Here is a 55,358-nt window from a genome sequence, read left to right as displayed (position 1 = left end):
AGGCCGGCGGGCGCGGCGATGCTCGTGACGCAGGACGGCGAGGCCGTCGGCAGCGTGTCCGGCGGCTGCGTCGAAGGGGCGGTCTACGAGCTGGCGCAGGAGACCTCGAACCCGGTGCTGCAGCGGTATGGGGTGAGCGACGACGACGCGTTCGCGGTGGGACTGACCTGCGGCGGGATCATCGACATCTACGTCGAGAAGATCGACGCCGAGTCGTTCCCGCAGCTCGCCGAGGTCGTGGAGACCGTCCGCGCCGAGGAACCCGTGGCGGTCGCGACGGTGATCGAGCACCCGGACGGCATCGGCCGGCGCATGGTGATCTGGCCGGACCGCCGCGACGGCAGCCTCGGCAGCGCGCGCATCGACGACGCCGTCACCGACGACGCGCGCGGCATGCTCGCGTCCGGCCGCAGCGGCGTGCTCCAGTACGGACCGGACGGTCAGCGGCGCGGCGAGGGCATGAGCGTGTTCGTGAACTCGTTCGAGCCGCCGCCGCGGATGCTCGTGTTCGGAGCGATCGACTTCGCCGCCGCGATGGCCCGGCTCGGCGCGTTCCTCGGCTACCGCGTGACCGTGTGCGACGCACGGCCGGTGTTCGCGACGCGCAGCCGTTTCCCCGAGGCGGACGAGGTCGTGGTCGCGTGGCCGCACAGGTACCTCCAGGCCGAAGCGTCCAAGCTCGACGAACGCACGGTGATCGCCGTGCTGACCCACGACCCGAAGTTCGACGTGCCGCTGCTGGAGGTCGCGTTGCGGCTGAAGGTCGGCTACGTCGGCGCGATGGGGTCCCGCCGCACGCACGAAGATCGACTGAATCGCTTGCGGGAAACGGGAATGACCGAATCCGAACTTGCGGCGCTGTCGTCGCCGATCGGGCTCGATCTCGGCGCCCGCACCCCGGAGGAGACCGCAGTTGCGATTGCCGCCGAGATCATCTCCTTGCGGTGGAAGGGAACCGGGCGCCGGTTGACGGAGATCGACATACCGATTCACCGGTGATCGGGTTGTTGAACCCGCAAACAGGGAGCAAGCTGGAGTGACCCTCGTCACCTCATGGCCCACCACCCTGGGAGGGTTTCAATGCACATCTCGGTCAACGTCGACGGAGTGACCTACGCCGACGAGGTCGAACCCCGCCTCCTGCTCGTGCACTACCTACGGGAGCGATTGAGCAAGACCGGCACCGTCGTCGGGTGCGACACCGGCAACTGCGGTGCCTGCACCGTCCACCTCGACGGCCACAGCGTGAAGTCGTGCCAGATGCTCGCCGTGCAGGCGAACGGCCACGACGTCACCACGATCGAAGGTCTCGCTCGCGACGGCAGGCTGCATCCCGTGCAGGAGGCTTTCCGCTCGAACCACGCGTTGCAGTGCGGCTTCTGCACGCCCGGCATGATCATGCAGGCGATCGACCTGCTCGCCGACGAGTCCGATCCCGACGACGAGACCGTGCGCAAGGGCCTGGAGGGCAACCTCTGCCGGTGCACGGGCTACCAGAACATCGTGCGCGCCGTGCAGGACGCCGCCCAGCGGATGAAACCCGGCGCCGGCCCCGAGCAGGAACAGCACAGCGACGAGCACGTCACCGCGAAGCAGCCGGTAGGTGGCGAATGACCGCCACAGCCGAGCCGGAGGTGGGCAAGGCCCGGCTCCGCAAGGAGGACGCGCGCCTGATCACCGGCCAGACCAGGTGGACCGACAACATCCGGCTGACCGGGATGCTGCACATGGCCGTGCTGCGCAGTCCCGTCGCCCACGCCCGCATCACGAACATCGACGTCAGCCGCGCCACGGCGATGCCCGGCATCGCGCTCGTGCTGACCGGGGAGGACTTCGCCGCCGAACAGGGCTCGCTGCCCTGCGCGTGGCCGATCACCGAGGACATGAAGTCGCCCGCCGCGCCCGCGATCGCCGTCGACACGGTCAACTTCGCCGGCGAGATCGTCGCGCTGGTGATCGCCGACAGCGCGTACCACGCCGCGGACGCGCTGGAAGCGATCGACGTGGACTACGAGGACCTCCCGGTCGTGCTCGACCTGGAAGAAGCGTTGCGGGACAACGATCTCGTGCACGCGGACCTCGGCACGAACAAGTGTGCCACGTGGGTCTTCGACTCGGCCGAGGCCGGGTCGGGCACCAACGTCGAGGACGAGATCGCGGCCGCCGAGGTCGTGATCGAGCGGACGTTCCGGCAGCAGCGGCTGATCCCGGCGTTCATGGAACCGCGGTCGGTCGTCGTGGACTGCACCGCGGGCATGTACACCGTCTGGTCCGCGACGCAGATCCCGCACATCCTGCGCTGGATGCTGTCGGCCGTCACGGGCATCTCCGAGCACAAGCTCCGCGTGATCGCGCCGGACGTCGGCGGCGGCTTCGGCGGCAAGCTCCAGGTCACGCCGGAAGAGCTGCTGTGCCTGCTGGTCGCGCGCCGGATGAACCGCCCGGTGAAGTGGACCGAGTCCCGCACCGAGTCGATGCTGTCCGCGCACCACGGCCGCGACCAGCTGCAGAAGATCACGATGTCCGCTCGCCGCGACGGCACCGTGACCGGCCTGAAGGTCGAGCTGCTCGCCGACATGGGCGCCTACCTGCGCCTGGTCACGCCGGGCGTGCCGATCCTGGGCGCGTTCATGTTCAACGCGATCTACAAGTTCGCCGCCTACCGGTTCGTGTGCACCAACGTGTTCACGAACAAGGTGCCCACGGACGCCTACCGCGGCGCCGGACGGCCCGAGGCGACGTTCGCGATCGAGCGGATGATGGACGAGCTCGCGGTCGAGCTCGACATCGAGCCGATGAAGATCCGCGAGAAGAACTGGATCAGGCACGAGGAGTTCCCGTTCACCACGGTCGCCGGTCTCACCTACGACTCCGGCAACTACGAGGCCGCCACGGCCCGTGCGATGGAGCTGTTCGGGTACGACGAACTGCGCGAGGAGCAGGCACGGCGCCGTGAGTCCGGTGACGTGGTCCAGCTCGGCATCGGCATTTCGACCTACACCGAGATGTGCGGCCTCGCGCCGTCACGGGTGCTGGGCGCGTTGCGGTACGGCGCGGGCGGGTGGGAGACCGCGTCGATCCGCATGCTGCCCACCGGCAAGGTCGAGGTGATCACCGGGACCTCGCCGCACGGCCAGGGCCACGAGACGGTCTGGTCGCAGATCGTCGCGGACAAGCTCGGCGTGCCGTTCGAGGACGTCGAGGTGCTGCACGGCGACACGGCCACGTCGCACAAGGGCATGGACAGCTACGGGTCCCGCTCGCTCGCGGTCGGTGGCACGGCCCTGGTGCACGCGGCGGACAAGGTGCTGGCCAAGGCCCGCACGCTGGCCGCGCACATGATGGAGTGCGACGAGGCGGACGTGGAGTTCACCTCCGGCTCGTTCTCCGTGCGCGGCACGTCGACGGCGCGGACGCTGGGCGACGTGGTGCTGGCCGCGCACGTCGCGCACGACCTGCCCGAGGGCATGGAACCCGGCATGGACGCCGACGCCACGTACGACCCGGACAACTTCTCGTACCCGCACGGAACCCATCTGTGCGCCGCGGAGGTCGACACCGAGACGGGCATGGTCAAGATCGTCCGGTACGTGGCCGTGGACGACGTCGGCACGGTCGTGAACCCGTTGATCGTGGACGGTCAGGTGCACGGCGGACTCGCGCAGGGCATCGCGCAGGCGTTGTACGAAGAGGCCACGCACGACGAGATGGGCACGTTGACGACGGCGACGTTCGCCGACTACCTCGTGCCGTGCGCGGCCGACCTGCCGGCGTTCCTCACGGACCGCACGACGACGCCCGCGACCTCCAACCCGTTGGGCGCCAAGGGAGTCGGCGAGGCGGGCACGATCGCCTCGACGCCCGCCGTGGTGAACAGCGTGCTGGACGCCCTGCGGCACCTGGGCGTGCGGGACATCGAGATGCCGATGTCGCCCGAGCGCGTGTGGACCGCGCTGCAGGGACGTGAGGACTCCGGAGCCGGTGAGGTCGCCGCGGGCGGGCTCGGCTCCATCGACGCGCAGGGAGGGCAGTCGTGATCCCGGCGGACTTCAAGTACCTGTTTCCGTCCACTGTGGACGAAGCCGTGCGGATGCTCGCCGAGGAGGGCGAGGACGCGAAGGTCATCGCGGGCGGGCAGTCGCTCGTGCCGGTGCTGCGGATGCGGCTGGCGGCGCCGACGGCGTTGATCGACATCGGCGGGCTGACCGAGCTGACGGGCGTGCGCGACGACGGCGACTCGCTGCTCATCGGCGCCATGACCACGCACTACGAGGTGCAGCGCGACCACCTGGTGCAGGACCACGCGTTGCTCCTGAGGCTCGTCACGGACACCATCGCCGACCCGCAGATCCGCCACCGCGGCACGTTCGGCGGGTCGCTCTGCCACGCGGACCCGGCCGGTGACCTGCTGGCGCCGGTGCTCGCCCTGGACGCGGTGATGGTCATCGCCGGTCCCGGCGGCCGTCGTGAGGTGTCCGCGGCGGAGTTCTTCGTCGACTACTTCACGACGGCGCTGGCCCCGGACGAGATCCTGCTCGACGTGCGCGTGCCGAAGTACACGGGCTGGGGCGCGCACTACGAGAAGCTCAACCGGGTCGCGCAGGCGTGGTCGATCGTCGCGGTGGCGGCGGCCGTGCAGGTGCGCGACGGGACGATCGCCGCCGCCCGCGTGGGTCTCACGAACGTGGGGTCGGGGCCGGTGCGCGCGACCGACGTCGAGTCGGCGCTGGTCGGGCTGCCCGCGACGGCCGAGTCGATCTCGGCGGCCGCGGGGCGCGCGTCCTCCGGCGACGGCTACAAGGACAACCTGGCCAGGGTGCTGACCGGGCGTGCGCTGACGGCGGCGGTCGGATGAAGTTGACGCACTCGTTCACGTCGCCCGCACCCGCCGAGGAGGTGTGGGAGGCGCTGATCGACCCCGAACGGGTGGCGCCGTGCCTGCCCGGCGCCACGCTCACCTCGGTGGACGGCAAGACGTTCAGCGGGGAGGTGAAGGTGAAGCTCGGCCCGGTGCAGCTGCTGTACCGGGGCAGCGGCGAGTTCGTCGAGATCGACCCGGTGCTGCGCCGTGCCGTCATGAAAGCCGCGGGCAAGGACACCCGCGGCAACGGCACGGCGTCCGCCGTGGTGACGTTCGTGGTGGGCGACACGGTCGACGTCGAGACCGACCTGGCGATCACCGGCCGGCCCGCCCAACTCGGTCGCGGCCTGATCGCCGAGGTCAGCGGCAAGCTCGTCGACCAGTTCGCGGAATGCCTGGCGAGCACGCTGGTATCCGTGGATCCTGACGAGGTGGCGCAACAGCAGCATCTCCGAGTGGTCCCCGACGAGCCGATCGACCTGATCGACACGGCAGGCGTGCCGGTGTTGAAGCGCGTGCTGCCCGTGGCGGCCGCGGCGCTCGCGGTCGTGCTGTTCGTGGTCCTGCGACGACGGCGGCAGCGCTGAGGCGTGTGGTCCGGTGGCCGGCATCCGTGCTGGCCACCGGCCTTCTGCTGTCCGGGTGCACCGGCTCGCCCGTGGTGGTCACCTCGACTCCGCCACCTCCGCCGGCGTCCACGTCCCAGGGGCCGCCGCCGGCGCGTTCGTTCACGCTGACCGCGGGCGGCGACATCCTGATCCACCCGGCGCTGACCGACCAGGCCGTGGCCGACGGGGGCGCGGCCGGGCGCGACTACCTGCCGTTGTTCTCGGGGATCAAGGAGACGCTGAAGGCCGATCTCTCCCTGTGCCACCTCGAGGTGCCGCTCGGTCCCAAGGAAGGCCCGTTCTTCGGCTACCCGGCGTTCCTCGCGCCGCCCGAGGTGGCGAAGGGCCTGGTCGACGTGGGCTACGACTCTTGTTCGACCGCCTCGAACCACACGCTGGACCGGGGCGTCTCGGCCATCACCACGACGCTCGACGCGATGGACGCCGTCGGCCTCAAGCACACCGGCTCGTTCCGCACGCAGGAGGAGTCGGCGGCCCCGCTGATCCTGGACGCGGGCGGGGTGAAGGTCGCGCAGCTGTCGTTCACGTACGGCTTCAACGGGATTCCGCTGCCCCAGCCGTGGCGCGCGAACCAGATCAACGCCGACAAGATCCTCGCCGACGCCCGCGCCGCCCGTGCCGCCGGCGCCGAGGTCGTCGTGCTGTCCGTGCAGTGGGGCAACGAGTACCAGCACGAGGCCACCGCGGACCAGAAGGCGCTGGCTCGCCAGTTGCTGGCCGACCCGGCCCTGGACCTGATCATCGGCACGCACGTGCACGTCGTGCAGCCGTTCGAGAAGATCGGGAACAAGTGGGTCGCGTACGGCCTCGGCAACGAGGTGGCCCGGCACGCCGAACCGCGCGGGGTGACCGAGGAGGGCGTGGTCGCGCGCTTCCGGTTCGAACAGGGCGCGGCCGGCTGGTCGGTGGTCGAGGCGACCTACACGCCCACGCTGGTCGAGCTGGGGCCGCCGATCCGGCTCGTGGACCTGACGCGGGTGCCGGCCTCGGAGCGGCGGACGCAGGCGATCGACCGGACCGAGGGGATCGTGTTCAGCCTGGGGGCGGCCGAGCAGGGCCTGAAGCGCGGCAAGCCGTAGAGCTCTTCCATGTGCGACGGTGGGTTCCGTGACCGATCCGCTCACCGTCGCCCAGTACACCGCGCTGGGCGAACCCGGCCGCGCCGAGCTCGTCGAGGGCCGTCTCGTCCCGTCGCCCGCCGGGCTCCCCGCGCACAACTACGCCTGCGGCAACCTGATCACGCAGATCGCCGCGCAGCTCCCCGGTGAGCTGGAGGTCGTGTACGCGCTGGACGTGGACCTGGGGCTGGGGCCGTCGGACGGACCCGGTTTCGTCCGGCGCCCGGACCTGGTCGTGTGCCCCCGCAAGCGCGCCGACCTGCTCAAAGCCGCAGATGTCGTGGTGGCGGTCGAGGTGCTGTCGCCGCACTCGCGCTACACCGACTGCCAGGCCAAACGCCTCGAGTACGCGCAGGCGGGTATCCGGTCGTACTGGATCGTCGACCTGGCGCCGCTCTCGCTGACCTCGTTACGACTGGAGGACGGCGTCTACGTGGACGCGCCGGTGCACCTGAGGATCGAGCTGGAGCAGCTCATCGGGTGAGCACCCGCTCGTACCGGTCGATCCAGGCCTGGTCCTGCGTGTCGAACTCGGCGATGCGGTCCGGCACCGGCGCCTTGGTGAGCACGGGCAGGTAGCCGTCCTGCGGCAGCAACGAGTCGCTCGTGACGTCCCCGTCCAGCAACTGCAGGGTGGCCAGCCCGCACGCGTAGTCGAGCGTCGGCAGCGCCGCCGCCAGCGCGACCCCGGCCGCCATCCCGACCGACGTCTCCAACGCCGACGACACCACGCACGGCAACCCGCACGCCTCGGCGACCTCCAACGCCTTCCGCACCCCACCGAGCGGCGCCACCTTGATCACCGCGATGTCCGCGGCCCCCGACACCGCCACCTTCAACGGGTCCTCTGCCTTGCGGATCGACTCGTCCGCGGCGATGGGCGTGCTCACCCTCCGGCGCACCGCCGCGAGCTCGTCCAACGTGCGACACGGCTGTTCCACGTACTGGAGCCCGCCGACGGCCCTGTCCATGGCCTTGATCGCCGTGACGGCGGTGTCGACGTCCCACATCATGTTGGCGTCGACCCTGATGGAGCCCCTCGGCCCCAACGCGTCCCGCACGGCCTCAAGCCGCGCGCAGTCGTCGTGGAGCGTCGACTCGGCGACCTTGACCTTGGCGGTGGAGCACCCGGAGCGCGTGACGATCTCGTGCGCCTTCTCCGGACTGACCACGGGAACCGTGCAGTTGACCGGGATGCGGTCCCTCAGCGGCGCGGGCCACCCGTCGTTGGCGGCTTCGAGCGCACAGGCGAGCCAGGCCGCGGCCTCGTCGTCGTCGTACTCCTCGAACGGGCAGAACTCACCCCACCCGGCCGGCCCCTCGAACAACAAACCGGTCCGCCGCGTGATGCCGCGGAACCGCGCGCGCATCGGGATGGAGTAGACGTGCACACCGCCGATTCAAGCGCACTTCTGGAACTCCAGCGAATGCCCGCCCCCGCGCAGGTTCACGGACCCGACCGGCTGCACGGCCAGCAACGTGCACACGATCTGCTGCACCGCGGTGGGGCTGAGCTGCGACACGTCGCTCGACAGGTTGACGTCGAGGCCGCTCGCCACCCGGTCCACGGTGGCGGGCGCGGCGTCGAACGGCACCTCGGTGGTGAGCCCGCGCGACTGCTCGGCGTTCGTCGGCCCCTGGGCGAGCAGGGCGACGACGTCGAACCCGCTCAGGCTGCCCTGCGGCCTCGGGACCGGGACGACGCGGCCGCCGGAGGCCCAGAAGAGGGACGGCGAGGCGTTCTCGACGGGGCCGGTGGGGGCGGCGAGGCCCGGGATCGGGTCGGTGGGGCGGATGCCGCACGCGGTGAAGAGGGCGAGGACGGAGAGGAGGAGCAGCGCCAGGGTGAGCCGGCGCGGGGTTTTCGGCCTCACGCCGCACCACCCAGCGGCAACCGCAGCGTGAACACGGCCCCGCCGTCGGGCCGGTTCCCCGCCTCCAGCGTCCCGCCGTGCAACCGCGCGTTCTCCCAGGCGATCGCCAGCCCGAGCCCCGACCCCTCCGACCGCCCCCGAGCCGAGTCCGCCTTGTAGAACCGCGAGAACACGTGCGGCAACACCTCGTCGGGCAACCCCGGCCCGCGGTCCGCCACCTGGATCACGAGCGACGAGCCCGCCACCGACAGCGCGAGCGACACCGGCGGCGAGCCGTGCCGCAGCGCGTTGCCGACCAGGTTCGCCACGATCACGTCCAGCCGCCTCGGGTCGAGCCGCGCCCGCACACCCTCCGGCAGCGTCGCCGACACGTCCGCGAAGCCCCTCATCCGCAGGCAGGTCCGCACGACGTCGGCCACGTCCACGTCGTCGAGCGCGAGCGCGGCCGTGCCCGAGTCGAACCGGGTGACCTCGATCAGGTCGTTCACCAGCCTCGTCAGGTTCAGCGTCTCGCGGTTCACGAGCCGCGCGGCCTGCCCCGCCACGCCCGGCAGCGCCGCGGTCTCGGCGTCCAGCACGTCGGTCACGGCCGTCATCGCGGCCAGCGGGGTCCGCAGCTCGTGCGACACGTCCGCGACGAACCTCCGCGCGTCCGCCTCCATCCGCCGCAGCTCGCCCACGTGGTGTTCGAGGGAGGTGGCCGTGCTGTTGAAGGTCGTCGCGACGGACGCCAGCTCGTCCCGCCCGCGCACCGGCACCCGTGCGGACAGGTCGCCCTGCCCGAGCTGCCAGGCGGCGAGCTGCAGCTCCCGGACGGGACGCAGCACGCCCCGTGCCGCCAGCAGACCCAGGCCCAGCGCCAGCACGAGCACGGCGCCGCCGATCAGCCACGCGTTGCGCGCCAGCTCGTCGACGAACGCGATCTCCGACGTGAACGGCCGCAGCACGTACACCTCGATGCCCGACGGCTCGCCGTCCGAGGTCCGCAGCTGCATGCCGACGACGAGCCACACGCTGTCCGCGTACGAGACGCGCTGCCAGCCGACCCGTCCGGAGTCCACCAGCGACCGCAGCTCCGCCGTGATCACCGACGGGTCCATGCCTCCGGCGGAGGTCCCGCTGCTGTAGGCGATCGCCGAACCCTCGCGGCCCGAGACGCGCGCGGCGACCCGTTCCAGCGTGGCGGCGTCCACCGCCCGCGCGGGCAGCGGGTAGAGCTGCTCGACGCGGCTCGTGGTCTCGATGACGGCGTTGTCCTGCGCGCGCTGCACGATCGCGTCGCGCGCCCGCACGTACCCTGCGCCGGCGACGGCCGCCGCGGTCACGACGGTGAGCAGTGCGAACGCCAGCAGCAGCCGCAGCCGGAGCGTCACAGCGGCCCGAACCGGTAGCCGAAGCCCCGCACGGTCTGCACGTACACGGGCGCGGCCGGGTCGTCCTCGATCTTCGACCGCAGCCGCTGCACGCACGCGTCGACCAGCCGCGAGTCACCGAGGTAACCCTGGTCCCACACCGCGCTCAGCAACTGCTGCCGCGACATCACCCGGCCCGGCGACGACGAGAGCTCCAGCAGCAACCGCAGTTCCGTCGGCGCCAGCGAGACCGGCCTGCCCAGCCGCGTCACGACCAGGCCGTCGCGATCGATCGTCAGGTCGCCGTGCCGCTCGGCCACGACCTCGGTGACCGGGGCGGACGAGCGGCGCAGCACCGCGCGGATCCTCGCCTCCAGCACGCGGGCCTGCGCCGGCTTGGCCACGTAGTCGTCCGCGCCGGCCTCCAGCCCCGCGACCACGTCGATGTCGTCGTTGCGCGCGGTCAGCATGATGATCGGGAGCTCACCGGTCGCGCGGATGCGGCGGCACACCTCGAACCCGTCCACGCCCGGCAGCATGAGGTCCAGCACGACGACGTCGGGCGTGACGCTGCCCAGCAGCTCGAGGCCTTCCTCGCCCGTGCGCACCGCGTCCACGGTGTGCCCCTGGTAGGTCAGGGCCAGCGACAGTCCCTCGCGGACCGCCTCGTCGTCCTCGATCAGCAGTACGCGCGGCATGCCTCCAGCCTTCCCGACGGGTCTCATGGGGACGTGCGTGAGACGTCATCGTTGCGTAACGGCCGCTCGTGCGCAGGTCAAGTGCCCAGTCGCCGCCGCACCCACCCGGAGGCCTGGTCGACTGCGACCACCAGGAGCAGCACCACGAGGATGTGCGTGACCATCTCGTCGAACCGGAACAGCTTGATCGACTGGTTGATCAGGAAGCCGATCCCGCCCGCGCCCACCAGACCGAGCACGAGCGACGACCGCACGTTCACGTCCAGCCGGTAGAGCAGCAGCCCCGCGAGGGAGGGCAACACGGTCGGGAGCACGGCGTGCAGCGCGATCTGCGGCCCGGACGCACCCGTCACCGCGAGCGCGTCGCGCGGACCGCGGTCGCTCTCGTCCATCGCCTCGGCCCAGAGCTTGCCCATCACACCGGTGTTGTGGAACACCAGCGCCAGCACGCCCGCGAACGGCCCGAGCCCCACCGCCGTGACGAAGACCAGCGCGAACACCACGTCCGGCACCGACCGCAGGAACGACAGCACCGCACGGGAAGCCTGCCGCGCCCACGCCGCCGAGGTGGTCGCCCTGGACGCCGTGAGCGCCAGCACCAGCGCGAACGGAATCGAGAACGTGGTGCCGAGTAGTCCGATGTAGAGCGTGATCACCGCTGCTTCCAACGACTTCCCGAGCACCGAGAGGTCCGGCGGCAACGACTCGCCCAGGAAGTCGGCCATGCCCTCCCAGCCCGCGACCAGCGCGGCGGGGGAGAACTCCGTGGCCTGCCAGGCCAGGACGTGCACCACGACCAGCACCGCGACGCCGATCCACACGGCGGTGGAGGGCCGTGGACGAGCCGGAACCCGCGTCACGCCGCCACCCCCATCTCGACGATCCGCCGCGCGTGCGTCCGCGCCAGCTCGGGTTGGTGCAGCACCGCCACGACGGCCTTTCCCTCGCGTGCCAGGGTTTCCAGCAACTCCATCACCTGCACGGCGGACCGCGGGTCGAGCGCCGAGACGGGTTCGTCGGCGAGGATCACGTTGGCGCGCTGGCACAACGCCCGCGCGATCGCCACACGCTGCTGCTGCCCGCCGGAGAGCCGGGCACACCGGTCCAGCGCGCGGTCGGCGAGCCCGACCCGTTCCAGACAGGCCATCGCCTCCTCCCGCACCGCCTGCGGGAAGAAGAGCGAGCGGCGCAGCGGAAGCCGCCCCAGCGCACCGGAACACACGTTGTCGAGAGCACTCCGCCGCCCGACGAGGTGGATCTTCTGGAACACCATCGCGGCGCTCCCGCCGACCTCGATCTCGCCGCCGTCCGGCGTCTCCAGCCCGACCACGCACCGCAACGCCGTGGACTTGCCCGACCCGTTCGGCCCGAGCAGCGCCACGAACTCGCCGCCCTCGACCGAGAGGTCGAACCCGTCCAGCACGGTGCGGCCGCCGAACGCCTTGCGCAAGCCGCGGATGGCGAGCATCAGACGTCCTCTTCTTTGAGCCCCAGGGTGGCCGCGAGGTCGAAGAGCACTTTGTACGTGTCGTTGCCGACCTCGACGAGCGGACCGGGCGGTGTGACGTCGAGGAACGCCCCGACCTTCGCGACGTCGGCGGGCGAGAGCTCCAGCAAGGCCTTGCGCACCTTGCCCTTGAAGGCGGGATCGAGGTCGCCACGCACCGTGATCGGGTCGTTCGGGATCGGCTCGGACCTCCAGACCTGGCGGAACCGCGACTCGTCGAACGTGCCGGCCGCCTTCGCCGTCGCGAGCTGCTGGCTGTTGATCTCGGCCGCGTCGACCTTGCCGTTGATCAGCGACAACATGGCCTCGGGGTGCCCGCCCGCGTAGTCGAGCTTGACGTCGCTCACGTTGTGCTTCTTCAGCCCGTACCGGGGCAGCGCGTCCCCGGAGGCCGAACCGACACTGCTCAACGCGAGCGACTTGCCCCTGAGGTCCTCGATCTTCTGCACGGGCGAGTCCTTGGCGACCCAGATGCCGGCGGTGTAGCTGGTGAGCTTCCCGGCCCCGTCCGCGAACGACACCACAGGCTCCGCCCTGGCCTTCTGCGACGCGAAGACGTACCCGAGCGGTCCGAACTGCGCGATCTCCAGCTTGCCGTTGCGCATGGCCAGCACCTCGGCCGCGTAGTCGTCGACGACCTGCAGCTCGACCTCGCACCCGAGCTTGCCGCTCAACGCCTGCGCGAGCACCTCGTACGCGGGCTTGAGCTTCGCGGGGTCCTCGTACGGCTCGACGCCGAACCGGACCTTGCCGTTCGGGCAATCCGTGTTGCTGGCAGAAGTCGTTGTGCCACAGGCGGTCAACGCGAGTGTCGCGGAGAGGACGACGCTGAGGGTTCTCATCACATCTCCTGGAGGAGGTCGTCGAGCACGGCCGGGGCAAGGCCGAGCGCGGTGGTCATGCCGATGCCGGAGGTGACCGAGACAGCCCTGGTGAGAGGCGCGGGCGTCGCGGTCAGGAAGGGTTCTGGGGCCGACGCGTAGACGCCGCGCCAGCGTTCGAGGACGCGGAGTTCCCGGACGCCCAGCAAGCGCGCCGTCTCGGCGAGCACCAGGTCGTCCAGCTCCTCCGTCCGGTACGGCTCGATGGTGCGGCCGTAGTGGTGGGTGTCGCCGATGGTGAGCGAGCCGTCGGGAAGCTGGGTGAACATGAGGTTCAGCCCGGCCGCGACGAGCTCGGGGTGGTCTGCGGTGAGGCGGTCGCGGACGTTGGTGAGGCTCGGGCAGTGCTTGAACGCGTCGTAGCGCAGCATCGAGAACCCGGTCAGCACGGCCGGGTCGACCACGCCGTCGTGGGCCACCCGGAGCATGCGCAGCTGGCAGCGCTGGACTTCGTGTTGTTCGGCGAGGTCCGGGAAGAACCTGTCGACGTCGTGGCCGACCGCGACCACCGTCGTCCTGCACCTGATCTCGCCTCGGGACGTGCGGACGAGGCCCGGTTCGACGGTGAGCACGTTGGTGGACCAGTGGAAGGTGACGCCTCGGGCGGCCAGGAGTCCGGCGATCGCGTGGACGGCCTCGCGTGGGTTGACGCGGATGTCGAGGGGAAGGCGCGCGGCACCGAGGATGTCGAGGGGGAGGCGCGCGGCGCCGGGGACGTCGAGGGGGAGGCGGGCGGTGCCGGGGACGTCGAGGGGGAGGCGGGCGGTGCCGGGGACGTGGCGTCCACCTGTGGTGCGGGTCGGCGGTCGCAGCGCCGTGCGTCGTGCGCTCGAGGGATCGTTCAACGATCCTTCAAAAAGATTGTTCAACAATCCTGGTGTGGGATCGTTGAACGATCCCACACCAGGATTGTTGAACAATTCGACATCGCGGATCTCGGCGAACTCCCGCAGCACCTCCACCTCGTCCTCGGCCCGAGCCACGACCACCGAACCGGACTCGCGCAACCAGAACCCGGCCTCCCGGGCCAGCGCCACCCACTCCGCCCGAGCGGCCATCGCGTACGAGAACGCCACCCCGTCCTGGGCGGTGAAGCACCCGTGCCCGAAGTTGCGCACCGAAGCCCCGACCGCGCGCTCGTCCCGCTCGACCACGGCGACGGACAACCCCCGCCGCACCGCGTGCCAGGCGTGCGCGAGCCCCACGACCCCCGCGCCGACGACCACCAGGTCCACACTTGTCATGACAAGAACGATGAGCGTCGACAAGACCAGAACGCAACGCCGCGACTGAACTGTTCACCGCGAGTTAAGACTTGTTATGACATGTATGGTGGGCGCCATGGACATGCCTCTGCACGAGCGCATAGCGGCCGACCTGCGCCGCCGGATCGCCTCCGGTGACCTGGCCGTCGGGGACGCGGTGCCGTCCGAGTCGCAGCTGAGCGCGCAGTGGAACGCCTCGCGGGCGCCGGTCCGGCAGGCCCTCACCTCGCTCCGCGCCGAGGGCATGATCGGCGGCGGCCGAGGCAAGCCCGCGGTGGTGCGCCGGCACACGTTGTCGCAGCCGTTCGAGACGTTCCTGTCGTTCTCGAGCTGGGCGGCGGGACTGGGGCACGTGCCCGGTCAGCGCACGCTGGAGATCGCCCGGCGCCCGGCCGACGCCGACATCGCCGACGCCCTGCAGCTCGACGAGGGCACCCCGGTGGTGCAGCTGCTGAGGCAGCGGAGCATCGACGGGCGGCCGACGATGCTGGAACGCACCACGTTCGTGGAACCGGTGGGCCGCCTGCTGTTCGACTTCGACTGCGACAGCGGCTCCCTCTACGCACACCTCGCCGAGCAAGGCGTGGACATGACCGTTGCCCGGCACCAGATCGACGCCGTGGCGGCCGACGAGACGGACGCGGAGCTCCTGGACGTCCCGCTGGGATCACCACTGCTGCGGGAACGGCGTCGAGCGTCCGGAGTGGACGGACGGCCGGTCGAGTACTCCGACGACCGCTACCGGCCGGACATGGTCAGCTTCTCGATCGAGAACTCCCAGCAGGCGCACCCGGCGCTGCTGCGGGACTGGAGGGCGTCGTGATCGACCTCGTCGCGCTGGACATCGCCGGCACCACCGTGGAGGAACACGGCCTGGTCTACCGGGCCTTGGCGGACACGGTGACCGCCGCGGGCGGCTCCGCGAACGACGTGGGCAGGTGGATGGGCGCCGACAAGCGCGAGGCGATCGCGGCCATGCTCGGCAGGTCCGAAGTGGACACCGAGGTCCAGGACTTCCGCGCACGACTGGCCAAGCACTACGCCGACACGCCGCCGACGCCGATGCCGGGCGTGCCGGAAGCGCTGGCGGTCCTGCGCGACAACGGCATCAAGGTCGCGCTCACGACCGGCTTCGACCGGACGGTGGTGGACGGCCTGCTCGACGTCCTGGGCTGGCAGGAGGGCGTGCTGGACGCGGTGGTCTGCGTCGACGACGTCGAGGCGGGCCGGCCGGCGCCCTACATGATCCACCGCGCGATGGAGCTGACCGGCGTGCGGGACGTCCGGCGTGTGCTGACGGCGGGGGACACGACGAGGGACCTGGAGGCGGGCACGAACGCCGGCGCGGGGTTCGTGGTCGGGGTGCTCAGCGGCAGCCAGACGGCCGAGCAGCTGGGCGCGGCACGGCACACGCACCTGCTGCCGAGCGTGGCGGAGATCCCGGCCCTGATCGGCCTGCGCTGAAAGACCGGCGCTAGGCCGCGGCCCGGAAGTCCGTCGGGCGGCAGTGGCGCCGTCTCCGGGGGTCTCGCCCGCGCCTGCCACCGGACGAACTTCCGGGATGCGGCCTAGTCCAGGGCCGCCGTGTGCCGCAGCTGCTCCGGCGTCGGGTCCGACACCAGCACCCGCAGCGCGTCCGCGAACCGGTCGAACCGCCGGTCGAACTCCGCGAGCTCCCGCGACGGCTCCGCCACCAGCGCCGCCCGCCCCGCCCGGGGCACCGCCGCGGCCAGCGCGTCCCGCAGCGGCTGGACCCGGCGCAGCGCCACGAGCAACGCCCACAGCCGCTGCTCGACCAGCGCCACCTGCACCGGATCGCCGGCGACCCGCAGGAAGTCCGACCGCACCGCGGTGGCCCGGCGGCGCTGGGCGGGGCAGGTGAAGTCGCTCGACCTGACCACCTGCGCGTCCGCGGCCGACCTGGCGAGTGCTTCCTCCGATCGGAACCGCCGCGCGGGGGCGGTGCCGGCCGGGTTCCACATCCACCAGGTCGTCATCCGACGAGGTCGTCGGCGTCGACGATCTTGTAGGCGTAGCCCTGCTCGGCGAGGAACCGCTGGCGGTGGGCGGCGTAGTCGGTGTCGAGGGTGTCGCGGGCGACCACCGAGTAGAAGTGCGCCTGGCGGCCGTCGCCCTTGGGACGCAGGATGCGGCCGAGGCGCTGGGCCTCCTCCTGGCGCGAGCCGAACGTGCCGGAGACCTGGATGGCCACGGACGCCTCGGGCAGGTCGATGGAGAAGTTCGCGACCTTCGAGACCACGAGCGTGCGCAGCTCACCGCGCCGGAACCGGTCGAACAGCTCCTCGCGCTCCTTGTTCTTCGTGGACCCCTTGATCACCGGCGCCCCCAGCTCCTCGCCCAGCTCGTCGAGCTGGTCCAGGTAAGCACCGATCACGAGTGCCGGCTCGTCGGGGTGCTGCTCCAGCACGCGGCGCACCACCGGGATCTTGGTGCGGGCCGTCGAGCAGAGCTTGTAGCGCTCCTCGGGTTCGGCGGTCGCGTACTGCAGGCGCTCGTTGTCCGTCAGCGTCACGCGGACCTCGGTGCACTCGGCCGGCGCGATCCAGCCCTGGGCCTCGATGTCGCGCCACGGCACGTCGTAGCGCTTCGGGCCGATCAACGAGAACACGTCGCCCTCCTGGCCGTCCTCGCGCACCAGCGTCGCGGTGAGGCCGAGCCGGCGGCGCGACTGCAGGTCCGCGGTCATCCGGAACACCGGCGCGGGCAGCAGGTGGACCTCGTCGTAGACGATCAGGCCCCAGTCGCGCGAGTCGAACAGCTCCAGGTGCTTGTACTCGCCCTTCGACTTGCGGGTGATCACCTGGTAGGTCGCGATCGTGACCGGGCGGATCTCCTTGCGCTCGCCCGAGTACTCGCCGATCTCCTCCTCGGTGAGCGACGTGCGGGCGATCAGCTCCCGCTTCCACTGCCGCCCCGCCACGGTGTTCGTGACCAGGATCAACGTGGTCGCCTGCGCCTCGGCCATCGCCGCCGCGCCGACCAGCGTCTTGCCCGCGCCGCACGGCAGCACGACGACACCGGAGCCGCCCGCCCAGAACGCCTGGGCCGCGAGGCGCTGGTAGTCGCGCAGCTTCCAGCCGTCCTCCTCCAGCTCGATCGGGTGCGCCTCGCCGTCGACGTACCCGGCGTGGTCCTCGGCCGGCCAGCCGACCTTGAGCAGGAGCTGCTTGAGGCGGCCGCGCTCGCTCGGGTGCACGATGACGGTGTCGTCGTCGATGCGCGCCCCGAACATCGGCGCGATCTTCTTGTTGCGCAGCACCTCCTCGAGCACCGCGCGGTCGTTGGAGTGCAGCACCAGCCCGTGCGCCGGGTTGTTGGTGAGCACCAGCCGGCCGAACCGGCTCATCGTGTCGACCACGTCCACCAGCAGCGGCTGCGGCACCGGGTAGCGGCTGAACCGCACCAGGGCGTCGACCACCTGCTCGGCGTCGTGTCCGGCGGCCCGCGCGTTCCACAGGGCGAGCGGCGTCACGCGGTAGGTGTGCACGTGCTCGGGAGCCCGCTCCAGCTCGGCGAACGGCGCGATGGACGTGCGCGCGTCGTCGGCGAGCGGGTGGTCGACCTCGAGCAGCAGCGTCTTGTCCGACTGGACGATCAAAGGGCCATCGGTCACGCCCACAAGTCTCCCTGACGACGCCAAATGCGTTCGACCTGCGTCAACTGGTGACGACAACTGTGAGGCGACACACGAAGCCAACACGTCGTGTCGTACGTTCTCGCCCATGAGCACCGAGTCGACTGATCCCGTCGAGCCGCCGGCCGTGGTGACCCCGGTACCGGACGAGGCCGAGACCGGCGAGACGCCCACGAAGAACGGCTGGCTGAAGTTCGTGATCGTCGGCGTGCTGGCGGTCGTCCTGGTCGGCGCCGGCGTGTGGGGGCTCACCGCCCTCAACACCACCGGGGTCGGCGACTGCGTGAGCGCCTCGCCGAAGGACGTGGACAAGCCGGACGGTGACTGGAACATCTCCACGCAGAGCTGTGACGACCCCTCCGCCACGCACCGGGTCGCCGCCGTCCTGCAGAACGCCGAGGACCAGTGCCCCACCGAGGGCATCTACGAGCAGATGCAGTCGGGCAGCGACAAGTCGATGTGCCTGATGCCGAACCTCGCCGAGGGCAACTGCTACACCTCGAGCGACGACGGCGCCTTCAAGAAGGAAGCGTGCACGAAGGACTCGCCGGTCAAGATCGTGAAGAAGGTCGACGGGCTGCCCGAGGAGGGCTCCGTGTGCCCCGAGGGCTCGAGCGAGCTGCGGTTCAGCGAGCCGGCCTCGGTCTACTGCATGGGTGTCCACGAAGGATCCTGATCGGGTGAACTCGGTTGAGTTCACCCCCTGCTGACGCCGATACCCAGGCCATGAAGAAGGTCGGCCTGGGTTTCGCCGTTGTCCTCGCGCTCGTCCTGCTCGGCGGGTTCGTGATGAACCAGCTGGGCGACGTGGCGAAGGCGGCGCGCGCGGGCGACTGCGCGCGCATCTCCGGCGCGCTCGACAACCCGACCTACCAGGCGCTCGACTGCGGGTCCGAGCAGGCGAACGTCAAGATCGCCAAGGTGCTCGACTGGAACGAGAAGACCTGCCCGTCCGGCGGCATGGACTACTCGACGTACACGGGCGACGCCACGCTGTGCCTCATGCCGAACTTCGTCGAGGGCGCCTGCTACGGCCAGGACTCCGAAGCCGGCATCGCGAAGGTCGACTGCACCGCGAAGGACTCGGTGAAGGTCGCCAAGGTCGTCAGCGGCAAGGCCGACCAGACCGCCTGCGGCACCCAGCGCGCCGCGGTGTTCCCGGAGCCCGCGATCACCTTCTGCCTCGAGCGCGGCGACCAGAAGCAGTAACGCGGGCCTTCTCACGTTTGACGCGAAACCGCTCCACTCGCGACCGTCCACGTGGAACGCTGCGCGGCGTGATCATCGACGAGCCGTCCGCGCCCAGGAAGAGCCTCGGCCGGCGGGCGCTGCCCTACGTCCTCACGTTGCTCGGCGCGGCCGTCGTCATCTACGGACTCTCCGTGATCGTCCACTGACGGTCAGCCTCTTAGATCATCCAACCGGTCGTAACGTTTCCGTAAAACCCCGGCGCTTTTTAGCGCTGCGTGGCACTCTCTGCTCCGGCTGTGTCGGGGGGCATGGGCCATCTGGGGTATTGGGAAATGAGAGAACCGCAATGAGCACGACTGAATCCGCTTCGCCCGCGTCCGCGCCGGAGCCCACCAAGGAGTCCGCGCCGAAGAAGGCGAGCATCGGCAAGCGGATCCTGACCTACATCGTCGGCCTGATCGTCGTCGGTGGCGCGTTCTACGCGTTCAACTACTTCACCAGCGACGTCGCGCAGGCGAAGGTCGGGGACTGCGCCGTCGTCTCCGGGCCGACCACCGCGCCCGAGTACAAGGTCGTGGACTGCGGTTCTGCCGACGCGACCTACACGATCGGCAAGACGCTGGCGGCCAACGAGAGCTGCGCGAACAACTCGTACGCGGAGATCAGCCAGAAGGTGAAGCGCGGCCCGAGCACCAGGCTGTGCATCGCGCCCCTCTTCGCCGAGGGCAAGTGCTACGACGAAGCCGCCACGACGATGGACGTCAAGGCCGTCGACTGCTCCGTGTCGACCGCCATGAAGGTGACCAAGGTCGTCAAGGAAGCGGCCGCGCCGCAGTGCGCCGAGGGGGAATCGGCGTACACGTACCCCGAGGTCAAGCTCAACTACTGCGTCGGTGCACCCGCGTAGCAGGCGTTGACCTGATGAAACCGGAGTCGTGATCCACGGCTCCGGTTTCGCTGTCTTTCGCGTGACTCATCCGAGAGGAATCCAGTGACCGACCCCAACTACCCCCAGCAGCCAGGGCCCTACGGGCCGCCTCCCGGTGGACAGCCGCAGCAGCCCTACGGCCAGCAGCCCTACGGCCAGCAACCCGGCCAGCCCGGCCCCTACGGACCCCCGCCCCAGCAGGGCTACCCCGGCCAGCCCGGTGACCCCTACGCCCAGCAGCCCGGCCAGTACGGGCCGCCTCCCGGCCAGCCGTTAGGCCAGCCGATGCCGTACGGCCCGCCGCCCAAGAAGAGCGGCGCGGGCAAGATCATCGGTTCGATCATCGGCATCGTCGTCCTGGTGGGCGTCGGCATCCTGGTGAAGGCCCTGATCAGCGGTGGCCTGAGCAGCATCACCGAGCCGTCGGCCAAGCCGGGCGACTGCGCGAGCGTCACGGGCACCACGTTCAGCCCGAAGTACAAGAAGGTCGACTGCGGCTCGGCCGAGGCGAACTACATCATCGCCAAGGCCATGAAGTCGACGTCGGAGGCGTGCCCGAGCGAGGACTACGCCGAGTACACCGAGTCCGGCCGGCGCACCTCGTCGCTGAAGCTCTGCCTCGTCGAGAAGCTCGAAGAAGGCAAGTGCTACCAGGAAGAGCTCGTGAAGATGAACATGGAGGGCATGAAGCCCGTCGACTGTTCGAAGGGCACGAGTCCGGCCGCCGTCCAGAAGGTGCTGAAGGTCGAGAAGGTCGTCAAGTCCGGCACCGCGGACTGCGGTGAGGCGACGGCCATTTCCTACACCGAACCGGCTCCGGGTCTCACTTACTGCATATCGGCCGCTGGCGGACAGTGACCGGACGAGAAAAGGCGGGCCGGTGATTCCGGCCCGCCTTTTCTCATGCCTTCAGGCAACTAATTCGTCGTGCCCGGCGGCAACAGCTGCTGCACGTCCAGACGACCGGACAGCACGTCCTCGGTGTCCATCATGTCGGCCACGCGCTGGAGCCGGATCGGGTTCAGCGACAGCGGGAACGTGCCGACCGACACGAGGGCCGCGGTCGAGGCGTCGACATCCGCGTAGCTGGTCAGCGAGTCCTGCACGGCGAGCTTGTTGGCCTGCGCGCGCTGCTGGGCCTGGCGGAGCACGTCGCGGAACACCTTCAGCGTCTTCGGGTTCGCCTCGGCGAACTTCTTCGACGACGCGTAGCCGGACATCGGGAAGTCCAGTGTCGGGCCGCGAGCGGTGTCGGTGACGATCTTCGCGCCGATCTTGCGCTGCGCCTTCGTGATGAAGGGCTCGATCATGAACGCCGCGTCGACCGTGCCCGCCGTGAGCGCGGCCTCCATGTCGGCGAACGGCATCGACCGGAACTTGATCTTCTGCTTCTCGACCGCGGCGGTGTCCAGCACGGCACGCGTGGTCAGCGCGCCGATGTCGGTCTCGCTGTTCACGGCGATGGTCGGCGTGGACTTCTTGCCGGGGTCGTCGTAGTCCGAGTCCGCCTTCGACACCAGTGCCATCGAGTTCGGGCCGGCCTGGTAGGCCTCGCCCTGCAGCTGCAGCTCGGTGCCCTCGGCCACCGCGCGGAAGAGGCTGACGTGCGTCGCCCAGGTGAGGTCGAGCGTGGTGTCCAGCTGCTTGATGGCGTCGGCCTCGGTGGGCTGGGTGACCAGGTTGACCTGCAGTCCGGCCTTCTCGAACAGCTTCTCGTTCAGCGCGATCCGCAACGGGGCCACGTCGACGACCGGCAGCACGCCGATGCGGATGACGTTGCGTTCCACGTCCGCGTTGCCGCCGTTCGACGAACTTCCGAACAGGCCGCAGCTCGCGGTCAGGACGCACGTGATGAGCACTGCGGACAGCCGCAACGCTGTGGCTCGGGTAGCCATGGCACCTCTCGCCGGTAGGCCTTGAGTAGCTTCGAATTGATCAGTGAGTGTCACCACAGACCAGGGCGTCCGCAGTCCGAACTGCGAGTTCGAACGGACGTGGGGTGTGCCGACAACCGGGGATGTTAACCACCTGAACGTATGAAACGACACCCCATCTCGATACGGTGAGTGCTTCTGGAGACTTCCCCAACACCGGGGGTGCCCATTACCCTTCCGGCTCGGGTGGCACAGGTCGTAGTAGACCTACGTGTCTTCAGACGGGGTAGGGCGCCTCACCGGGCGAACGACCTCTGTGCTGCAATTCGGCCCGTTTGACGAGTCCATGCTCGGTCCTGGGGAGAGACCGGGACACTGCTGCTGGAAGAGGAAGCCCAGAGTGGCCCGACGTGAGAGAGGTCCCAGCCAGTTTGGCGTGGGTGACACCACACGCTCCGAAAGGCCCGAATCGGGTGACGGACTGGCTGCGCTGGGTAACGGACCGATGGACGTGACACCGAACCCGGTGAAGCACGACGTCGGTGCCGCACCTGGTTCAGGATCTGCCCGATCCGCGGGCTGGCGCCTGCGCAACTGGCGGTTGCGCACGAAGCTGCTCGCCGTTCTGCTCATCCCGACGGTCTGTGCGCTCGCCCTGGGTGGTCTGCGTGTGCGCACCGACCTCCAGGACGCGACGGAGTTCAACAACCTCGCGAACCAGATCCGCCTCGAGACCGCCGTCGCGGACCTGGTGCAGCAGCTGCAGCGCGAACGCGACCTGTCGGTCAGCTACGTGGCGTCCAACAAGAGGGTCGACAGGGTCGTCCTCGAACGCCAGCTGCGCCGCGTGAACGACACCAGCGAGGCGTTCAGCAACAAGATCGCCGAACTCAGCTCCGACCTGAACTCGACGGCCGTCGAGCGCTTCCAGGTCGCGGCCAAGCAGCTCGACCGCCTGAACAGCCTCCGCAACTCGGTGCGCGACACCCAGTACCCCGCCGAGGCCGTCCAGCGCACCTACTCGGAGTCCATCGAGACGCTCATCAACCTCGGTGAGCAGACGATTTCCGAGATCAACGACCCGGAACTGGTGCGACTGCACCTGACCACGAACGCCATCGCGCGCATCAAGGAGCAGGAGTCGCTCAAGCGGGCGATCCTCCTCGACGTCTTCCAGCGCAAGGCGTTCACGCCGTCCCAGCTGCGGTCCCTGCAGGCCGCGGACGCCGAGCTCGAAGCGGCCCGCAACGACTTCCGCAAGTCCGCGACGCCCGAGCAGGCCAAGATCTACGACGACACCGTCACCGGCCTGATCGTCGACAACGCGAACGACATGCAGGAATCGGCGATCAACCAGCAGGCGGGCGCGAAGGACTTCACGCAGGTCACGCCCGAGAAGTGGGACATCGCCGCCACGCTGACGGTCAACCTGACGCGCGACGTCGAGAACCTGCTGGTCGAGCAGCTGCAGAACAAGACCGACGACCTGGCCGGCAGCACGCGCACCAGGGCGTACATCGAGTCCGGCATCGTGCTCGCGATCCTCGCGCTCGCGCTGCTCATGGCGCTGTTCGTCGCCCGCTCGATCCTCAACCCGCTGCGCACGCTGCGCCGCACCGCCCTCGACGTCGCCGACCACGGTCTCCCCGACGCGGTCGAGCGGATCCTCGCGGACCCGAACCCGGAGGACGCGGCCAAGACCGCCGTCGAACCGGTGCCGGTGCACACCCGCGAAGAGGTCGGTCAGGTGGCGCGCGCGTTCGACGCGGTGCACGGTGAAGCGGTGCGACTGGCCGCCCAGCAGGCCCTCCTGCGCGACAACGTCAACGCGATGTTCGTCAACCTCTCCCGCCGCTCTCAGGCCCTGGTCGAGCGCCAGCTGAACCTGATCGACCGGCTGGAGCAGGACGAGCAGGACCCGGACCAGCTGGCCTCGCTGTTCGAGCTCGACCACCTCGCGACCCGCATGCGCCGCAACTCGGAGAACCTGCTGGTCCTCTCGGGTACGGACCTCTCGCGTCGCCTGACCCGGCCCGTCCCGGCCGCCGAGGTCCTCGGCGCCGCGGTCTCCGAGGTCGAGCAGTACGCCCGCGTGCAGGTCGGCCAGACCCCGGACCTCACGGTCCAGGGCCGCGCGGTCAACGACCTCGTGCACCTCATCGCCGAGCTGCTGGACAACGCCACGGCGTTCTCCGACCCGGTCACCAAGGTCACCGTTCGCACGGCCAAGACCCGCAAGGGCGAGCTGGCGATCGAGATCCAGGACCGCGGCGTGGGCATGGGCGAGCAGGAGATCATCGACGCCAACGAGCGCCTGGCCGACCCGCCGGACGTCGACGTCGCCGTCTCCCGCCGAATGGGCCTGTACGTGGTCGCGCGGCTCGCCAAGCGCCACGACATCAAGGTCCGCCTGCGCGGCAACGAGGACATCGAGGGCGGCACGACGGCACTGGTGATCGTGCCCGACACGCTCACCGCGATCCCCGGTCAGGCACCCGCCTCGACCCCGCCGTCCGGTTCCGGTTCGCTCGCCTCCGCGTTCGGCATGTCGCCGTCGTCGCCGATGCAGTCGTCGCCCGCGATGGCGCCGATCACCCCGGCCGAGCACACGACGGAGATCGGCACCACCGCGACGAGGGCCAGCGGCATCGCCGGCGCGTTCGGCGGCGCCACGGGCGTGCAGCCGCGCGTCGACGAGTCGAGCCCGAGCAACCCGGGCATCCCGGTCAACTTCGTGCCGAGCTCCATCACGGACACCGGCGCGGGCGCGACCGCGATCCCCGTGTACAGCGACCCGCCGATCGAGGACGTGACGCCGTCCGAGCGCTGGCGCCGCGACCAGCTCGCGGCGGTGGAGCCGGAGGGTTCGTTCGGCGAGCCCACGCTCTTCACGGCCTACGAGGACCGCAACGAGGAAGCCGGCGAGATCTCCTTCGAGCCCGGTTACGAGACCACCCAGTTCGTGCCGATCCCGCCGATCGAGGACGAGCCCGCCTCGTCCAACGGCGTGACGAACGGCGAGGGGCGTCTCGACATCGGGATGGGTCACCGCAACGGGACCTCGGAGGCCTCGCGCAAGAAGATCGAGCACGACCTGGACGCCCCGACCGAACGCCTCCCGATCTACGAGGCCGTCCTGTCGCAGTGGTTCCAGGCCGTGGGCAGCGAGACGTCCGCATCGGCGGCCCAGCCGGTTCCCTCGGCCGCGGAGGACGACTCCCCGGCCGCCACCAACGGGCACGTCGAGTCGCGGCTCGGCGGGACGGACAAGGGCTCTGTCGAGTACATCGACGAGCCCCCGACGACCCCGCCGCTGTCGGACGGACCCGAGCCCGAGCTGCCGACCCGAACCCGCAAGCCTGTCCCGGCGGTGGCACCCACCACCACGTCGGCCGCTGGTCTTCCCGTGCGCACGCCGCGCTCGAAGATCCAACCGGCGGTCGAGGAAGTACCCGCACCCGCCGAGCAGGAGCGAGTTGTGGAACCCGAGCCCGTTGTGGAGGAGACTCCAGCGGCGGCACCCACTTCCGAGTCGGCCTGGCAATCGCCAGCCGATGAGGGATGGCACGCGGCTCAGGCGTTGTTGAACAGGACGCCGGAGACGAAGACCACGGCAGGATTGCCGAAACGGACACCGAAGGCTCAGCTCGTGCCAGGATCTGCAGCACCCAAGCCGCAGTCCCTGACATCGACAGCGCAGCGCCCGCCGCTGCCGCCCCGCACCGCCGACGCGGTGCGCGGACGGATGTCGAGCCTGCAGAGTGGTGTCAAGCGAGGCCGGCACGCATTGATCGAGGCATACGCTGGTGACCAGTCGAGCCGGCAGAACGAGGAGCAGGAGTGACGACCGCAGCGCAGCCAGGCAGCTTTGGTTGGCTTATCACCGACTTCGTGCGGAGGGTGCCCGGTGTGGCACATTCCGTTGTGGTGTCCGCGGACGGGCTGTTGCTCGCCGGTTCCCAGGGCTTGCCCCGGGACCGCGCAGAACAGCTCTCCGCGGTCGCGTCCGGACTGGTCAGCCTCACCCAGGGTGCTGCCCGCTGCTTCGAAGCAGGCGGGGTCAACCAGACGGTCGTCGAGATGGAGCGGGGCTACCTGTTCCTCATGTCGATCAGTGACGGCTCTTGCCTTGCCGTCCTGGCGGCACCCAACTGCGACATCGGCCTCGTGGCCTACGAGATGACGCTGTTGGTGGAGAGAGTCGGTCAGCAACTCACCCCGGAGCTGCGCGCGCAGCTCCAGGGTGTGGTCCGTCGGTAGACCTCATCTGAAGTTCAGGGGTGAGAACAAATGGCTGGTAGATCTGGCGCTAGAGGCCGTGGCTTCGGTAGGAACTTCAACTACCAGGAGTGGGCTTCTGGTGGGTTCCAGTTCGACGAGCCTGACGCCATACCCCAAGAACCAGAAGAAACCGAGGACGCGCCCCACGATGAGCGAGTTACAGGGCAAGGGCTAGGCGATATGTCTCAGCGTGAGGTGGACGACTCGTCGTCGTACCAGTACGACGACGTGCCGAACCGGTTCGACATAGACGGGTACGGCACCGGGCTGTTCGGTGGCCCCGGTGCGGACCTCTTCGGCCAGCACGAGATGCCGGACGCGGTGCCGGAGCAGTTGCCGTACACGACCGGCCCGCACCCGGTGTACACGACCGGCGCGCAGCCGGCGTACAGCACCGGTGCGCAGCCGCAAGTGCGTCCGGAGGAGAATGCTTCTGCGGACTCGGGTTCACTGGTGCGGCCTTACACACGCACCGGTGGACGCACACGACCTGACTACGACCTGGCTATCGAGGCGCTGATCTCCACCAGCGAAAAGGGCCTCGAACGGGATGCCGCAGTCCTTCCCGAGCACAGGTCGATCTGCGGGCTGTGTGTGGACACGCGGTCGGTGGCCGAGGTCGCGGCACTCCTACGCTTGCCACTAGGCGTCGTGCGGGTGTTGATCGGCGACATGGCAAGCATGGGTTTGGTTTTGATTCACCAGGGCGGTCTGGTCGTGGGGGACCGGCCTTCCATGGAATTCCTGGAGAGGGTGCTCAGTGGGCTTCGCAGGCTCTAGTCCCCAGGGCGCCGAGGGCGCACGGAAGCCGACGACCTCCGCCAAGATCGTGGTGGCGGGTGGCTTCGGTGTGGGCAAGACGACGTTCGTCGGCTCGGTGTCCGAGATCGTCCCGTTGACCACCGAGGCGGTGATGACCGAGGCCAGCGCGGGGGTGGACGACCTCTCCGCCACGCCCAACAAGGTCACCACGACCGTCGCGATGGACTTCGGCCGCGTGTCGCTCGACAGCGACCTGATCCTGTACCTCTTCGGTACACCGGGTCAGCACCGGTTCTGGTTCATGTGGGACGACCTGGTCCGTGGTGCCATCGGCGCCATCGTCCTGGTCGACACCCGCCGCCTGGCCGACGCGTTCGCCTCGATCGACTTCTTCGACGACCGGCAGCTGCCGTACGTCGTGGGCGTCAACTGCTTCGACGGCCTCCTCCACCACAGGCTGGAGGACGTCCGCGAGGCGTTGACGATCGACGAGTCGGTGCCGATCGTCACGTGCGACGCGCGCAACCGGCAGTCGACGAAGCAGACGCTCATCACGCTGGTGGAGCACGCGATGCGCCAGTGGATGTCCGTCCGCGCGGGCTGAACTCCTTCCGCCGGAGCTACAACCGCACACAACTGAACGAGGCGAGCGCCACCTTCGGGTGCGGCGCTCGCCTCGTCGTTGCGGTCTGACTCAGTTCGCTGGTGGGTCCAAGCGGTGGTCCTTTCGCCGTGCGGTCTCGCTAGCCGATGGTCAGGCCGACACCGATGAAGGCACCGAGGTCGACGTCTCCGTCACCGAGGTCCACATCGGCTCCCACGCCGACCCCGGCGCCGATCCCGATGTCCAGCAGGCCGTCGAGCAGCCCGTGGTGGTGGCAGTGGTGGTGCCCGTCCACCCCGATGCCGACGACCGCGTCGACGTCGGCGTCGATGCCCGCGTCCACGACCGTGTCCACCTCGGCCGCCACGTCCGCGGACGCGTCCACGGCGACATCGGCGACTTCGGCGGGAACGGCGGCGGGCACCGGTGCCGCGGTCGGCGTGACCGGTTCGACCGCGGTCACGACGGCAGGCGCGGCAGCGGGTGCGCGGTCGTCGTCCGTTGCGCTCACGTCGGCAGCGACGTCCGTGTCAGCTGCCACCGCGGCGTCGAGAACGCCTTCCACTTCCACTTCCGCGTCGACCACCGCGTCGAGCTCGATCTCGAGTTCCGACTCGTAGGCGTCGACCTCGACCTCGGCACCGACGCCCGCGTCCACCTGGGCGGCGACTCCGAGAGCGGCCTGGATGCCACCGTTGGTCATGACGCTGATGCCCGGACCGGTGTCGATCGCCAGGTGGGCGCCGGCCGCGACGTCGAGCATGTCGACGTTGCCGCTCACCCCCACCGTCGCGTTGACGTTGTTGTCCTGCAAGAGGACGAGGATCGGGTCGGCGTTCGCGGTGCCCGTCGAGAACGGCAGGGCGAACGCCAGGGTCGTGACGGTGGCGGCGGCTCTCAAAGCCCACCGGGAGCTGGCCATGTGCGCAGGACCTCCTTGGTCGGTGGACGTGTCTCGGGTACGTCCACGCCACTCGACGCTAGGTCGCGCAACAGCCACGCAAGGGTGATCCGATTTTCCGTCCGGGGGATGACCGAGCGTCAGTCCTCGTCCACCAACGCGGCGGACGTGATGCGATGGAGTGGGAACCTCAGCACCTCTCCGTAGCTGTGGTCGTAGCCCTCCAGCACTCCACCCCCGACGACGTGCGGCTCGATCACGCGCTGTGCCGCCGTGCCGTGGGAGTCGACGAACCCCACGAGCACCTTGCGGCGCGCCCGTGCGGCCTGCTGGAGCAACGACAGCGTCGCGGACGGACCGGCGCCGAGGTTGCTGGGAACGGCCACGCGTTCACCCCTTGGGGTCGCTGCGGCGCGATCACCGGCGCGGACCAGCCGGACGAGTTCACCCAGCCGTTCGTCGGCGGGCACGGCGGGTGACGCCGGTTTGCGGGCCGTCCGCTGCCTCGGAGTGGTCCGGCGACCGCCCGGCCGCAGGTCGAGGACCTGGCCGTCGGGACCCTCCGCGGCCGGGGCGAACCCGGCCGAGCGCAGCCCGTCCAGCACGTCGGCCAGCGGCAACGGGCTGACCAGCACGGTCGGGGCGATCCGGCGCAGCTCCAGCCGCGCGGCCTCCGGGTGCGCGAGGACCTCGCTGATCAGCACCGGGTCGTCGCAGCGCAGGAACGAGCCCGCCGCACCGCCGCGCAGCCTGCCGTGGCGGCGCGCGGCGTCGTCGATCAGGTAGCTCAGCGACTGCGGGACGGGCGTTCGCGACCGCAGCTTGAACAGTTCCTGCAGGTCGTCGGCGGTGCGGCCGGCGTCGAGGGCGCGCCGGACGGAGGCCTCGCTGATCCGGTACACCGTGGCGCTGCCGGCGGACTCGACGTCCGCGACCAGCGCCATCTCGTCCGCGAGCTCGGGTTCGAGGCGGCCGGGGGCGACCACGGTGAGGTCTGCCTGCACCAGGACGTGGTCGAGCGGCGCGGGCAGGGCGTCGCCGAGGGACTTCGCGGCGTGGCCGGGCCCCTCGTCGAGCAGCGCGCGGCCCGCGCCCGTGATCGCGCCGAGGGCGAGCACGCCGACCGCGGTGCCCTCCTCGACCGTCCAGCGGACCAGTTCGTCGCGCTGCCGGCCGCCCCGGCGCGGAGCCCGCCAGCCGAGCAGCGCGGCCAGGTCGGCGGGGTTCGCGATCGCGGTGCCCTTGGGGAACGCGGCCAGCGCGTCGAGCACCCAGCGGCGGTCCCGCGGCGCCTGCGCGCGCCGGATCTCGTCGGCGAGGGGCGTGAAGAGCTTGTCCTTCTCGTCGCGGCGGCCGATCAGGGCGGGCAGCCGCGGCAGGTCGAGCCAGGCGTGCGCGACCGTGGCCCAGCGGACCTCGGTGGTCGCGGCGAGCCAGACGTCGGCCTTGGTCGTCGGCACCCACTCGGGTTCGGCGGCCTCGGTGTTCGCGACCAGGTCCGCGCCGACCACCAGCTCGATCAGCAGGCCCGCGCGCCGTTCGTCGACGTCGAGGTCCTTGGCTGCCTTGCGCAGCTCGCGGACGCCCAGGCCGCCGGTCCGCAGTACCGGCGGCGGTTCGGCGGACCAGCTCGCGATCAGGTTCTCGACGTGCCGGACGAGCTCCAGCGCCTCGCCCGCTCCGGTGGCGTCGACGTCGGCCTGCCGCAGCGCACTGGTCTTCGGCTTCGGCTCGGTGACCTGGATCGAGCCGAGGGGGCGGTCGCCACGCAGGGTGAGAGCGATCTCACGAGGCAGCTCGACGGTGCCGGGGTCGCGCCGCAGCAGCAGTCCGCGCGCGAGCAGCCGTTGCACCGGGGTCTCGGCCTTCTCCAGCGGCACGACGCGGGAGGCGTCCTTGGTGTCGCCGATGGGCGGGCCGGCGGCGAGCTTCTGCAGGACGCGCTGCTCGCCCTCGGAGATGCCGTCGAGGTCGTAGGTCTGGCCGGTGCCGCGGCCGAGACCGCCGGGGAACGAGCCGAAGGCCTCCCTGGTGACCGGCGGGACCGACAGCGCGTCGTCCTCGCCCCAGGCCAGCGCGAGCGCCCTGAGCCGCGCGACCGCCTGCTTGAGCGGCTTGGGCTTCACGTCCGGGCCGAGCAGGTGTGTGGGCAACGCCACCGGCTCGCCGTCCGCACCCGCCACGACCAGGGCCTCGAGGACCGCCAGCGTGAACGTGTCGAGGTCCTCGCAGGCCCGCGCGATCGACGCCCTGGTGCCCACCCGCGTGGCCAGCACGGACATATCGGCAGGTGGGGGCGTTGCGAGATCGGGGCGCGCGCGCAGCAGCGCGACGAGAGCGACGTCGTCCTGGGCGCGCAGCCAGTCGGCGAGTGTGATGCCGGACATTCTCACCACGGTATATGGGCCGCTCGGGTTCTCATCGTGCTCTGTCACACTTGTGCCCGTCAGCAGGCACCACCGAGGAGGAGAAAGTGGCGAAAGGACGCCCTGGACGGGTCGACCCGCACTGGCCGGAGGGTGCGGACGGCAGCCATCCCGTCACCGAACTGACCAGTGACCTGCAGGGTGCGCTCTCCCCGTTCGGCACGGTGACGTTCCCGCTGCCGTCGGAGGACCTCCCGTACACGCACCCGGTGACCGAGATCAACAAGTCCTGAGTGGATTGTCAGGCCGGTCTTAAAACTCGCCGAGTCGGGTGAGTACCGCAAAGGGCCCGGGGATAGGCTCGTTTCCCGCTTGAGCTGTACTTCGTGGGAGGACGACGATGCCGGTCCCCGGCCCTGGTTACTCGATCACCGTTCGTCTGGAGGCGCCGCCGTCAGCGAGCGCCGCGGGTGACCTCACCTCGGCCGTCGGCCGCGCGGGCGGTGTCATCACGGCGTTCGACGTCGTGGAGTCGCACAACGACCGCGTCGTCATCGACCTCACCTGCAACGCCCTGTCGGCGAACCACGCCAAGGACATCACCGACACGCTGGAGACGCTGCCCGGCATCGTCGTCCGCAAGGTGTCGGACCGCACGTTCCTCGTGCACCTCGGCGGCAAGATCGAGATCTCGTCCAAGGTCCCGCTGCGCAACCGCGACGACCTGTCCCGCGCCTACACGCCGGGTGTCGCCCGTGTGTGTGAGGCCATCGCCAAGAACCCGGACGACGCGCGCCGCCTGACCATCAAGCGCAACACCGTCGCCGTGGTGACGGACGGTTCGGCCGTGCTGGGTCTCGGCAACCTCGGCCCCGCCGCCGCCCTGCCCGTGATGGAGGGCAAGGCCGCGCTGTTCAAGAAGTTCGCGGGCGTCGACGCCTGGCCGGTCTGCCTGGACACCCAGGACACCGAGGAGATCATCCGCGCGGTCGAGCTCATCGCTCCCGTCTACGGCGGCATCAACCTCGAGGACATCTCCGCGCCGCGCTGCTTCGAGATCGAGGCGCGCCTGCGCGAGAAGCTCGACATCCCCGTCTTCCACGACGACCAGCACGGCACGGCGATCGTCGTGGTCGCGGCTCTGCGCAACGCTTTGCGGGTCGTCGGCAAGGACATCAAGGACTGCCGCATCACGGTGTGCGGTGTCGGTGCGGCCGGGTCGGCGATCATCCGCCTGCTGCAGGCGCAGACGCCCGGCGACATCATCGCCGTGGACGTCGACGGCATCGTGCACCGCGACCGTCCGGGCCTGGACTCGAACCTGAAGTCCATCGCGGCCTCGACGAACAAGGACAACCAGGCCGGCCGCCTGCACGACGCGCTGGTCGGTTCGGACGTGTTCATCGGTGTGTCCGCGCCGAACCTGTTCGGTGCCGAGCAGGTCGCGACCATGGCGAAGGACGCCATCGTGTTCGCGCTGGCCAACCCGGACCCGGAGATCGACCCGATGGAGGCCCAGCAGCACGCCGCCGTCGTCGCGACCGGCCGTTCGGACTTCCCGAACCAGATCAACAACGTGCTGGCGTTCCCCGGCGTCTTCCGCGGCCTGCTGGACGCGCACGCCCGCACCATCACGGACGCGATGCTGCTGGCCGCGGCGGCCGCCATCGCCGACGTGGTGGACGGGGACAGGCTGAACGCGTCGTTCATCGTGCCGTCGGTCTTCGACACGAGCGTCGCCCCGGCCGTGGCCGAAGCGGTGCGCAAGGCCGCCACCTCCTAGGGGATTTCGACACGGGCTGTCCGGGTGCGGTGGGGCATACGATCGCCGTATGACCAAGCAGTTCACCCACCTGGACTCCTCTGGCGCGGCCCGGATGGTCGACGTCTCCGGCAAGGAGCAGACCACCCGGACCGCCGTGGCCACCGGGGTCCTGCACACGACCGCGGAAGTGGTCGAGTTGCTGGGCGCCGACGGACTGCCCAAGGGCGACGCCCTCGCGACGGCCAGGATCGCGGGCATCATGGCCGCGAAGCGCACCTGGGAGCTCGTGCCGCTGTGCCACCCGATCGCGCTGTCGTCGGTGAAGGTGGACCTGGCGCTGGCCCCCGAGTCGGTCCTGATCACCGCCACCGTCCGCACCACCGACCGCACGGGCGTGGAGATGGAGGCGCTGACCGCGGTCTCCGTGGCCGGCCTGACCCTGCACGACATGGTGAAGTCGGTGGACCCCGCGGCGTCGTTGGACGCGGTGCGGGTGGAGCGCAAGGAAGGCGGCAAGTCCGGGTTGTGGGAGCGCCAGTGACCTCTGCTGTCGTCGTGACCGCTTCCAACCGGGCCGCGGCCGGGGTCTATCCCGATCGCAGCGGGCCGTTGATCGTGGAGTGGCTGGAGTCGCGCGGGATCTCTGCGTCCTCTGTGGTGGTGCCGGACGGTGACCCGGTGCGTGCGGCGTTGGAGACTGCCGTGGCTTCTGGGGCCGACCTGGTTCTGACCACCGGGGGTACCGGGATCAACCCGACCGATCGGACTCCTGAGGCGACTCGTGCGGTTGTCGACTACGAGGTGCCTGGGTTGGCCGATGTCATCCGGATGTCGGGATGGCCGCGCGTGCCTGGGTCTGTGTTGTCCCGTGGTGTGGCCGGGGTGGCTGGGCGGACGTTGATCGTGAACCTGCCTGGGTCCACCGGTGGGGTGCGGGACGGGTTGGACGTGCTCGGGTCCGTGCTCGAGCACGCGCTCGACCAACTGCGTGGAGGGGATCACTCGTGAGCGTGCTGCGTGCTGTCGTCACTTCGGAGCCGTTGTCCGTTGAGGAGCATGCGGCGTTGGTCGCCTCTGAGTCTGCTGGGGCTGTGGTGACCTTTTCCGGCGTGGTGCGGGATCACGACGGGGGGCGGTCGGTGGTCGAGTTGGAGTACCACTCGCATCCGTCTGCTTCTGACGTGGTGGCTGAGGTTGTGGCCTCGTTGGCTTCGAAGTACTCCGGGGTGCACGGGATCGCTGTTTCGCACCGGGTTGGGCCGTTGAAGATCGGGGATGTGGCTTTGGCCTGTGCTGTGGCGGCTGAGCATCGGGGGGAAGCGTTTTCCCTCTGTGCTGACCTTGTTGACGAGGTCAAGGCTCGGTTGCCTGTGTGGAAGCGGCAGGTTTTCGTTGGTGGGACCGATGAGTGGGTCAACTGTCCCTGAGCGGGTGCGGGTCGGCTTGCGTGGGCTGGCGCCTGTTTGTCGGGGGTTGGTCGCGTTGGGTTGGTTCCGGTCGCCTTGCGAGGGTGGTCCATCAGGCCGGGACGATGTAGTGGGTTGCGATCGGGGCTTGACTTCGGGGCCCTTGCGAGGCGCTGGTCGGCCTTAAAAGCCGGGCTGAAAAGCGCCCGGCCGATCCGCGAGGGGTAGCACCTCGCACCCAAAGTCAAGCCCCGATCGCCGAGGCCGGGGCCTTATCGCCTCGTAGCGCGTCGAGGTTCGTACGGCTCGCTTCGCATCGCCACGCCAGGCTGCGTGCGTGGTTGCCGTGCGAGGGCGGGCGCCTGTTCGATCGTGGTTGTCTGCTTGCGTGGGCGCGTGATGCGGCTGGCGCCTGTTTCCTGCAGTGCTCGTGCTCGTCCTGCCTGCCCGTGAAATGCAGGCAGGGACCTCACCGTCGGGGGGTAACGGTGAGATCCCTGGTCTGTCAGCCCGCGTACGGGCTGGCGGTCTTGCGGCCTGCGATCTGCTGATCTGTGAGCTCTAGGCTCAGATCGAGATCTTGTGGCCCGGGAAGATCAGGTCCGGGTTCGTGATGAAGCCCTTGTTCTTCTCCACGATGGCCTGGTAGCCGCCCTCGACCTTGTTGGCCTCCGCGATCTTCGACAGGGTGTCGCCCGCCTTGATCTCGTAGTTGCCGTTCGGGTTCGACTTCGACGCGTCCAGCTGCACGACCGGCGCCTGCTGCTGCACGGGGGCCTGGCGCTGCTGCACCGGCGCCTTGCGCTGCTGCGGGGCGGGGGCCTTCTTCGGGGCCGCGCCCGTGTACGCGCCGAGGCGCTTGCTGCACGACGGCCACGCCTGGGGGCCCTGGCCGGCGAGCACGCGCTCGGCGACGGCGATCTGCTGCTCGCGGGAGGCGTTGGCCGGGTTGCCCTGGCCGCCGTAGCCGTTCCACGTCTGCTGGGTGAACTGCAGGCCGCCGTAGAACCCGTTGCCGGTGTTGGCGGCCCAGTTGCCACTGGCTTCGCACTGCGCGAGTGCGTCCCAGTCCATTCCGGGGGCGGCGTTGGCGGTGCCAACGGCCAGGCCCAGAGGGGCGCCGGCGATGATGCCGACAGCCGCGACCTTGGCGATAGTGCGAGCGGCGGAGCCCTGCTTGCGCTTGTTGCCTCGGTTGAAAGCCATGTGCCTCTCGGTCCACCTCACCTGCTGCCAGGAACTCGGGTTCGGGGCCCGGTGCGTTCCTGCGTCCCAGTCCGGCGGTTTCTCTCGCTCGGGGTATGTGCCGGAGACCCTCGGACTGGGTTCGGTGCTCGGTTCTCCGGTCGTGCCTGTGGCCGGTTCGGGCCAGCCGAGGAGCGACCGTACGTAACCGCCGAGCCGGTCTCCAAATGTTTCGGACCGTGACGCGCATCACAGTAACAGTTTGGTTTATTGTGCTGGGCCTACAAAACCGCAGTTCAGAGGCGTCGTTATCGGTCCGTTTCCATTCCGAGATCGGCCGAGATCTATCACGGAAAGTGAGGCGTGGCTCACGCGTGTTCGGCCATCCGGGACGACGGTTCCCGGTCGAGCGAGGCTCGGTCAGCCGCCTGCGAAGGGCGGGAGCACGTCCAGTTGAGCGCCTGCGGGCACGCGCGTCGAGGTGTCGCGGACCGCCACGCCGTCGAGCAGGAAGCTGGATGCCGCGAGGACCTTGTTCAGCTTGTCGCCGTGGCGTTCGCCGATCGTGGAGACCACGAGGGCCACGGTGGGGTCGGTGGCGTCCAGCAGCAGGTCCTCGTCGGCCACTCCGGCCGCGGCCCGCGCGCCCGCGAAGTAGCGGACGTTCACGGCGGTGCTCACTGTCATCCTCCGATGGCGCTCATGGGACGGTCGGGCTGCGAGAAGCCCTCGTCGTTGATGCCGTGCCCGGCTGCCTTGGCCCACATCGTGGCGCGCCAGGCGTCGGCGATCGCGGCGTCGGGGGAGCCGTCGCGCAGCAGGGTGCGCAGGTCGGTCTCGCCGTTGCTGAACAGGCAGTTGCGGATCTGGCCGTCCGAGGTGAGCCTCGTGCGGTCGCAGGCGGCGCAGAACGGCCTCGTGACGGACGCGATCACGCCGACGACCGCGGGGCCGCCGTCGACCAGCCAGCGCTCGGCCGGGGCGCCGCCGCGCGGGACCTCGGACGGGGTCAGCGTGAACGCGGAGGAGAGCATCGTGAGGATCTCGTCGGCCGTGACCATGTTCGTGCGCGTCCAGCCGTGCTGCGCGTCCAGCGGCATCTGCTCGATGAACCGCAGCTGGTAGCCGTTCTCGACGCAGAACCGCAGCAGCGGCACGGCCTCGTCCTCGTTCACCCCGCGCATCAGCACGGAGTTGACCTTCACGGGCTCCAGTCCGGCCTCGCGGGCGGCGTCGAGGCCGTCCAGCACGTCCGTGATGCGGTCGCGCCTGGTCAGCGTCGCGAACCGCTCGGGGTCGAGGGTGTCGAGCGAGATGTTGATCCGGTTCAGACCGGCGTCCTTCAGCGACTTCGCGCGCCGGGCGAGGCCGATGCCGTTCGAGGTCATCGACATGCGCGGGCGTGGGTCGAGCTCGGCGGTCGCCGCGATGACCTGCTCGAGGCCGCGGCGCAGCAGCGGTTCGCCGCCCGTGAACCTGATGTCGGTGACGCCCAGGTCGACCACGGCGATGCGCATCAGCCGGATCAGCTCGGCGTCGGTGAGCAGCTCGTCCTTCTGCAGCCAGTCGAGGCCCTCGGCGGGCATGCAGTAGGTGCAGCGCAGGTTGCAGCGGTCGGTCAGCGAGACCCGGAGGTCCTTCGCGACCCGCCCGAACCTGTCGACGAGCAGGGGTGAGTCCGGACGGGCGGACGCGTCCGGGGTGCCCCGCACGACGGGTAGTCCCAACTCCACTGCTGTCACCTTATTTAGCTTAATGAACAACCCCTTGTAGGTGACTCCACAAACGAGGTTTCTCACGTTCCGCCCGATTGGAGCACTCTGACAACGAATTGTCTTAGTCGCTAAGATGTTCGACATGGAACCTGAGGTGCTGGAGCGGTTCACCTGGTACATGCGGGAGCAGAGCGCCCTCACCGTCATGTTCCACGCGCGGGTGGCCGAGCAGATGGGCCTCTCCGCGACCGACGAGAAGTGCCTCGATCTCGCCATGCGGGCAGAGGGCCCCCTCACCGCCGGCCGGATCGCCGAGCTCTCCGGCCTCTCCACCGGTGCCGTCACGGGCGTCATCGACCGCCTCGAACGTGCCGGATATGTCCGGCGTGTCCGGGACCCGCACGACCGCCGCAAGGTCCTCGTCGAGGTCACGGTGGGGGACGTCGACAAGTTCGGCGAGCCGTTCGAGAAGGCCCGCGACAGCCTCGTCGAGGTCATGGAGCACTTCGACGGCGCCGAGCTCGACGTGATCGAGCGTTATCTCAAGCTCCAGATCGAGACGTTTCGCAAGCGCGTGATCGATACTTAGGCCCATGTGGCACTACTTGATGGACATGGACGGCGTCCTCGTGCACGAGGAGCACCTGATCCCGGGAGCGGACGAGTTCGTCGCGGAGCTGCGGGCGTCGGAGACCCCGTTCCTCGTGCTCACGAACAACTCCATCTACACGCCACGGGACCTGCGCGCACGGCTGCAGCGCACCGGCCTCGACATCCCGGAGAAGTCCATCTGGACCTCCGCCCTGGCCACCGCCCGGTTCCTCGACTCGCAGCGCCCGAACGGCTCGGCGTTCGTGATCGGCGAGGCCGGCCTCACCACGGCGCTGCACGAGATCGGCTACGTGCTGACCGACCGCGACCCGGACTACGTCGTGCTCGGCGAGACGCGCACCTACAGCTTCACCGCGATCACCAAGGCCATCCGCCTGGTCGAGGAGGGCGCGAAGTTCATCGCGACCAACCCGGACGCCACCGGCCCGTCGCGCGAGGGCTCGCTGCCCGCGACCGGCGCCGTGGCCGCGCTGATCGAGCGCGCCACCGGCCGTGAGCCGTACTACGTCGGCAAGCCGAACCCGTTGATGATGCGGTCGGCCCTGCGCGCCCTGGGCTCGCACTCCGAGCAGGCGCTGATGATCGGCGACCGGATGGACACCGACGTGCGGTCGGGCCTCGAGGCGGGCCTGTCGACCATCCTCGTGCTGTCCGGCGTCTTCAGCGCCGAGACCGCCGAGATGTACCCGTACCGGCCGACGCGCGTGCTGAAGTCGATCGCGGAACTAGTCGGTCACTCCGCTGACCCGTTCGGCGACTGGACCAGCTGACGTTCGCGGCAAGTCCCGCGGACGGCGGGGGCACCCGGACGTTCTCCAGATGCCCCCGCTGTGGGGAAGGGGTTACTGCTTCGGCCTGTGGATCACCACGCCTCGATCTCACCGAACTGCAGGTAGTGGTCACCGAAGGTGTCAGCGCCGAACCCGGTCCCGGTGATCTTGAGGTAACGGGTCGTCGAGGTCGGGATCGGGAAGGACCGGCCAGGCTGTCCGGGAGTCGCGATGCCCGCTCCGGCCGCCACCGCGGTCCAGGTCTGACCGTCACCGGACACCTCGATGGTGACGTCGGACGGGCCGGACCTGCCGGCCAGGCTGAACTCCTGAGCACCCGTGCCCGGCTTGCCGTAGCCGGTGCGGGTGACGGCGGTCGTCCAGTTCGACAGAACCCTCTGGTCGAAGAGAAGCGTCCCGAGTACGAGGGCTACGAAAAGCGGCTGAAGCAGATCGCAGGCGAGGGGTGCCCATGAGTCCTCAAGCGTTGTCAGAAGTGGAACTCGAAGAGGCGTTGAAGCTGTTCAACAGGGTTGCCGATGCATTTTCCGACGAGGAAGGGGTAAGCCCGAGCCTCGGCGAGTTCCTTGAGATCGCAGGTTCTTCAGAGCCGACCAACAGCGCGTTCTCGTTCCCTTTGGCATTCAAGGTCAAGATCGCCGGGAATCGTCTCTACAAGGCGAACCCGTCCGAACGCGTTTCCGGACTGAATGACAACACCTTCAACGAGGCGACCGAACTGCTGGCCTTCCTGATCGAGCACGCCAACTCGGACAGCGACCAACCCGCTTCACCGGCTGATGCGGCGGGCCACCTTCTCCAAGTCCTGCGAGCAGCCAAGTTCTCGTTTTCCGACATCGGCAGCGAGAACGTGGTGGACCTGACGGTGAAGGTGTCGAAACGGTTCGCCAAGGCCAAGCGGGGAGACGTGGTGGCGATTCCGGCAGCAGAGCACGGGTACCACCTGGCCGTAGTGCTGTCGGACGACCAGACCGGCCTGGCTCTCGGGCTCTTGAAAGGCGTGTTCTCGGCGCCACGAGTCGGTCGTGTCGACCAGCACCTGGCCCGGCACATCCCGGTCTACACCGGCGACGGATTGATCAAGAACGGAACCTGGCGCGTGGTCGGCCACAACGAGGTGCTGCTCGACCTGTTCCCCGATCCGCCGGAACTCTACTGGGGCGCGGTTACCGCCTTCGGTGATCGGTTCGGAGACTACGGAGCCGCAGGGGTTGTCGGTGAACCGAAACGTCTCATCGGCAAAGCCGAAGCAGAGGCAGTCGGCCTGCTGAACAACACCTATCGGCAAACCTACGTCGATGAGTATTTCCAGAAGGTGCTCAATGAAGGCCGTTTCGACAACGGGCCGTTGCCGGGAACCTTCAGGTAGCCTGCCTGCCTCTTTTCGCTCACGACCCCAATAGGGCAGCATCTGCCGTTGACCGCAGAAGCAGTTCGGCCCCGGTTCCCCACAGGAACCGGGGCCGTTCGTTTGACTTGCGGGCGTTGGACAGGGGTTCAGTGGATCGACGCGCAGGACGTCCGGGCGGGCGAGCACCTCCGGACCGTGACGGGTGACCAGGTGGCCGTCACGAGCACCACCAGGCACACCGAGGTCATGAAGGTCTACAACCTCACGGTTGAAGGCATTCACACCTATTACGTGCTGGCCGGGGACACCTCGGTCCTGGTGCACAACACGGGATGCCCCACGTCGGGCGCGAAGGGCGGCTGGGAGAGCAGGTCCGACTTCTCCAAGACGAGCACCATGAGCAAGAAGTACGACGCCCATGCCGGTGACTTCGGCATCACCGGCAACCGGAACCCGGCGAAGCTCGCCGAGTTCGAAGCGGCCATGCGAGCGCACATGACCGTGCCAAACACGAAGATCTACCGGTTCAACTACCGCAACCAGGGTCAGGCGGTCGGCTTCATCGATCCGAACAACAAGCTGTCGTCGGCGTCGGAGGCGTCGACGACGCCAGGGCTCGCTTCGGCCGTGTCGCCAAGAAGCTCGGCGGTGCGCTGACCGGGATCGCGGCCCAGTACCCGCCCCTGCAGCGGGTGTGGGTGACCGTGCACGAGGTCGCACCCGGCTCGGCCGTGTCCGATCAGCTGGCCTTGATGACCGCGGTCGTCGCCGGCGAGATCGCGCCGCCTGCGTTCGGCACGCAGTGGATGAACGCGTCGAGGCGGCAACAGCGCCAGGGCGAACGGGTGGGCGGCGCGCTCGGCACCGCCCTGAACGACGTCTTCTTCGTCATCGAGGACTACGGCCCACCGGACCTGTGGGAGCCCGGTGACCTGAACGACGGAGAACTGGTGGTCAAGGTCCGCGAAGCGCTGGCTCTGCTGGACCTGTAGGACGGAGTGCAACTGCGGGGGTCGCGTTTCGCGGCCCCCGCAGTCGTGTGTCCGCCACTTGCCGCGCGGTGTGGGCGAGCCTGTCGGGGGAGCGCTGAATCAGGCCGAACACTGACGCGCGAGGGTTCATCACCTATCGTCGCGGAGGTGGACACGGATCGCCGTCCGATGTACGTCGTGGGTGACGTGCACGGACACCTCTCGGAACTGATCAGAGCCCTGCACGTCGCCGAGCTGTGCGACGAGGAGGGGCACTGGGCCGGCGGTGAGGCCGAACTGTGGTTCCTCGGCGACTTCGTGGACCGCGGTCCCGACGGCGTGGGCGTGATCGACCTGGTCATGCGCCTCGGTGACGAGGCGGCGGAGGCGGGCGGCTCGGTCAACTCGCTGATCGGCAACCACGAGATCCTCCTGCTCGGCATGCACCGGTTCGGCGACGAGCAGGTGCCCGACAGCCTCGGGCCGCGGTCGTTCGCGCGCAGCTGGCTGCTGAACGGCGGGCTGCGCAGCGACCAGGACCGGCTGACCGACGAGCACGTCGAGTGGCTCACGACGCGGCCCGTGCTGAAGCTGCGCGACGACCACCTGCTGATGCACTCCGACACCGTGGCCTACCTCGAATGGGGGGCCTCGATCGAAGAGGTCAACGAGGCCGTCCGGCACGTGCTCAAGAGCGACGACCTCGTCGACTGGTGGGAGTGCTGGCGCAAGATGACGACGCGCTACGCGTTCCGCGGTCCGCAGGGGCCCGAAATCGCGGACGAGCTGCTCGCGACCCTCGGCGGCGGCCGGATCGTGCACGGGCACAGCGTCATCGCGGACCAGCTCGGGGTGCCGCCGGAGCAGATCGACGGGCCGCTCGTGTACGCCGACGACAAGGTGCTGGCGATCGACGCGGGGCTCTACAGCGGCGGTCCGTGCCTGGTCGTGCCCTTGCCATACGCCGGAGCCTGACTACCGTCTGGGGGATGACCGCCAGCTACTCCTCGGGCACCTCCGCCGCCCCGCTGCTGGGCGACACGATCCACGCGAACCTCGCGGCGACCGTCGCGAGGTTCGGTGATCGCGAGGCACTTGTCGACAAGGCCACAGATCGACGGTGGACGTACGCGGAGCTCGCGGAGGAGGTCGACCGCGCCGCCGCCGGGCTGCACTCGCTCGGCGTGCGCAAGGGCGACCGGGTCGGGATCTGGGCGCCGAACTGCGCCGAGTGGGTCTTCGTGCAGTACGCGACGGCCCGGATCGGCGCGATCCTCGTCAACGTCAACCCGGCGTACCGCGTGCACGAGCTGGAGTACGTGCTGAACCAGGCCGGCGTCCACACGCTGGTGTCCGCGCGGTCGTTCAAGACGTCGGACTACGCGGCGATGATCGAAGAGGTCAGGCCGCGCTGCCCCGAGCTGGAGCACGTCGTGTTCGTCGACGATCCACAGTGGACCGGCGACGAGCTGCCGGACGTCGAGCTGGACCGCGACGACCCGATCAACATCCAGTACACCTCCGGCACGACGGGCTTCCCCAAGGGCGCCACGCTGTCGCACCACAACATCCTCAACAACGGCTACTTCGTCGGCGAGCTGATCGACTACACCGAGCACGACCGCATCTGCGTGGTGCCGCCGTTCTACCACTGCTTCGGCATGGTCATGGGCAACCTCGCGGCCACCAGTCACGGCGCGTGCGTCGTGATCCCCGCGCCCGCGTTCGATCCGGCGAAAACCCTTGCGGCGGTTCAGGAAGAACGTTGCACCAGCCTGTACGGCGTGCCAACGATGTTCATCGCGATGCTCGACCTGGTCGACGGCCACGACCTGTCGTCGTTGCGCACCGGCATCATGGCGGGCTCGCCGTGCCCGGTCGAGGTGATGAAGCAGGTCGTCGAACGGATGGGCATGCGCGAGGTCTCGATCTGCTACGGCATGACCGAGACGTCCCCGGTGTCCACGCAGACGCGCGTCGACGACTCCCTCGACCGCCGCGTCGGGACGGTCGGCCGGGTCGGCCCGCACCTCGAGGTGAAGATCGTGGACCCGGAGACGGGTCGCACGGTGCCACGCGGCGAGCCGGGGGAGCTGTGCACGCGCGGCTACTCGGTGATGCTCGGCTACTGGAACGAGCCGGAGAAGACCGCCGAGGCCGTCGACTCCGCGGGCTGGATGCACACCGGCGACCTGGCGGTGATGGACGACGACGAGTACGTCAACATCACCGGCCGCATCAAGGACATGGTCATCCGCGGCGGCGAGAACGTCTACCCGCGCGAGATCGAGGAGTTCCTCCACACCCACCCCGACGTGCTCGACGCCCAGGTGATCGGCGTGCCGGACGCGAAGTACGGCGAGGAGCTGATGGCGTGGGTGCGCCTGCGCGACGGCGTCGAGGGGCTCACCGCCGAGGCCGTCCGGGAGTTCTGCGCGGGCAAGCTCGCCCACTACAAGATCCCGCGCTACGTGCACGTCGTGGAGGAGTTCCCGATGACGGTCACGGGCAAGATCCGCAAGGTCGAGATGCGGGCGCGGTCGGTGGAACTGCTCGGCCTCGACGACAGCGCGCGCCACGCGTAGTGACCCGGTGGTGACCGAAGAAGCCCTTGTCAGAGGGGTGTGACGGGCGCAACATCAGTGGATTGAGTCGAAGGAGGCGAGCATGCTCACCGCCACCAGGACCACCACGATGCTGCCCGTGGAAGACCCGGAACGCGCCGGCCGCTTCTACTCGGACATGCTCGGCCTGAAGCCCCTCTCCACCGGCCCCGACGGCACGCGGATCTTCGCGCTCGGCCAGGGAGACGCGCTGGGACTGATGCCAGCGGAAAAGGGTGCCCAGACCGCGCACACCGTGCTCAGCTTCGAAGTCCCGGACCTCGAGGGCGAGATCCGCGAGCTCGAGGACAAGGGCGTGAAGTTCGAGGACTACGACATGCCGGACTTCAAGACCACGAACCACATCGCGGTCATGGGCGGTGAACGCGCGGCGTGGTTCCACGACAGCGAGGGCAACATCCTGTGCCTGCACGAACTGTTGGACAGCGAAGCCTGACAGTTCGCGCCCCTGAGTGATCTCCCGCGCCTCGCCCCCGACGAGGCGCGGGAGGTCCTCACGGAACCTCGACGATCTCCTTGCCCAGCGGCACCAGCGAGACCTTCACCAGCTTGAAGTTCGCGACGCCGAGCGGGATGCCGATGATCGTCACGCACAGCGCGATGCCCGTGATGATGTGCCCGATCGCGAGCCACAGGCCGGCGACGACGATCCAGATGACGTTGCCCAGCAGCGAGCCCGTGCCCGCACCCGGCTTGTCGACGACCTCGCGCCCGAACGGCCAGAGCGCGTAGTTCGCGATCCGGAACGACGCGATGCCCCACGGGATCGTGATGATCAGGATGCAGCAGATGATGCCGGCCACGGCGTAGCCGACGGCCATCCAGAAACCGGCGAGCACCAGCCAGATCACGTTCAGGATGAGGCGCATACCTCCAATCTAAGCTGATCGCATGAAGTGGGGTGTGATCGCAACCGGTGGAATCGCGCATGCCGTGACCACCGACATGCTCAAGGTGCCTGACGTCGAGGTGCTCGCGGTCTCTTCGCGGGACATCACGAAGGCGCAAGCGTTTGCCCAGGAGTTCGGCATCAAGCGCGCGTACGGCGACTACCGCGAGCTGCTCGCGGACACCGACGTGGAGATCGTCTACGTCGCCACGCCGCACGGTCAGCACCACGAGGTCGTGCTCGCGGCGCTCGACGCCGGCAAGCACGTCCTGTGCGAGAAGGCCTTCGCCCTCACGGTCGCGCAGGCCGAGGAGATGATCGCCAGGGCCGAGGCGCGCGGGAAGCAGTTCCTCATGGAAGCCATGTGGACGCGCGTGAACCCGTTGATCCGCAAGGTCGTCGACGCCGTCGAGGCCGGGGAGATCGGCGAGGTGCGCACGATCACCGCGGACTTCGGCTTCCGGCACGCCTTCGACGCGAACCACCGGCTGTGGGCGAAGGAGGCGGGCGGCGGGTCGATCCTCGACCTCGGCGTCTACCCGATCTCGCTCGCGCACCGGATCCTCGGCATGCCGACGCACATCGCGGCGCACGGCGGCCTCGCACCGTCCGAAGTGGACTCCGACGCGTCGGTCCTGCTGGGCTACGAGAACGGCGCGCAGGCGTTGCTGAGCTGCTCGCTCGTCGCCGACCTCGGGTGCGCGGCGGAGATCGTCGGCACCGAGGGCAGGATCGAGGTCGTCGACCCGGCGTACAACCCCACCAAGGTGATCATCAACGGCGTCGAGCACACGACCGACGACATGGGGTACCGCCACCAGATCCACGCGGTCGAGATCAGCGTCGGCCAGGGAGCGGTCCAGCACTACGACGTGCCCTGGTCGGCGACCCTCGACATCATGCGGATCATGGAGACCGCCCTGGAGCAGGTCGGCGTCTCCTACGCGGACATCGTCAGGTAGATCAGCGCCACGTTCAGCACGACGACCGCGAACGCCACCGCCCAGGCGGCGACCGTGACGACGCGCCGGTTCGTGAACGAGCCCATCACGGACCGGCGCGCGGTCAGCCAGACCAGCGGCACCAGTGCGAACGGGATGCCGAACGACAGCACGACCTGCGACAGCACCAGCGCGAACGTGGGATCGACCCCGAACGCCAGGACCGCCAGCGCGGGCACCAGTGTGACCAGACGCCTTGCGAGCAAAGGGATTCGCACGCGCAGCAGCCCGTCCATCACCACTGCGCCGGCGTAACAGCCGACCGCCGTGGACGCGAAGCCCGACGCCAGCAGACCGAGTGCGAACAGCAGCGCGATCCCGCCGCCCAAGGTGCTGCCGACCGCCGCGTGCGCCCCTTCGAGGGTGTCCACGCCCTCGCGGCCCTGCAGGGCGGACGCCGCGAGCAGCAGCATCGCCATGTTGACCGCGCCCGCGAGCACCATCGCCACCACGACGTCGACCTTCGTCGCGCCGAGCACGGACGGGTCGCGGCCGTGCCGGTCGCGGGCCAGCGCCGAGTGCAGGTACACCGCGTGCGGCATCACGGTCGCGCCGAGCATGCCCGCCGCGAGCAGCACGCTGTCGGCGCCGTCGAACCGCGGCACCAGCCCGGACGCGGCGCCGGAGACCGATGGCGGTGACACGAAGAGGCCCGCCACGAACCCGACCGCGATCACGACCAGCATCGTCGTGATCACCCGCTCGAACGGCTTCTGCCCGCGCCTGTCCTGCACCAGCAGCAGGAGCGTCGACACCACGCCGGTGATCACGCCGCCGAGCAGCAGCGGCAGGTCGAAGAGCAGGTGCAGGGCGATCGCGCCGCCGAGCACCTCGGCGAGGTCGGTCGCCATCGCGACGACCTCGGCCTGGCCCCAGTAAGCGAGCCGCACCGGACGCGGCAGGTGGTCCCGCACCGCCTCGGGCAACGACTTCCCGGTGACCAGGCCGAGCTTCGCGGACAGGTACTGCACGAGCCCCGCCATGACGTTCGCGACGACGAGCACCCACACCAGCAGGTACCCGTACGTCGTGCCCGCCGCGGTGTTCGTGGCCACGTTCCCCGGATCGACGTACGCGATCGCGGCGACGAACGCCGGACCGAGCAACGCCGCACCCGCGCGCAGACGCGCCGAGACAGTGACCACCGGACACCTCCCCTTGTTGCAAGATTATTGCAACAGAGGGAGTGATCTAGGCGGTCATGCGTTCATCGTCACCCTGGCCACCCGCACCACGGCGTCCATCGCGCCGTCCAGGTCGCCGCTCGGCATCAGCAGGTGGCTCAGCGCGAGCCGCACGGTCGTCTCCGCCGTGAGCCGCACGTGCCGGCCGGGGAAGTGCCTGCTGAGGTGCTGCTCGACGACCTCGGTCGCGTGGAACAGGATCGGGTGGCCGCGGATCGTGATGAACGGCAACAGGTCCTCGGCGTTCTGGCCGGTCAGCACGGCCGAGACCAGCCGGTCCTTCTCGGTCTGCTCGAAGGTGAAGCGGAACGCCGACCGCATCGCCTCCCACGGGTCGGGGTCCTCGGTGAGGCGGGTCGTGATCCCGGAGAGGTACTCCTCCGTCTTGTGGACCGCGACGGCCTGCACGAGCCCTTCCTTGTTGCCGAACTCGTTGTAGACGGTCTGTCTGCTCACGCCGGCGCGGCTCGCGACCTCGATCATGCGCAGCCCGTGGAATCCTCTGGCTGCCAACAGGTCGGCGGCCGCGTCCAATAAGAGCTCGGTGATGTCGCTCACCGTCCCACCTTTACACAATTACTGGTCATGTAAAGACGTAGAGTCGGGTTCCGTGCCGTTCACCGTGGGCTTCGACCTCGACATGACCCTCATCGACCCGAGACCCGGCATGGCCGCCGTGATGAACGAGGTGGGTGCCCGCACCGGGTACGACCTGGACGGCGAGCACTTCGCGGCGAACCTCGGCCCGCCCCTCGACATGATCTACCGCGAGATGGGCGTGCCCGAGGAGGAGGTCCCGGACCTGGTCGCGCTCTTCCGCGCGCTGTACCCGGAGGTCGTGATCCCCTCGACGATCGCGCTGCCGGGCGCGGCGATGGCGCTGCAGTGCGTGCGGGACCTGGGCGGCACCACCATGGTCGTCACCGGCAAGTACCGCAAGAACGCCGCGCTGCACCTCGAAGCGCTGGGCTGGGAGGTCGACCACCTCTACGGCGAACTGTGGGCGACGGGCAAGGCCGAGTCGCTCAAGCTGCACGGCGCCGCCGTCTACGTCGGCGACCACGTCGGGGACATGCGCGGTGCGGCCGCCGCCGGAGCGCTGGGCGTGGGTGTCGTCACGGGGCCGTGCTCCCGCGCGGAACTGGCGGAGGCGGGCGCCGCGGTCGTGCTGGAGGACCTGCGCGAGTTCCCGGACTGGCTCAGGACCTCTTCTGCCGCGACTTCCTGATCACCGCGATGATCCCGAGGCCCAGGCCGACGGCCGGCAGGTAGGTGGCCGCGACGTTCAGCCACACGGGCAGGTCGCTGTAGCCCGCGACGAACAACGCGAAGACCGCGATGATCGCCAGTACGCCCACGGCGAACAGGCCGATGGCCAGCGGCATCAACTTCGGAGCGGTCATGACCGGGACTCTAGTCGCGCTAACGGAGGTGCCCTCGTCCTGGTCTTCTGGCTACTCTGGTGGGACGCGTCCTGGGTACGCCCCGGGCGCGTTCGTTGTGCCAGCAGCAAGGGAATGGTGAGCGCGGTGCCGACCGGCAAGGTCAAGTGGTACGACACGGAGAAGGGCTTCGGATTCGTCACGCAGGACGGTGGCGAGGACGTCTACGTCCGCAAGGCCGCCCTGCCTCCGGGTGTCACCGGTCTGAAGGCAGGCCAGCGCATCGAGTTCGGCATGGCCGAGGGCCGCCGCGGCCCGCAGGCGCTGTCCGTGCGCCTGATCGACCCCGCGCCGTCCGTCGCCGAGGCGCGCCGCCGTCCCGCCGAGGAGCTGCACGGCCTGATCGAGGACATGATCAAGCTGCTGGAGAACAAGGTCCAGCCCGACCTGCGCCGCGGCCGCTACCCGTCCGACAAGAAGAACATGAAGCTCATCGCCGAGGTCGTCCGGGCGGTGGCGCGGGACCTCGATCCGTAAAAGGATCGGCGTCATGTCTGACGCGGATCGGATCGTCGAGTTCGTCTACGAGGTCGGCCAGCTCAAGCGCCTGCCCAGGGCGGGGTGGCTCTTCGCCGGAGTGCAACACCCCGAGTCGGTGGCCGCCCACTCGTTCCGGGTGGGCGTGCTGGCGTTCGCGCTCGCCGTGCAGGAGGGCGCGAACCCCGACCGGGCCGCGACCCTGGGCCTCTTCCACGACGTGCCGGAGACGCGCGTCGGCGACATCCCGTACGTCGGCAAGCTCTACCTCGACGTGAAGGTGCCGCCGGAGGCCGTGGCACGCGACCAGGTCCAGCACCTGCCGCCGCCGCTGGCCGCGCACATCGAGGCGCTGGTGGCCGAGCACGAGGCCGCCAAGGACATCGACCACACGCCCGAGGCGCGCTGCTCCCGTGACGCCGACAAGCTCGAACTGCTGCTGCAGGCCAGGGAGTACCAGGCCGCGGGCATCGCCAAGATGGAGCGCTTCATCCAGACCATGCAGGCGTCGGTGGTCACCGACACCGGCAAGGCCCTGATGGAGTCCGCGCTGCGCATCGCGCCCACCGAGTGGTGGGAGGCGTTCGGCAGGCGTTAGCGCGTGATGTCGACGACCCACGAACCGCGCATGAGCGGCTGGCCGGTCTCCAGCACCGCGCCCGCCGCCTCGTGCACCTCGATGCGCACCAGCTGGTCGGAGTCGTTCGGCACGGCCAGCGTGTACGTGTAGTTCTCGCCCTTGCCGAGCAACGGCGAGGTGCAGCCCTCCTGGACCTTCGCGGCGTTCTCGTACACGCACACGACCTCCCAGAGGCCGTCGGCGAGCTGCCCGTCCACCGAGATCTGCACGACCTTGCCCGCCGGCACCTTCAGCGAGCCGGGCGGGTTCTTCTCCGCGCAGTTCTCGCCGGTGACGTCGCAGTAGATCGTCGGCTCGATGCGGATGGTCTTGCCGTTCGCGTAGAACGTGACCTCGGGGTCGTGGGCCTGCAACGAGCACCCGGACAGCACGAGAACACTGGCAGCCATTACAGAAGCAAGTCGACGCACGTCAGGCAGCCTACGGGGTGGCCGGAGCGGGCCTGCGGACCAGCCTGCCCACGAGCAGGTGCAACGACGTGCCGTTGCGGTACATCCACGTCTGCGTGAGGCCCAGCGCGAGCAGCGCGGCGAGCACCGTGAAGCCGATCCAGAACGTCGCGGGCAGCAGCACGCCGAGCGCGCCGCCGAACACCCACGCGAGTTGCAGGATCGTCTCGGAGCGGCCGAACGCCGACGCGCGGGACTCCTCCGGCAGGTCGTCCTGGATCACCGCGTCGAGGCTGATCTTCGCGAGCGACGAGGCCGTCGCGCCCAGCAGCCCGACGACGGCCGCGGTGATCAGGCCGGGAATCGCGGCGGCGACGATGGTGGCCGCCAGCGCCGTGGCGACGCAGGCGATGATCACCTCGTCCGGCTTGCCGAAGTGCTGACGTGCGCCGATCGCGTTGCCGAGGAAGCTGCCGATGCCCGCCGCGCCGGCGATCACGCCGAGCAGCAGGAGCTGCCGGACCGCGTCGCCCTCGGTCTGCTCGCGGACCACGAACGCCGCGAAGAGCGTGAGGAACCCGGTCAGCATGCGGATGGAACCGTTGCCCCACAACGAGACCGCGACGTGCCTCGAGATGCGTTGCTTCTGCGGCTTGGACGTCAGCGTCGCCGGCACCTCGCCCTCGGTCACCTCGACCCAGGACGGGATCTTCATGCACAGCCACGCGTTCACCGCGCACAGCACGGCGGTGAACCACAGCGCGCCGGGGGAGCCGAACAGGTTCGCGAAGCCCGCCGCCAGCGCGCCGAACACCGCGCCCGCCGCCAGTCCGAAGACGGTCATGCGGGCGTTGGTCTTGGACAGCGTGATCTCCGGCGGCAGCACGCGCGGGGTGATCGCGGACTTGAGCACCGTGAACGACTTGGACAGCACCATGCTGCCCAGCGCCGCCGGGTACAGCAGCCAGTTGTCGAAGTTCAGCGCCATCACGACGGACAGGCCGATCCGGATGACGCACGACGCCGCGAGCGCGAGCCGGCGGCCGCGCTGGATCTTGTCGAGCAGCGGTCCGATCACCGGCGCGATCAACGCGAACGGCGCGACCGTGATCAGCAGGTAGAGCGCGACCTTGGTCTTCGACTCGGCGCTCGCCGCGGAGAAGAACAGCGTGTTCGCCAGCGCCACGGCCATCGCGGCGTCGGCGGCGTAGTTCATCATCACCGCGTAGGTGACCGACGTCATGCCGGACTTGCCGGCGCCGTCCGCGCGGGCCGCGCGCCGGAACGCCGCGACCGCCTGCTGCGAGATCTGCTTGCTGCGGAACCACGCGACGCGGGTGACCGTGAGCTTGCGCGGCGGCTTGGGCGTCGGGGTGGTCTGCTGGTCGGAGTTGGGCAGCGGACGGGTGTTCTGCGGCCTGGGCGGCGGCTGGAAACCGTGCTCGGACGGCGTTCCGCGACGCTCCCGGGGCCGGTACTCGTCGTCCTGCCACGGGTAACGCTTCGGAGTCTCGTCGTCACTCCACCCGCGGTCGCCGTTCACACCGTCAATCCTGCCCCATCCCGTTGAACCTCACTCGGAAGATGGTCGGCCAGTTCTTGCCTGTGACCAGGAACTCGTTGGTCCCGGGGACGTGCGCGATGCCGTTGAGGACGTCGACGTCACCCGGAGGTTTGAGCGAGGACAGGTCGTAGGTGTTCGTCACCTGTCCCGTGGCCGGGTCGATGCGGACGATCTCGTCGGTCTTCCACACGTTCGACCAGACCTTGCCGCCCACGCACTCCAGCTCGTTGAGCTGGGTCAGCGGCTTGCCGTCCCGCGTCACCTGCACGCTGCCGGTCTCGGCGAACGACCTCGGGTCGCGGAACGTGAGCTTGGCGGTGCCGTCGCTCATGACGAGCCGCTGCCCGTCGTCGCAGATGCCCCAGCCCTCGCCCTGGTAGCTGACCCGGCGGAGCTCGTCCAGCGTCTTGCGGTCGCGCTCGATCGCCACGCCGTTCTGCCACGTGATCTGCCAGATGGTGTCGCCGACGACGGTGATGCCCTCGCCGAAGAAGTCCGGCGGGAGGTCGACCTTCTTCTGGACGTTCCCGGTCGACGGGTCGAGCGCGCGCATGGTCGACTCGCCCTCGAGCCCGGTGCCCTCGTAGAGGACGCCGTCGACCAGTTCCAACCCCTGGGTGAACGCCCCGGTGTCGTGCGGGATCTTCTGCAGGACTTCTACCTGCGGCTTTGCTTCTTGCGGCGTCGAACAGGCGGCCAAGACCGCGACGACGACCAGCCAGACGGGTGAGCGCACCCAACGGAGGGTGGCACGAGTTTTCGTCCCGGCGAAGTCCTGCGGCACAATTCATGTCGTGACCGCGACTGAGATGCTCCTCGACGCCGTTGACCTCGCCCGCGCCGCCGCGCAGGAAGAGGCCGGTGTGGAACGCGTCGGCGCTCACATCGGGGTGCACGACGAGGACGAGTACTCCGTCACGCACCTCTTCGAGGCCGACCACGCGGGCTACCGCGGCTGGACCTGGGCGGTGACCGTCGCCTACGCGGGCGAGGGCAGCCCCGTCTCGATCTCCGAGGTCGTGCTGCTGCCGGGCAAGGACGCCCTGGTCGCCCCCGAGTGGGTGCCGTGGAGCGAACGCGTCCGCGCCGGCGACCTGGGCGTCGGCGACCTGATGCCGCCGCGCGAGAACGACCCGCGCCTGGTCGAGGCGTACGTGCACTCCGACGACCCCGCGGTCGAGGAGGTGGCGCTGGAGGTCGGTCTCGGCCGGCAGCGCGTGCTCTCCCGCGAGGGCCGCCTGGAGGCCGCCGACCGCTGGGCGTCCTCGGACTTCGGCCCGCGCTCCGACATGGCCCGCAGCGCCCCCGCGCACTGCGGCACCTGCGGCTTCTACACCCGCGTGGCGGGCGCGTTCGGCTCGGCGTTCGGCGTCTGCGCGAACGAGATCGCTCCGGCCGACGGCCACGTCGTGCACGCCGAGTACGGCTGCGGCGCGCACTCGCAGGTCGAGGTCGAGATGGGCTCGCTCGTGCCGGTCGCCGACCTGGTCTACGACGACGCGCAGCTGGAAGTGGTCGAGGTCGTCGCAGAGGCTTCCGACGACGCCGCCGCTCCGGTCGCCGCCTCGGACATCTCGGAGTGACCGACCCGTTCGGGACCGAGGCCCTGCGCACCTCGGTCCTCGCCGCGTGGCGCGGTTCGCCCACCCGGTTCCGCGAGGACGCGAACGCCGAGGAAGACCTCCGCCTCGGCGGCTACCGGGACCGGTTGCTGGTCGAGCTGGCCCAGAACGCGGCCGACGCCGCGGGCGCCGAGCCGGGTGTGCTGCGGATCACCCTCGTCGACGGTGAGCTGCGGGCCGCGAACACGGGTGCGCCGCTGACCTCCGCCGGCGTGGCCGCGCTGGCCTCGCTGCGGGCGTCCTCGAAGGAGTCCGGCGTCGGGCAGTTCGGTGTCGGCTTCGCGGCCGTGCTGGCCGTGTCCGACGCGCCGCGGGTGATCTCCACGTCCGGTGGCGTCGAGTTCTCGGCCGAGCGCACGCGCGCCGAGGTGCCGGAGCTCGCCTCCGAACGCGGTGGCGACGTGCCCGTGCTGCGGCTGGTCTGGCCGGTCACCGAGGAGGTGCCGGCCGGGTTCACGACCGAGGTCCGGCTGCCGCTGAAGGTCGACCTGTCGCTCGACGACCTGGCCGCCGAGGTCCCGGACCTGCTGCTCGCCCTGCCGGGGCTGCAGCGCGTCGAGATCGGCGCGCAGTCGTGGGAGCGGTTCGTCGCCGCGGACGGCGTCGTCACCGTCGGCTCGTCGCGCTGGCTGGTCGAACGCACCGTCGGCGAGCTGCCCTCCGAACTCGTGCAGGGTGTCGAGCACCGTCCTCAGTGGACTGTTTCGTGGGCGTACCCGCTCGACGAGCCGCTGGGCGAGGACGTGCTGCACGCGCCGACCCCGACCGACGAGCGCCTGTCGTTGCCGGCCCGGCTGATCGCGACGCTGCCGGTCGAGCCGTCGCGCCGCCGCATCCTGCCGGGCCCCGCCGCGTGGTCGGTGCTGGACGCCGCCGCGGCCGCCTACCCGGCCCTGGTCGCGCGGGTGCCCGCGATCGAGCGGACCGCCCTCGTACCGCTGCCGGGCTTCCCGCTGTCCGAAGTGGACGATCGCCTGCGCACCGCCGTGCTCCGGTCGTTGCGCGCCTCCGCATGGCTGCCGCTGGCGTCCGGCGAGTGGATCGAGCCGTCGCGCGCTCGGGTGCTGGACATCGGTTCCGAGGAGCTCGTCGACCTCGTCGAGGACGCGCTGCCGGGCCTGCTGGACGCCGAGCTGTCCGCACCGGTGCACGCCGCCGCCCTGGCCGCGCTGGAAGTGCCGCGGGTGACCGTCGCCGAGGTCGTCGCGGCCCTGACCGAGGTCTCCGGCGACCCCGGCTGGTGGCACGACGTCTACGCCGCCCTCGCCCCGCTGGCCGACGTGGACCCGGACGTCCGCGAAGCCCTGCGCGCGCTGCCCGTGCCGTTGGCCGACGGCCGAGTGGTGACCGGACCGCACACGACGTTGATCGCCGCCGAACCGCTGCCCGGCCTCCGCGTGGTGCACGCCGACGCCGTGCACCCGTTGCTCGTCCGGCTCGGTGCGGTCGAGGCCGGCGCCGCCGAACTGCTGGCGGATCCGTCGCTGCGCGAGAACGTGGCGCGGTCCCTGGAGGACGCCGAGGCAGGACTGGACGGGCTGGAACTCGTCGAGACCGTGCTGCATCTGGTGGACCGCGCCGGGCTGCGCGCCGGCGAGGAGCCGTGGCTGGGTGCGTTGGCGCTGCAGGACTCCGAGGGCGAGTGGCACCGCGCGGACGAGTTGCTGCTGCCGGACTCGGCCCTGGTCGGCGTGCTCGAGGCGGACGCGTTTCCGGTGCTGTCCAAGGAGATCGCCGACAGCTACCCGCGTGCTGCTCTAGTCGCGCTTGGCGTGGTCGACGGGTTTTCGCTGGTGGTCGACGACGAGCCGTCCGGTCCCGACCACGACCTCGCCGACGAGTCCGCCTGGTGGTCGTCCGCTGTCGACGAGCCTGTGCGGGTGGTGGCCGTGCGGGATCTGGACCTGGTCGCTGACTGGCCTGCGGCGTTGCGGTTGCTGGCTGCCGACCCGGTGACCTGGCGTGCGGTGACCGAGCCCGACGGGTACACGGGCTGGTGGATCGCTCGCTACGCGTCGCTGGCCGGGTTGCCGCCGCGGTCGTACCGCTTGCCCGGGGCTTCGTTGTTGGACGGGCTGTTCGACGTCGTGCCTGATTTGTCGTTGCCGGAGCACGTGCTTCGGGCGGCTGGGGTTCGTTCGTCGTTGGAGATCCTGGACGACGATGACGCGGAGTTCGTGTTGGAGCGGCTTGGGGATCCGGATCGGGTCGTGGCTGACGCCGTGGTGTTGCGGGCCTATGCCGGGTTGCCGGAAGGGGACTTCGCTCCTGCGCGGGTTCGGGTGTTGTCCGGGGCGGTTGTGGCCGCTGATGATGTTGTGGTGATGGATCAGCCCTGGTTGCTCGGGGTGGTGCCGGCTGATCGGGTGCTGCTTGCCGATGGGTCGGAGGAGCTTGCCGATCTGTTGGATCTGGCGCTCGCCTCTGAGGAGTTCTCCGGGTCGCCCGATCATGTCGGTGAGGTCGTGGGGTGGGCCGATCTCGGGGCCGTTCGGATGGCTTGTGAGCTGCTTTCGGTTGCGCTGCCTGATGGTGTTGTTGTTGTGCATGAGGCGTTGTTCGTTGACGGGGCTCGGGTTGAGTGGTGGATGGCGGATTCTGTGCCCCATGCCGCTGATACGCCTGAGGGGTTGGGGCGGGCCCTTGCCTGGGTTTCTGGGCGGTGGGCCGATCGGCACACGTTCGTGGCGTTGATCTCGGATCCTTCTGCGGCGACTTTGTTGGGCTGACGCTGCTGTTGCGTTGTTGCTCCCTTTGCGTTGGCGGGTTCCTGTTGCGTGCTTCCCCTGGGGGCTCTGCCCCCAGACCCCCGGCAATCTGATCAGGGGGCCCGCGCTGTGGGCAGGCTGATGGCACGCCTGTTGCTCAGAGCGCCTGCCTGTTGCTTTGTTTGGGCGCCTCGGCGGTGGGGTCCCATCACGAGCCGCACCAAGAGCGGGCCACAGCCAGGTAGGGATGTCAAACGGGCGAAAAGCGTGCCCGT

Annotated in this window: 58 protein-coding genes and 1 pseudogene (1 of these 59 running past the window's edge); 35 read left to right on the top strand and 24 right to left on the bottom strand. The window is 69.6% G+C overall.

The genetic code is table 11. The features are described 5' to 3' along the window. The 7 genes from ABZX02_RS41340 to ABZX02_RS41310 all read left to right on the top strand — a co-directional run. A protein-coding gene (locus ABZX02_RS41340; RefSeq protein WP_355307155.1) for an XdhC/CoxI family protein crosses the window boundary here: on the top strand, positions 1 to 999 show its 3' portion. The gene continues 93 nt to the left of window position 1, outside the view; 999 of the gene's 1,092 nt are visible here — the last part of the coding sequence; the start codon falls outside the window, past its left edge; it ends in the stop codon at positions 997 to 999. 81 nt (positions 1,000 to 1,080) lie between these two features. Then, positions 1,081 to 1,614 carry a (2Fe-2S)-binding protein gene (locus ABZX02_RS41335; RefSeq protein ID WP_355307154.1) on the top strand — a complete coding sequence of 178 codons (534 nt, stop codon included), beginning with the start codon at positions 1,081 to 1,083 and terminating at the stop codon, positions 1,612 to 1,614. Beyond that, positions 1,611 to 4,037, top strand: coding sequence for a xanthine dehydrogenase family protein molybdopterin-binding subunit (locus ABZX02_RS41330; RefSeq protein ID WP_355307153.1), 2,427 nt, complete (start codon positions 1,611 to 1,613; stop codon positions 4,035 to 4,037). Before ABZX02_RS41335 ends, ABZX02_RS41330 begins: the two co-directional genes overlap by 4 nt. Beyond that, positions 4,034 to 4,855 carry a xanthine dehydrogenase family protein subunit M gene (locus ABZX02_RS41325; RefSeq protein ID WP_355307151.1) on the top strand — a complete coding sequence of 274 codons (822 nt, stop codon included), beginning with the start codon at positions 4,034 to 4,036 and terminating at the stop codon, positions 4,853 to 4,855. Before ABZX02_RS41330 ends, ABZX02_RS41325 begins: the two co-directional genes overlap by 4 nt. Beyond that, positions 4,852 to 5,448, top strand: a complete 597-nt coding sequence (locus ABZX02_RS41320) for an SRPBCC family protein (protein WP_355307149.1) — start codon at positions 4,852 to 4,854, stop codon at positions 5,446 to 5,448. Before ABZX02_RS41325 ends, ABZX02_RS41320 begins: the two co-directional genes overlap by 4 nt. A gap of 26 nt (positions 5,449 to 5,474) precedes the next feature. After that, positions 5,475 to 6,569 carry a CapA family protein gene (locus tag ABZX02_RS41315; protein WP_355307147.1) on the top strand — a complete coding sequence of 365 codons (1,095 nt, stop codon included), beginning with the start codon at positions 5,475 to 5,477 and terminating at the stop codon, positions 6,567 to 6,569. Between the two features lie 28 nt (positions 6,570 to 6,597). Beyond that, positions 6,598 to 7,092 (top strand): Uma2 family endonuclease, encoded by a 495-nt coding sequence (locus ABZX02_RS41310; RefSeq protein ID WP_355307145.1) that lies wholly within the window; start codon positions 6,598 to 6,600, stop codon positions 7,090 to 7,092. Here ABZX02_RS41310 and ABZX02_RS41305 read toward each other — a convergent pair. From ABZX02_RS41305 to ABZX02_RS41270, 8 genes are all read right to left on the bottom strand, one after another. Next, complete coding sequence (locus tag ABZX02_RS41305; protein WP_355307143.1) at positions 7,082 to 7,999, bottom strand: o-succinylbenzoate synthase; 918 nt, start codon at positions 7,997 to 7,999, stop codon at positions 7,082 to 7,084. The two genes, ABZX02_RS41310 and ABZX02_RS41305, sit on opposite strands and share 11 nt — an antisense overlap. Before the next feature lie 9 nt (positions 8,000 to 8,008). Further along, positions 8,009 to 8,482: a GerMN domain-containing protein gene (locus ABZX02_RS41300; RefSeq protein WP_355307141.1), complete on the bottom strand. Its 474-nt coding sequence runs from the start codon at positions 8,480 to 8,482 to the stop codon at positions 8,009 to 8,011. Continuing rightward, positions 8,479 to 9,855: a HAMP domain-containing sensor histidine kinase gene (locus ABZX02_RS41295; protein ID WP_355307139.1), complete on the bottom strand. Its 1,377-nt coding sequence runs from the start codon at positions 9,853 to 9,855 to the stop codon at positions 8,479 to 8,481. Before ABZX02_RS41295 ends, ABZX02_RS41300 begins: the two co-directional genes overlap by 4 nt. Beyond that, the gene (locus ABZX02_RS41290; protein WP_355307137.1) at positions 9,852 to 10,532 is read right to left on the bottom strand and encodes a response regulator transcription factor; all 681 of its coding nucleotides are present in this window, start codon (positions 10,530 to 10,532) and stop codon (positions 9,852 to 9,854) included. Before ABZX02_RS41290 ends, ABZX02_RS41295 begins: the two co-directional genes overlap by 4 nt. A gap of 77 nt (positions 10,533 to 10,609) precedes the next feature. Beyond that, positions 10,610 to 11,392, bottom strand: coding sequence for a phosphonate ABC transporter, permease protein PhnE (gene phnE / locus ABZX02_RS41285; protein ID WP_355307135.1), 783 nt, complete (start codon positions 11,390 to 11,392; stop codon positions 10,610 to 10,612). Next, on the bottom strand, positions 11,389 to 12,000 hold the full coding sequence (locus ABZX02_RS41280; protein ID WP_355307134.1) for an ATP-binding cassette domain-containing protein: 612 nt from the start codon (positions 11,998 to 12,000) through the stop codon (positions 11,389 to 11,391). The genes phnE and ABZX02_RS41280 overlap by 4 nt, the downstream gene beginning before the upstream one ends. Next, positions 12,000 to 12,881 (bottom strand): phosphate/phosphite/phosphonate ABC transporter substrate-binding protein, encoded by an 882-nt coding sequence (locus ABZX02_RS41275; RefSeq protein ID WP_355307132.1) that lies wholly within the window; start codon positions 12,879 to 12,881, stop codon positions 12,000 to 12,002. Before ABZX02_RS41275 ends, ABZX02_RS41280 begins: the two co-directional genes overlap by 1 nt. Continuing rightward, positions 12,881 to 14,164, bottom strand: a complete 1,284-nt coding sequence (locus tag ABZX02_RS41270) for an FAD-dependent oxidoreductase (RefSeq protein ID WP_355307130.1) — start codon at positions 14,162 to 14,164, stop codon at positions 12,881 to 12,883. Before ABZX02_RS41270 ends, ABZX02_RS41275 begins: the two co-directional genes overlap by 1 nt. A gap of 97 nt (positions 14,165 to 14,261) precedes the next feature. Between ABZX02_RS41270 and ABZX02_RS41265 the strand changes: the two genes are divergently transcribed. Both ABZX02_RS41265 and ABZX02_RS41260 read left to right on the top strand, forming a co-directional pair. Beyond that, the gene (locus tag ABZX02_RS41265; protein ID WP_355307128.1) at positions 14,262 to 15,008 is read left to right on the top strand and encodes a GntR family transcriptional regulator; all 747 of its coding nucleotides are present in this window, start codon (positions 14,262 to 14,264) and stop codon (positions 15,006 to 15,008) included. Then, positions 15,005 to 15,649 (top strand): phosphonatase-like hydrolase, encoded by a 645-nt coding sequence (locus ABZX02_RS41260; protein ID WP_355307126.1) that lies wholly within the window; start codon positions 15,005 to 15,007, stop codon positions 15,647 to 15,649. The genes ABZX02_RS41265 and ABZX02_RS41260 overlap by 4 nt, the downstream gene beginning before the upstream one ends. 104 nt (positions 15,650 to 15,753) lie before the next feature. Here the strand turns inward: ABZX02_RS41260 and ABZX02_RS41255 are convergent, their stop codons facing one another. Next, complete coding sequence (locus ABZX02_RS41255; RefSeq protein ID WP_355307124.1) at positions 15,754 to 16,182, bottom strand: hypothetical protein; 429 nt, start codon at positions 16,180 to 16,182, stop codon at positions 15,754 to 15,756. Then, on the bottom strand, positions 16,179 to 17,819 hold the full coding sequence (locus ABZX02_RS41250; RefSeq protein WP_355307122.1) for a DNA repair helicase XPB: 1,641 nt from the start codon (positions 17,817 to 17,819) through the stop codon (positions 16,179 to 16,181). The genes ABZX02_RS41255 and ABZX02_RS41250 overlap by 4 nt, the downstream gene beginning before the upstream one ends. 109 nt (positions 17,820 to 17,928) lie before the next feature. On the opposite strand from ABZX02_RS41250, the gene ABZX02_RS41245 reads away from it, so the two are divergent. The 4 genes from ABZX02_RS41245 (at position 17,929) to ABZX02_RS41230 (ending at position 20,817) form a co-directional block, all read left to right on the top strand. Continuing rightward, entirely contained in the window at positions 17,929 to 18,516 is a 588-nt protein-coding gene (locus ABZX02_RS41245) for a hypothetical protein (RefSeq protein WP_355307120.1), read from the top strand. Positions 18,517 to 18,566: 50 nt separating this feature from the next. Continuing rightward, on the top strand, positions 18,567 to 19,049 hold the full coding sequence (locus ABZX02_RS41240) for a hypothetical protein (RefSeq protein WP_355307119.1): 483 nt from the start codon (positions 18,567 to 18,569) through the stop codon (positions 19,047 to 19,049). A gap of 328 nt (positions 19,050 to 19,377) precedes the next feature. Continuing rightward, a complete protein-coding gene (locus ABZX02_RS41235) occupies positions 19,378 to 19,938 on the top strand; it encodes a hypothetical protein (protein ID WP_355307117.1) in 561 nt (186 codons plus the stop codon). An 84-nt stretch (positions 19,939 to 20,022) separates the two neighbouring features. Further along, the gene (locus tag ABZX02_RS41230; protein WP_355307115.1) at positions 20,023 to 20,817 is read left to right on the top strand and encodes a hypothetical protein; all 795 of its coding nucleotides are present in this window, start codon (positions 20,023 to 20,025) and stop codon (positions 20,815 to 20,817) included. A gap of 59 nt (positions 20,818 to 20,876) precedes the next feature. Here ABZX02_RS41230 and ABZX02_RS41225 read toward each other — a convergent pair whose 3' ends face one another. Then, a complete protein-coding gene (locus ABZX02_RS41225) occupies positions 20,877 to 21,854 on the bottom strand; it encodes an ABC transporter substrate-binding protein (RefSeq protein ID WP_355307113.1) in 978 nt (325 codons plus the stop codon). Between the two features lie 484 nt (positions 21,855 to 22,338). On the opposite strand from ABZX02_RS41225, the gene ABZX02_RS41220 reads away from it, so the two are divergent. Genes ABZX02_RS41220 through ABZX02_RS41205 form a run of 4 tightly spaced genes read left to right on the top strand, consistent with a single transcriptional unit; the run spans position 22,339 to position 27,480 of the window. Continuing rightward, positions 22,339 to 25,677 carry a nitrate- and nitrite sensing domain-containing protein gene (locus tag ABZX02_RS41220; RefSeq protein ID WP_355307111.1) on the top strand — a complete coding sequence of 1,113 codons (3,339 nt, stop codon included), beginning with the start codon at positions 22,339 to 22,341 and terminating at the stop codon, positions 25,675 to 25,677. Beyond that, the gene (locus tag ABZX02_RS41215) at positions 25,674 to 26,093 is read left to right on the top strand and encodes a roadblock/LC7 domain-containing protein (protein WP_030470879.1); all 420 of its coding nucleotides are present in this window, start codon (positions 25,674 to 25,676) and stop codon (positions 26,091 to 26,093) included. The genes ABZX02_RS41220 and ABZX02_RS41215 overlap by 4 nt, the downstream gene beginning before the upstream one ends. A 30-nt stretch (positions 26,094 to 26,123) precedes the next feature. Beyond that, positions 26,124 to 26,894 carry a DUF742 domain-containing protein gene (locus ABZX02_RS41210; protein ID WP_355307109.1) on the top strand — a complete coding sequence of 257 codons (771 nt, stop codon included), beginning with the start codon at positions 26,124 to 26,126 and terminating at the stop codon, positions 26,892 to 26,894. Then, positions 26,875 to 27,480: an ATP/GTP-binding protein gene (locus ABZX02_RS41205; protein ID WP_030470877.1), complete on the top strand. Its 606-nt coding sequence runs from the start codon at positions 26,875 to 26,877 to the stop codon at positions 27,478 to 27,480. The genes ABZX02_RS41210 and ABZX02_RS41205 overlap by 20 nt, the downstream gene beginning before the upstream one ends. A 139-nt stretch (positions 27,481 to 27,619) precedes the next feature. Here ABZX02_RS41205 and ABZX02_RS41200 read toward each other — a convergent pair whose 3' ends face one another. Together ABZX02_RS41200 and ABZX02_RS41195 are read right to left on the bottom strand one after the other, a co-directional pair. Next, on the bottom strand, positions 27,620 to 28,402 hold the full coding sequence (locus ABZX02_RS41200) for a hypothetical protein (RefSeq protein WP_355307107.1): 783 nt from the start codon (positions 28,400 to 28,402) through the stop codon (positions 27,620 to 27,622). Positions 28,403 to 28,521: 119 nt separating this feature from the next. After that, entirely contained in the window at positions 28,522 to 30,768 is a 2,247-nt protein-coding gene (locus ABZX02_RS41195; RefSeq protein ID WP_355307105.1) for a helicase-associated domain-containing protein, read from the bottom strand. Between the two features lie 86 nt (positions 30,769 to 30,854). Here ABZX02_RS41195 and ABZX02_RS41190 point away from each other — a divergent pair, with 86 nt between their 5' ends. The 4 genes and pseudogenes from ABZX02_RS41190 to ABZX02_RS41175 all read left to right on the top strand — a co-directional run bounded on the left by ABZX02_RS41190 (position 30,855) and on the right by ABZX02_RS41175 (position 33,939). Further along, positions 30,855 to 31,040 (top strand): hypothetical protein, encoded by a 186-nt coding sequence (locus ABZX02_RS41190; protein ID WP_355307103.1) that lies wholly within the window; start codon positions 30,855 to 30,857, stop codon positions 31,038 to 31,040. A 107-nt stretch (positions 31,041 to 31,147) separates the two neighbouring features. Further along, positions 31,148 to 32,530 (top strand): NAD-dependent malic enzyme, encoded by a 1,383-nt coding sequence (locus ABZX02_RS41185; protein ID WP_355307101.1) that lies wholly within the window; start codon positions 31,148 to 31,150, stop codon positions 32,528 to 32,530. Between the two features lie 49 nt (positions 32,531 to 32,579). Beyond that, the gene (gene moaC / locus ABZX02_RS41180) at positions 32,580 to 33,053 is read left to right on the top strand and encodes a cyclic pyranopterin monophosphate synthase MoaC (protein ID WP_355307099.1); all 474 of its coding nucleotides are present in this window, start codon (positions 32,580 to 32,582) and stop codon (positions 33,051 to 33,053) included. Next, positions 33,050 to 33,939 (top strand): annotated as a pseudogene (locus tag ABZX02_RS41175) (molybdenum cofactor biosynthesis protein MoaE). Before moaC ends, ABZX02_RS41175 begins: the two are co-directional and overlap by 4 nt. Before the next feature lie 546 nt (positions 33,940 to 34,485). Here ABZX02_RS41175 and ABZX02_RS41170 read toward each other — a convergent pair. The 3 genes from ABZX02_RS41170 to moaA form a co-directional block, all read right to left on the bottom strand. Then, positions 34,486 to 35,124, bottom strand: coding sequence for a transglycosylase family protein (locus ABZX02_RS41170; protein ID WP_355307097.1), 639 nt, complete (start codon positions 35,122 to 35,124; stop codon positions 34,486 to 34,488). Positions 35,125 to 35,523: 399 nt separating this feature from the next. Then, complete coding sequence (locus ABZX02_RS41165) at positions 35,524 to 35,790, bottom strand: MoaD/ThiS family protein (RefSeq protein WP_355307095.1); 267 nt, start codon at positions 35,788 to 35,790, stop codon at positions 35,524 to 35,526. After that, positions 35,787 to 36,845 (bottom strand): GTP 3',8-cyclase MoaA, encoded by a 1,059-nt coding sequence (gene moaA / locus ABZX02_RS41160; RefSeq protein ID WP_355307093.1) that lies wholly within the window; start codon positions 36,843 to 36,845, stop codon positions 35,787 to 35,789. Before moaA ends, ABZX02_RS41165 begins: the two co-directional genes overlap by 4 nt. Positions 36,846 to 36,960: 115 nt before the next feature. Here moaA and ABZX02_RS41155 point away from each other — a divergent pair, with 115 nt between their 5' ends. Both ABZX02_RS41155 and ABZX02_RS41150 read left to right on the top strand, forming a co-directional pair. After that, a complete protein-coding gene (locus ABZX02_RS41155) occupies positions 36,961 to 37,407 on the top strand; it encodes a MarR family transcriptional regulator (protein WP_355307091.1) in 447 nt (148 codons plus the stop codon). A gap of 4 nt (positions 37,408 to 37,411) precedes the next feature. Continuing rightward, a complete protein-coding gene (locus tag ABZX02_RS41150; RefSeq protein ID WP_355307089.1) occupies positions 37,412 to 38,200 on the top strand; it encodes an HAD-IIA family hydrolase in 789 nt (262 codons plus the stop codon). A gap of 92 nt (positions 38,201 to 38,292) precedes the next feature. Here the strand turns inward: ABZX02_RS41150 and ABZX02_RS41145 are convergent, their stop codons facing one another. Beyond that, positions 38,293 to 38,481 (bottom strand): hypothetical protein, encoded by a 189-nt coding sequence (locus ABZX02_RS41145; RefSeq protein WP_355307087.1) that lies wholly within the window; start codon positions 38,479 to 38,481, stop codon positions 38,293 to 38,295. Positions 38,482 to 38,696: 215 nt separating this feature from the next. On the opposite strand from ABZX02_RS41145, the gene ABZX02_RS41140 reads away from it, so the two are divergent. From ABZX02_RS41140 to ABZX02_RS41115, 6 genes are all read left to right on the top strand, one after another. Then, on the top strand, positions 38,697 to 39,590 hold the full coding sequence (locus ABZX02_RS41140) for a hypothetical protein (protein ID WP_355307085.1): 894 nt from the start codon (positions 38,697 to 38,699) through the stop codon (positions 39,588 to 39,590). Between the two features lie 48 nt (positions 39,591 to 39,638). Further along, complete coding sequence (locus tag ABZX02_RS41135; RefSeq protein WP_355307083.1) at positions 39,639 to 40,229, top strand: polymorphic toxin-type HINT domain-containing protein; 591 nt, start codon at positions 39,639 to 39,641, stop codon at positions 40,227 to 40,229. 41 nt (positions 40,230 to 40,270) lie between these two features. Further along, on the top strand, positions 40,271 to 40,564 hold the full coding sequence (locus ABZX02_RS41130; RefSeq protein ID WP_355307082.1) for a hypothetical protein: 294 nt from the start codon (positions 40,271 to 40,273) through the stop codon (positions 40,562 to 40,564). A 168-nt stretch (positions 40,565 to 40,732) separates the two neighbouring features. Then, on the top strand, positions 40,733 to 41,518 hold the full coding sequence (locus tag ABZX02_RS41125; RefSeq protein WP_355307192.1) for a metallophosphoesterase: 786 nt from the start codon (positions 40,733 to 40,735) through the stop codon (positions 41,516 to 41,518). Positions 41,519 to 41,532: 14 nt separating this feature from the next. Further along, positions 41,533 to 43,128, top strand: a complete 1,596-nt coding sequence (locus tag ABZX02_RS41120; protein WP_355307080.1) for an AMP-binding protein — start codon at positions 41,533 to 41,535, stop codon at positions 43,126 to 43,128. A gap of 82 nt (positions 43,129 to 43,210) precedes the next feature. Beyond that, complete coding sequence (locus ABZX02_RS41115) at positions 43,211 to 43,603, top strand: VOC family protein (protein ID WP_355307078.1); 393 nt, start codon at positions 43,211 to 43,213, stop codon at positions 43,601 to 43,603. Positions 43,604 to 43,661: 58 nt separating this feature from the next. Here the strand turns inward: ABZX02_RS41115 and ABZX02_RS41110 are convergent, their stop codons facing one another. Continuing rightward, the gene (locus ABZX02_RS41110) at positions 43,662 to 44,036 is read right to left on the bottom strand and encodes a YccF domain-containing protein (protein ID WP_355307076.1); all 375 of its coding nucleotides are present in this window, start codon (positions 44,034 to 44,036) and stop codon (positions 43,662 to 43,664) included. A gap of 22 nt (positions 44,037 to 44,058) precedes the next feature. On the opposite strand from ABZX02_RS41110, the gene ABZX02_RS41105 reads away from it, so the two are divergent. Then, the gene (locus ABZX02_RS41105; RefSeq protein ID WP_355307074.1) at positions 44,059 to 45,018 is read left to right on the top strand and encodes a Gfo/Idh/MocA family oxidoreductase; all 960 of its coding nucleotides are present in this window, start codon (positions 44,059 to 44,061) and stop codon (positions 45,016 to 45,018) included. Here the strand turns inward: ABZX02_RS41105 and ABZX02_RS41100 are convergent. Both ABZX02_RS41100 and ABZX02_RS41095 read right to left on the bottom strand, forming a co-directional pair. Next, on the bottom strand, positions 44,997 to 46,202 hold the full coding sequence (locus ABZX02_RS41100; protein ID WP_355307072.1) for an Nramp family divalent metal transporter: 1,206 nt from the start codon (positions 46,200 to 46,202) through the stop codon (positions 44,997 to 44,999). The two genes, ABZX02_RS41105 and ABZX02_RS41100, sit on opposite strands and share 22 nt — an antisense overlap. 54 nt (positions 46,203 to 46,256) lie before the next feature. Next, a complete protein-coding gene (locus ABZX02_RS41095) occupies positions 46,257 to 46,799 on the bottom strand; it encodes a TetR family transcriptional regulator (RefSeq protein ID WP_355307070.1) in 543 nt (180 codons plus the stop codon). 52 nt (positions 46,800 to 46,851) lie between these two features. Here ABZX02_RS41095 and ABZX02_RS41090 point away from each other — a divergent pair, with 52 nt between their 5' ends. Continuing rightward, positions 46,852 to 47,469 carry an HAD hydrolase-like protein gene (locus ABZX02_RS41090; RefSeq protein WP_355307068.1) on the top strand — a complete coding sequence of 206 codons (618 nt, stop codon included), beginning with the start codon at positions 46,852 to 46,854 and terminating at the stop codon, positions 47,467 to 47,469. Here ABZX02_RS41090 and ABZX02_RS41085 read toward each other — a convergent pair. Next, positions 47,441 to 47,644, bottom strand: a complete 204-nt coding sequence (locus tag ABZX02_RS41085; protein ID WP_355307066.1) for a hypothetical protein — start codon at positions 47,642 to 47,644, stop codon at positions 47,441 to 47,443. The genes ABZX02_RS41090 and ABZX02_RS41085 overlap by 29 nt on opposite strands. A 126-nt stretch (positions 47,645 to 47,770) precedes the next feature. Here ABZX02_RS41085 and ABZX02_RS41080 point away from each other — a divergent pair, with 126 nt between their 5' ends. Then, the gene (locus tag ABZX02_RS41080; protein ID WP_089910349.1) at positions 47,771 to 48,160 is read left to right on the top strand and encodes a cold-shock protein; all 390 of its coding nucleotides are present in this window, start codon (positions 47,771 to 47,773) and stop codon (positions 48,158 to 48,160) included. Positions 48,161 to 48,173: 13 nt separating this feature from the next. After that, positions 48,174 to 48,758, top strand: a complete 585-nt coding sequence (locus ABZX02_RS41075) for an HD domain-containing protein (RefSeq protein WP_355307064.1) — start codon at positions 48,174 to 48,176, stop codon at positions 48,756 to 48,758. Here the strand turns inward: ABZX02_RS41075 and ABZX02_RS41070 are convergent. From ABZX02_RS41070 to ABZX02_RS41060, 3 genes are read right to left on the bottom strand one after another with little or no spacing between them, the layout of a single operon-like run. After that, entirely contained in the window at positions 48,755 to 49,189 is a 435-nt protein-coding gene (locus ABZX02_RS41070; RefSeq protein ID WP_355307062.1) for a DUF2771 family protein, read from the bottom strand. The two genes, ABZX02_RS41075 and ABZX02_RS41070, sit on opposite strands and share 4 nt — an antisense overlap. A gap of 31 nt (positions 49,190 to 49,220) precedes the next feature. Beyond that, entirely contained in the window at positions 49,221 to 50,732 is a 1,512-nt protein-coding gene (locus ABZX02_RS41065; protein WP_355307060.1) for an MFS transporter, read from the bottom strand. 4 nt (positions 50,733 to 50,736) lie between these two features. Then, on the bottom strand, positions 50,737 to 51,453 hold the full coding sequence (locus ABZX02_RS41060) for a glutaminyl-peptide cyclotransferase (RefSeq protein WP_355307190.1): 717 nt from the start codon (positions 51,451 to 51,453) through the stop codon (positions 50,737 to 50,739). Between the two features lie 94 nt (positions 51,454 to 51,547). On the opposite strand from ABZX02_RS41060, the gene ABZX02_RS41055 reads away from it, so the two are divergent. Both ABZX02_RS41055 and ABZX02_RS41050 read left to right on the top strand, forming a co-directional pair. Continuing rightward, positions 51,548 to 52,336: a DUF3027 domain-containing protein gene (locus tag ABZX02_RS41055; protein ID WP_355307058.1), complete on the top strand. Its 789-nt coding sequence runs from the start codon at positions 51,548 to 51,550 to the stop codon at positions 52,334 to 52,336. Beyond that, positions 52,333 to 55,104, top strand: coding sequence for a hypothetical protein (locus tag ABZX02_RS41050; RefSeq protein ID WP_355307056.1), 2,772 nt, complete (start codon positions 52,333 to 52,335; stop codon positions 55,102 to 55,104). The genes ABZX02_RS41055 and ABZX02_RS41050 overlap by 4 nt, the downstream gene beginning before the upstream one ends. Positions 55,105 to 55,358: the final 254 nt, after the last annotated feature.

It is taken from the genome of Lentzea sp. NPDC003310, from assembly GCF_040610935.1.
Lineage (GTDB): Bacteria > Actinomycetota > Actinomycetes > Mycobacteriales > Pseudonocardiaceae > Lentzea.
Note: the sequence above shows the minus strand (reverse complement) of the source record. Positions and strands in the feature narration are given on the sequence as shown.

Excerpts from the sequence above, each read along its gene's own strand:
- ABZX02_RS41335 (WP_355307154.1), top strand. The coding sequence starts at position 1,081 with ATGCACATCTCGGTCAACGTCGACGGAGTGACCTACGCCGACGAGGTC.
- ABZX02_RS41330 (WP_355307153.1), top strand. The coding sequence starts at position 1,611 with ATGACCGCCACAGCCGAGCCGGAGGTGGGCAAGGCCCGGCTCCGCAAG.
- ABZX02_RS41320 (WP_355307149.1), top strand. The coding sequence starts at position 4,852 with ATGAAGTTGACGCACTCGTTCACGTCGCCCGCACCCGCCGAGGAGGTG.
- ABZX02_RS41290 (WP_355307137.1), bottom strand. The coding sequence starts at position 10,532 with ATGCCGCGCGTACTGCTGATCGAGGACGACGAGGCGGTCCGCGAGGGA.
- ABZX02_RS41280 (WP_355307134.1), bottom strand. The coding sequence starts at position 12,000 with ATGCTCGCCATCCGCGGCTTGCGCAAGGCGTTCGGCGGCCGCACCGTG.
- ABZX02_RS41275 (WP_355307132.1), bottom strand. The coding sequence starts at position 12,881 with ATGAGAACCCTCAGCGTCGTCCTCTCCGCGACACTCGCGTTGACCGCC.
- ABZX02_RS41270 (WP_355307130.1), bottom strand. The coding sequence starts at position 14,164 with ATGACAAGTGTGGACCTGGTGGTCGTCGGCGCGGGGGTCGTGGGGCTC.
- ABZX02_RS41265 (WP_355307128.1), top strand. The coding sequence starts at position 14,262 with ATGGACATGCCTCTGCACGAGCGCATAGCGGCCGACCTGCGCCGCCGG.
- ABZX02_RS41255 (WP_355307124.1), bottom strand. The coding sequence starts at position 16,182 with ATGACGACCTGGTGGATGTGGAACCCGGCCGGCACCGCCCCCGCGCGG.
- ABZX02_RS41245 (WP_355307120.1), top strand. The coding sequence starts at position 17,929 with ATGAGCACCGAGTCGACTGATCCCGTCGAGCCGCCGGCCGTGGTGACC.
- ABZX02_RS41240 (WP_355307119.1), top strand. The coding sequence starts at position 18,567 with ATGAAGAAGGTCGGCCTGGGTTTCGCCGTTGTCCTCGCGCTCGTCCTG.
- ABZX02_RS41235 (WP_355307117.1), top strand. The coding sequence starts at position 19,378 with ATGAGCACGACTGAATCCGCTTCGCCCGCGTCCGCGCCGGAGCCCACC.
- ABZX02_RS41225 (WP_355307113.1), bottom strand. The coding sequence starts at position 21,854 with ATGGCTACCCGAGCCACAGCGTTGCGGCTGTCCGCAGTGCTCATCACG.
- ABZX02_RS41220 (WP_355307111.1), top strand. The coding sequence starts at position 22,339 with ATGGACGTGACACCGAACCCGGTGAAGCACGACGTCGGTGCCGCACCT.
- ABZX02_RS41210 (WP_355307109.1), top strand. The coding sequence starts at position 26,124 with ATGGCTGGTAGATCTGGCGCTAGAGGCCGTGGCTTCGGTAGGAACTTC.
- ABZX02_RS41200 (WP_355307107.1), bottom strand. The coding sequence starts at position 28,402 with ATGGCCAGCTCCCGGTGGGCTTTGAGAGCCGCCGCCACCGTCACGACC.
- ABZX02_RS41195 (WP_355307105.1), bottom strand. The coding sequence starts at position 30,768 with ATGTCCGGCATCACACTCGCCGACTGGCTGCGCGCCCAGGACGACGTC.
- ABZX02_RS41185 (WP_355307101.1), top strand. The coding sequence starts at position 31,148 with ATGCCGGTCCCCGGCCCTGGTTACTCGATCACCGTTCGTCTGGAGGCG.
- moaC (WP_355307099.1), top strand. The coding sequence starts at position 32,580 with ATGACCAAGCAGTTCACCCACCTGGACTCCTCTGGCGCGGCCCGGATG.
- ABZX02_RS41170 (WP_355307097.1), bottom strand. The coding sequence starts at position 35,124 with ATGGCTTTCAACCGAGGCAACAAGCGCAAGCAGGGCTCCGCCGCTCGC.
- ABZX02_RS41165 (WP_355307095.1), bottom strand. The coding sequence starts at position 35,790 with ATGACAGTGAGCACCGCCGTGAACGTCCGCTACTTCGCGGGCGCGCGG.
- ABZX02_RS41155 (WP_355307091.1), top strand. The coding sequence starts at position 36,961 with ATGGAACCTGAGGTGCTGGAGCGGTTCACCTGGTACATGCGGGAGCAG.
- ABZX02_RS41150 (WP_355307089.1), top strand. The coding sequence starts at position 37,412 with ATGTGGCACTACTTGATGGACATGGACGGCGTCCTCGTGCACGAGGAG.
- ABZX02_RS41125 (WP_355307192.1), top strand. The coding sequence starts at position 40,733 with ATGTACGTCGTGGGTGACGTGCACGGACACCTCTCGGAACTGATCAGA.
- ABZX02_RS41120 (WP_355307080.1), top strand. The coding sequence starts at position 41,533 with ATGACCGCCAGCTACTCCTCGGGCACCTCCGCCGCCCCGCTGCTGGGC.
- ABZX02_RS41115 (WP_355307078.1), top strand. The coding sequence starts at position 43,211 with ATGCTCACCGCCACCAGGACCACCACGATGCTGCCCGTGGAAGACCCG.
- ABZX02_RS41110 (WP_355307076.1), bottom strand. The coding sequence starts at position 44,036 with ATGCGCCTCATCCTGAACGTGATCTGGCTGGTGCTCGCCGGTTTCTGG.
- ABZX02_RS41105 (WP_355307074.1), top strand. The coding sequence starts at position 44,059 with ATGAAGTGGGGTGTGATCGCAACCGGTGGAATCGCGCATGCCGTGACC.
- ABZX02_RS41085 (WP_355307066.1), bottom strand. The coding sequence starts at position 47,644 with ATGACCGCTCCGAAGTTGATGCCGCTGGCCATCGGCCTGTTCGCCGTG.
- ABZX02_RS41075 (WP_355307064.1), top strand. The coding sequence starts at position 48,174 with ATGTCTGACGCGGATCGGATCGTCGAGTTCGTCTACGAGGTCGGCCAG.
- ABZX02_RS41070 (WP_355307062.1), bottom strand. The coding sequence starts at position 49,189 with ATGGCTGCCAGTGTTCTCGTGCTGTCCGGGTGCTCGTTGCAGGCCCAC.